Source organism: Chloroflexota bacterium, from assembly GCA_016235055.1.
Taxonomy (GTDB): domain Bacteria; phylum Chloroflexota; class Anaerolineae; order JACRMK01; family JACRMK01; genus JACRMK01.
In genome coordinates, this window is the sequence record JACRMK010000024.1 from 1 (window position 1) to 43,251 (window position 43,251).

31 protein-coding genes and 1 pseudogene are annotated in these 43,251 nt (G+C 62.0%); 28 read left to right on the forward strand and 4 right to left on the reverse strand.

Translation table 11 applies throughout. From position 1 onward, the window contains the following. The first annotated feature begins 448 nt into the window (after positions 1-448). The 11 genes from HZB53_06375 to HZB53_06425 all read left to right on the forward strand — a co-directional run bounded on the left by HZB53_06375 (position 449) and on the right by HZB53_06425 (position 13,834). The gene (locus HZB53_06375) at positions 449-1,156 is read left to right on the forward strand and encodes a GntR family transcriptional regulator (GenBank protein MBI5877256.1); all 708 of its coding nucleotides are present in this window, start codon (positions 449-451) and stop codon (positions 1,154-1,156) included. 220 nt (positions 1,157-1,376) lie between these two features. After that, entirely contained in the window at positions 1,377-3,032 is a 1,656-nt protein-coding gene (locus HZB53_06380; GenBank protein MBI5877257.1) for an ABC transporter substrate-binding protein, read from the forward strand. 193 nt (positions 3,033-3,225) lie between these two features. After that, positions 3,226-4,182, forward strand: coding sequence for an ABC transporter permease (locus HZB53_06385; protein MBI5877258.1), 957 nt, complete (start codon positions 3,226-3,228; stop codon positions 4,180-4,182). 41 nt (positions 4,183-4,223) lie between these two features. Beyond that, complete coding sequence (locus HZB53_06390; GenBank protein ID MBI5877259.1) at positions 4,224-5,129, forward strand: ABC transporter permease; 906 nt, start codon at positions 4,224-4,226, stop codon at positions 5,127-5,129. 41 nt (positions 5,130-5,170) lie between these two features. Then, the gene (locus tag HZB53_06395) at positions 5,171-6,427 is read left to right on the forward strand and encodes an amidohydrolase family protein (protein ID MBI5877260.1); all 1,257 of its coding nucleotides are present in this window, start codon (positions 5,171-5,173) and stop codon (positions 6,425-6,427) included. 14 nt (positions 6,428-6,441) lie between these two features. Continuing rightward, positions 6,442-7,695, forward strand: a complete 1,254-nt coding sequence (locus HZB53_06400; protein MBI5877261.1) for an amidohydrolase family protein — start codon at positions 6,442-6,444, stop codon at positions 7,693-7,695. Positions 7,696-7,775: 80 nt separating this feature from the next. Continuing rightward, positions 7,776-8,825, forward strand: a complete 1,050-nt coding sequence (locus HZB53_06405; GenBank protein ID MBI5877262.1) for a M42 family metallopeptidase — start codon at positions 7,776-7,778, stop codon at positions 8,823-8,825. A gap of 120 nt (positions 8,826-8,945) precedes the next feature. Continuing rightward, on the forward strand, positions 8,946-9,974 hold the full coding sequence (locus HZB53_06410) for a D-2-hydroxyacid dehydrogenase (protein ID MBI5877263.1): 1,029 nt from the start codon (positions 8,946-8,948) through the stop codon (positions 9,972-9,974). Between the two features lie 80 nt (positions 9,975-10,054). Further along, positions 10,055-10,978 carry an ABC transporter permease gene (locus HZB53_06415; GenBank protein MBI5877264.1) on the forward strand — a complete coding sequence of 308 codons (924 nt, stop codon included), beginning with the start codon at positions 10,055-10,057 and terminating at the stop codon, positions 10,976-10,978. An 8-nt stretch (positions 10,979-10,986) separates the two neighbouring features. After that, on the forward strand, positions 10,987-11,883 hold the full coding sequence (locus HZB53_06420) for an ABC transporter permease (protein MBI5877265.1): 897 nt from the start codon (positions 10,987-10,989) through the stop codon (positions 11,881-11,883). 334 nt (positions 11,884-12,217) lie between these two features. Beyond that, complete coding sequence (locus HZB53_06425) at positions 12,218-13,834, forward strand: ABC transporter substrate-binding protein (GenBank protein ID MBI5877266.1); 1,617 nt, start codon at positions 12,218-12,220, stop codon at positions 13,832-13,834. Positions 13,835-13,910: 76 nt separating this feature from the next. Here the strand turns inward: HZB53_06425 and HZB53_06430 are convergent. Next, a pseudogene (locus HZB53_06430) lies at positions 13,911-14,363 on the reverse strand (transposase). A gap of 35 nt (positions 14,364-14,398) precedes the next feature. On the opposite strand from HZB53_06430, the gene HZB53_06435 reads away from it, so the two are divergent. Both HZB53_06435 and HZB53_06440 read left to right on the forward strand, forming a co-directional pair. Further along, a complete protein-coding gene (locus HZB53_06435; protein MBI5877267.1) occupies positions 14,399-15,103 on the forward strand; it encodes a 4Fe-4S binding protein in 705 nt (234 codons plus the stop codon). 598 nt (positions 15,104-15,701) lie between these two features. Then, positions 15,702-16,307, forward strand: coding sequence for a hypothetical protein (locus HZB53_06440; protein MBI5877268.1), 606 nt, complete (start codon positions 15,702-15,704; stop codon positions 16,305-16,307). Positions 16,308-16,340: 33 nt separating this feature from the next. Here HZB53_06440 and HZB53_06445 read toward each other — a convergent pair whose 3' ends face one another. Further along, on the reverse strand, positions 16,341-26,969 hold the full coding sequence (locus tag HZB53_06445) for a hypothetical protein (protein MBI5877269.1): 10,629 nt from the start codon (positions 26,967-26,969) through the stop codon (positions 16,341-16,343). A gap of 483 nt (positions 26,970-27,452) precedes the next feature. On the opposite strand from HZB53_06445, the gene HZB53_06450 reads away from it, so the two are divergent. The 7 genes from HZB53_06450 (at position 27,453) to HZB53_06480 (ending at position 35,863) form a co-directional block, all read left to right on the forward strand. Continuing rightward, on the forward strand, positions 27,453-27,863 hold the full coding sequence (locus HZB53_06450) for a hypothetical protein (protein MBI5877270.1): 411 nt from the start codon (positions 27,453-27,455) through the stop codon (positions 27,861-27,863). A gap of 15 nt (positions 27,864-27,878) precedes the next feature. Further along, on the forward strand, positions 27,879-31,052 hold the full coding sequence (locus tag HZB53_06455; protein MBI5877271.1) for a tetratricopeptide repeat protein: 3,174 nt from the start codon (positions 27,879-27,881) through the stop codon (positions 31,050-31,052). 440 nt (positions 31,053-31,492) lie between these two features. After that, positions 31,493-31,633, forward strand: coding sequence for a hypothetical protein (locus HZB53_06460; GenBank protein MBI5877272.1), 141 nt, complete (start codon positions 31,493-31,495; stop codon positions 31,631-31,633). A 103-nt stretch (positions 31,634-31,736) separates the two neighbouring features. Continuing rightward, complete coding sequence (locus HZB53_06465) at positions 31,737-32,216, forward strand: DUF5317 domain-containing protein (protein MBI5877273.1); 480 nt, start codon at positions 31,737-31,739, stop codon at positions 32,214-32,216. Positions 32,217-32,429: 213 nt separating this feature from the next. Further along, positions 32,430-32,783: a hypothetical protein gene (locus HZB53_06470; GenBank protein ID MBI5877274.1), complete on the forward strand. Its 354-nt coding sequence runs from the start codon at positions 32,430-32,432 to the stop codon at positions 32,781-32,783. Between the two features lie 61 nt (positions 32,784-32,844). Then, positions 32,845-33,255 carry a hypothetical protein gene (locus HZB53_06475; protein MBI5877275.1) on the forward strand — a complete coding sequence of 137 codons (411 nt, stop codon included), beginning with the start codon at positions 32,845-32,847 and terminating at the stop codon, positions 33,253-33,255. A gap of 229 nt (positions 33,256-33,484) precedes the next feature. Then, a complete protein-coding gene (locus HZB53_06480) occupies positions 33,485-35,863 on the forward strand; it encodes a GAF domain-containing protein (GenBank protein ID MBI5877276.1) in 2,379 nt (792 codons plus the stop codon). A 171-nt stretch (positions 35,864-36,034) separates the two neighbouring features. Here HZB53_06480 and HZB53_06485 read toward each other — a convergent pair whose 3' ends face one another. Further along, positions 36,035-36,349 (reverse strand): pyridoxal-phosphate dependent enzyme, encoded by a 315-nt coding sequence (locus HZB53_06485; protein MBI5877277.1) that lies wholly within the window; start codon positions 36,347-36,349, stop codon positions 36,035-36,037. A gap of 922 nt (positions 36,350-37,271) precedes the next feature. Here HZB53_06485 and HZB53_06490 point away from each other — a divergent pair. Next, entirely contained in the window at positions 37,272-38,351 is a 1,080-nt protein-coding gene (locus tag HZB53_06490; protein ID MBI5877278.1) for an AlkZ family DNA glycosylase, read from the forward strand. Next, positions 38,348-38,986: an alpha/beta hydrolase gene (locus HZB53_06495; protein ID MBI5877279.1), complete on the forward strand. Its 639-nt coding sequence runs from the start codon at positions 38,348-38,350 to the stop codon at positions 38,984-38,986. The genes HZB53_06490 and HZB53_06495 overlap by 4 nt, the downstream gene beginning before the upstream one ends. Positions 38,987-38,993: 7 nt before the next feature. Here the strand turns inward: HZB53_06495 and HZB53_06500 are convergent, their stop codons facing one another. Then, entirely contained in the window at positions 38,994-40,625 is a 1,632-nt protein-coding gene (locus HZB53_06500) for a tRNA uridine(34) 5-carboxymethylaminomethyl modification radical SAM/GNAT enzyme Elp3 (protein MBI5877280.1), read from the reverse strand. Positions 40,626-40,783: 158 nt separating this feature from the next. On the opposite strand from HZB53_06500, the gene HZB53_06505 reads away from it, so the two are divergent. The 6 genes from HZB53_06505 to HZB53_06530 form a co-directional block, all read left to right on the forward strand. Then, positions 40,784-41,500: a class I SAM-dependent methyltransferase gene (locus HZB53_06505; protein MBI5877281.1), complete on the forward strand. Its 717-nt coding sequence runs from the start codon at positions 40,784-40,786 to the stop codon at positions 41,498-41,500. A gap of 95 nt (positions 41,501-41,595) precedes the next feature. Next, positions 41,596-41,835: a hypothetical protein gene (locus HZB53_06510; protein ID MBI5877282.1), complete on the forward strand. Its 240-nt coding sequence runs from the start codon at positions 41,596-41,598 to the stop codon at positions 41,833-41,835. Between the two features lie 24 nt (positions 41,836-41,859). Continuing rightward, positions 41,860-42,285 (forward strand): nucleotidyltransferase substrate binding protein, encoded by a 426-nt coding sequence (locus HZB53_06515; protein ID MBI5877283.1) that lies wholly within the window; start codon positions 41,860-41,862, stop codon positions 42,283-42,285. Continuing rightward, positions 42,282-42,620, forward strand: coding sequence for a nucleotidyltransferase domain-containing protein (locus HZB53_06520; protein ID MBI5877284.1), 339 nt, complete (start codon positions 42,282-42,284; stop codon positions 42,618-42,620). Before HZB53_06515 ends, HZB53_06520 begins: the two co-directional genes overlap by 4 nt. Before the next feature lie 35 nt (positions 42,621-42,655). Then, positions 42,656-42,862, forward strand: coding sequence for a hypothetical protein (locus HZB53_06525; protein MBI5877285.1), 207 nt, complete (start codon positions 42,656-42,658; stop codon positions 42,860-42,862). Positions 42,863-43,071: 209 nt separating this feature from the next. Beyond that, the coding region (locus tag HZB53_06530) for a hypothetical protein (GenBank protein ID MBI5877286.1) at positions 43,072-43,251 on the forward strand (180 nt) is incomplete at its 3' end.

Sequence of the window (43,251 nt, forward strand, 5' to 3'; positions counted from 1 at the left end):
ACGCCCGGCACAGCCGCTCACCTGCTTGAGGCCGAGACAAGCGGCTGGAGACCTAACACGGGTTCAGCCATCAACCCGTGCCTCCCCAACGACTTTCTCGGTGATTTCGATGGCCATCCTCACGCCCGGCTTCTAGTGCATTTATAACGAGGGCCTTGTGTGACAAATCGTCGTGCAGCGGCACATTATCGTCGCGAATTAGCGCAAGCGTTCGCACAACCAGGTCGTTTAAAGATTCATTAGGCACTTGACATGCGATCAAACCGCAATATAATCCCCAGCAATGATGATGTCCTATATCCTATATCCTATATCCTATCAAGGATCGACTTGAGTTGGGTGCGAAGAATCAACATTTCAGTAGGCTATACTCACTGTTTTATGCCTCAATGCGTGTGGCGATAGCCGCATCGGGCAGCCATTTTTTCCCGATCACGGAGAGCCATCAGTGACTAATCACGTCTATGGCATCAAGAAAGTACCATCGCACTCTCTTCGACGACAGGCATATCAGCAAATCAAGGACTTGATCGTCCACAACAAGCTTCGCCCCAATCAGGAAATCGTCATCGATCAATTGGCGCGTGAACTTGGGATGAGTCATACGCCGGTGCGCGAGGCGCTGATCAAACTGGAACTGGACGGTCTGGTCACGATGGAACGGCACCGCACGCCACGCGTATCGGAAATCCGGATGGAAGACATTCGGGAGATGTACCAGGTACGCATGCTGCTAGAGGGCTGGGCGGCCGCCCAGGCGGCGGGCAACCTCAGCGACGCACAACTTAGTGAGTTGTCTGATCTGTTGGAGCGGGCGCTCGCGGAAGCCCGCGAGCATCGCTACGAAATCCATCTCACGGCCGACCTGGACTTTCACGACACCCTCATCAGCGCAGCGCCAAACGAGCTTTTCAAACGCCTGGCCATTGCCGTGACCGACCAAACGCTCCGGCTGCGCTCGCTGGTGCAGACGGTGGCCACCCAGCACATCGAGCAGATCGTCGCCGAACACGGCGCGATCCTCAATGCGTTGCGGGCCCGCAATCCGGAATTGGCTCGGCAGTGCATGGTCGCGCATCTCGACGCCGCCATGGGCCGCACTCTCGAGACATGCGAGCGCGAGGCCAGCGGGATACTACAGCCGCAGAAGAAATAGAGACACCCAAAGAACAAGCGTTCCGCGGCTTATTGGCATGGGCGCACATCCGATTGGCTTTTTTGAGCGCTTGTTGCGTATCCCCAGATTACGATGAAAAGGAGGTAGACCTCACAAATCCTACAGACTTGCGCCAGTGTATGTCGGCAGGTCAGGTGCTGCCTGGATGAAGCGTGCATGCACCAATGCACTCCTGCATCCTTAGTTAAAGGAGAAGAGAATGAATCACTGGAAACTGCCCGCTTTCCTGGTCATTTTCACTGTCCTGATCGCGGCTTGCGGACCCGGTAGCTCACCAGCCGCTGTCGTGCCGCAGCCAACCTCGGCTGTGAAACAGGTGGCTAAGCCAGGCGGTAATTTGCGCTACGGAAGCCGCGCTGCGGTCACCATGCTCGATCCCAGCATCCACTCATCGGCGCCTACGGGGCCGATCTCAGACCAGTTATATGACCCTCTGATCTGGCAACCCGAGCCAAACAAGTTTGTGCCGGGCCTGGCTGAAAGTTGGGAGATATCGCCTGACTCCAAAGTCTATACACTCCATCTGCGGAAGGATGTGAAGTTCCACGACGGCACTCTGCTTAATGCGGCCGCAGTGAAGTTTAGTCTTGACCGCATCGTTGATCCCAAGACCAAGTCGCTGCAAGTGGCTGCCATAGGACCCTATGACAAGTCTGAGGTCGTGGACGAATATACGGTCAAGATCACACTGAAATCAACGTTCCCGATCTTCCTGAATCAACTCACTACGCGAGCGCTCTCGCCGTCATCACCGACCGCCGTCGCCAAGCTGGGCGATAAGTGGGCCCGGTATTCCGTGGGTACCGGACCGTTCCGGGTGAAAGCGTGGCCGGACGACAACACCCTGGTCCTTGAGCGCAACCCCGACTACAAGTGGGGGCCGTCGTTCCTGAACCATCAGGGGCCGGCCTACCTGGATACCATCACGTACAAATTCATTGCCGAAGGTTCGACGCGCCTCATCGCCCTCGAATCGGGAGAGGTTGATATCATTGATGAACCGCCGCCCGAAGAAGCCCAGCGCCTGAAGACGGACACGCGTTTTCGCGTCGACGCGGTAGTCATCGGTGGCTTACCGCAGGTGTTGAATATCAACGTCTCGCGCCCACCGACGAACGAGCTGGCCGTGCGACAAGCGATGTTGTACGCTGTGGACCGCAAGTCGATGGCGAAACTGATCTTCTTCGGCGCGCTGCCGCCCGCGAATGGCCCGTTCTCGTCGGGCTCGTGGGCCTACTGGACTGGCGTGGAGAGTATGTACAACTACGATCTAGCCAAAGCGAAGAAGCTGCTCGACGACGCCGGCTGGATCCTCAATACCAAGACGGGTATCCGCGAGAAAAACGGCCAGCCGCTGCGCATCCGGCACGTTACATCCACCGGCTACAATTCCGAGAAACCGGCGACGTATGTCCAGGCCGCATTGAAAGAAGTGGGGATTGACGACGTGGTCGAGGCCATGGCTTACGAGGCGTCGGCTAAGCGCTATGCGGATAACGATTTCGAGTTGGCGCGCCTGGGCTATACCGGATTTGATCCCGATGGATCGATCCGCGTCGCGTTTCACTCGTCGCAGATTACCCAGGGCGGCCTGTTCAATCGCTCGCACATCAACGATCCCAAGATTGACGCGTTGATTGACCAGGGCGCTGCTGAAACCGACGCGGCCAAGCGCAAGGAGATCTACCGGCAGTTGCAGCAAATCATCATGGACCAGGCGCTGATCATTCCGGTCAACGAGCAGGTTCTCTATCAGGTGTTTAGCGTCAAGGCGGTCCAAGATTTCAAGACCAGCACACCGGGTCAGGGTTCGCCATATTTAGTCGATGTGTGGCTGGACCAGGCAGCGAAGTAGCACGGATGGCCGGGTGAGAGACGCCTCTCACCCGGCTGCCTCAAATGCTGGCCGTGTGTTAATCTATGGCTGCGCCTTAAAGGCTTCGGCCCGCAGCACTGTGAAGCAAGCCATCCCGCAGCGCCAATCGGCACGGGACTGACACCAGGCGTTTTCAGGCAGTTGTCAGGCAATCGCAGCAGCGAGGTTACAGATGTCGGCATACATTCTACGACGCGCGACGCTGACCGTTCCGGTCGTGCTGGGCGTTACACTATTTGTTTTTCTCATGCTTCACTTCCTGCCCGGCGACCCGGTGCTGATGATGTTGACCGAGCAAGCCGGGCAGACTGCCCCAAGCTCATCGACGAATATTTCTCAGGAGACCTACAACAACATGCGGCACGAACTGGGGCTTGACCAGCCGCTCGTCGTGCAGTACGGCCGGTTTCTCTGGGGTGTGGTGCGCGGCGATCTGGGACATTCGTTTCGCAGCCAGCAGCCCGTTGCGGACATGATTCTGCGTAACCTGCCCTACACTTTTACACTGGCCGTGGTCAGTCTGGGCGTCTCCTTGACGCTCGGCCTTTTGCTGGGCATCGTGGCTGCGATTAAGCGCGATACCTGGATCGATGGCGTTGCGATGACGCTGGCGGCGCTCGGCGTTTCCATGCCTTCTTTTTGGCTCGGCATCATGCTCCTGCTGATTTTCGCGCTGCAGTTGAGGCTGCTGCCAGCGGTGGGGCTGGCTTCCGACTGGCAGTCTCTCATTCTGCCCGCCATCACGCTCGGCTTCGGCTCCTCGGCCACGATCGCTCGCCTCATGCGCTCCGGCCTGGTCGAAGTGCTTCATCAAGACTACGTGCGCACTGCCCGCGCCAAGGGCCTGGTGGAGAAAGTTATTATCCTGCGCCATGCGCTCAAGAATGCGCTCATCCCGGTCGTCACGGTGGTGGGGTTGCAGTTCGGCGCCTTATTGAGCGGCACCGTGGTGATTGAGACGGTCTTTGCGCGTCCGGGCATTGGACGGATGGCCGTACAGGCGATCCTTGAAAAGGATTTCTCGGTCGTGCAGGGCGTCGTATTGTTCACGGCGACGACTTATGTCATCGCGAACTTCCTTGTCGACCTATCCTACGCTTGGCTCGATCCGCGCATCCGTTATGAGTAGTCACTTCGGGAAACGGCTCTTAGCGAACAAAGGCGAACACGATGACCGCACCGCCAAGCGCTGTTTCCACGGCGCTTAACCGACAACTCCAACAACGACCGGAGGCCAGCCCGACCACGCTCGCCTTGCGCCGCCTGGTTCGCAAGACCGCGCCCATGATTGGTCTCAGTCTGCTGGTCATCATCATCATCTCGGCTGTCTTCGCCCCGCTGCTAACGCCCTACGATCCCGCGAAGTTGGCGCCGCGCGATGCGATGCAACCGCCGTCGCTGGAGCACCCCTTCGGCACCGATCAGTTTGGCCGGGACCAGCTCACACGCATCTTATTCGGCGGACAGCTTTCCCTGCAGGTGGGCTTTCTCAGTGCGGCGATTGGTTGCATCATCGGGATCTTCCTGGGCGCGACAGGCGGTTACGCGGGCGGCTGGATAGACGAGGGGATCGGCCGCCTGATGGATGTGATGCTGGCATTCCCGGGCATCCTGCTGGCGCTGGCGATCGTAGCCGTGCTCGGGCCCAGCCTGACTAACCTGATGATCGCGGTGGGTGTCTCCTCGATTCCTGGCTTTGCCCGCCTGGTGCGCAGCGAGACCCTGAGTACCAAGAAAAAAGATTACGTGCTCGCCGCCCGCGCGTTGGGCTGCAAGCATGTAGCGATCGTGTGGCGCCACATCATTCCCAATATCACAGCCTCGATCCTGGTTTATGTGACGCTGCGCGTCGCTACGGCCATCCTGGCCAGCGCGGCTCTGAACTACCTGGGGCTGGGCGCTAAACCTCCCACGCCGGAATGGGGACTGATGCTGGCGGAATCACGCGACTTCATTCGCCGCGCCTGGTGGCTTGCCACCTTTCCCGGTCTCTCGATCATGCTGCTCGTGATCTCCGTTAACCTGTTAGGCGATGGGCTGCGTGATGCCTTCGACCCCTGGCTCAAGGGTAAATGAGCGATGAACCATCGGCTCCGAAAGGACAAGCAACGGTGTCTATGTCAAGTCAAGGCCCGCGCCGCCTGATGAGCGCCAGTCATCTGTTCGACGGTGTGGCCGCACTCGCTACAGAAGGCGCGGTCGTAGTGAATGGCGATCGGATCGAGGCCGTTGGTCCGCGCGCCGCATTGCTACAGCAGTTCGGCGCGGATAATCTGACCGCCGAGCATTTCGATGGCTGCACCGTGATGCCCGGTCTCATTGAAACCCACGTCCACCTGATCTTGCCGGCCAACGGCGATTCGTTTGTCGAGTATTGTCAGAATCCCGACGAGTTGTTGCTGCTGACCGCGGCCCACAACGCGTCGCTCTGTCTCCAGTCCGGCTTTACAACGGTCGTCGATCTGGGCGCCAGAGGCACGATTGTTTTCCGGCTACGCGACGCTATTCAGAAGAAGATCCTGGCGGGTCCGCGCCTGTTGCTCGTTGGTCGCCCGCTGACGATCACCGGCGGTCACTGCTGGCCCTTCTTGGGCGAGGCCGACGGAGTCGACGGTGTGCGCCATGCGGTGCGGCAGCTTTGCAAGGAAGGCGCAGATCTCATCAAGGTGATCGTGACCGGTGGTGGTACGCCCGGCAGTGACAGCCGTCGTCCAGCCTACTCCCTGCCCGAGTTGTGCGCCGCGGCGGACGAAGCCCATGCGCGCAATCGCAAGGTGTTCGGCCACTGTAGCGCGATCGCCGGCACAACACAGGCGCTCGACGCCGGCTTCGACTTGATCGCGCACTGCCATTTCCAGACTCCGGACGGCCGGAACGAATTTGACGAGCGGTTGGCGCACCGCATCGTCGAACAGGGCCTGTATGTGAATCCCACGCTGCAAACCAACCGCGTCCGCGGCGACGCACGGATCATCGGCCGTCTGCCCGCCGACGCGCAACGTCCAGCCTTCGAGGCCTGGAGCGCACGCTACGCCAAGATCACGTACAACTTCTCGCGGTTGCATCAGATGGGCGTGCGCTTGATCTGTGGTTCGGATTCCGGCTGGGGCTGGTCGGCGTTTGGCGACAACTGCCTGGAGCTGGATGCCATGGTGGCCGCCGGTATGAGCGCGCCGGAGGCGCTCGTATCGGCGACCAGTCTGGCCGCCGACGCGCTTGGCTGGGGAGACCGTATCGGCCGGCTCGAGCCAGGCAAGTCGGCCGATCTGCTGGTGGTCGCCGGCGACCCGACGCAAAATATCAGGGCTCTCAAAGATGTGCGCGCTGTCTGGCTAGAAGGTCAACGCGTGGGCGCGCAGCCCATGCTAACCTAACTTGAGGTGATGCGATGACACTGGCGATAAAAGCTGGGAAACTGATTGACGGGACCGGCAAGGCACCCTTGGCGAATGCCGTCATCCTCGTCGAAGGTACAAAGATCACACAGGTCGGCCCGGCGCATTCGGTCCCCATTCCACCCGGTGCGCGGGTCATTTCCGCGGCTAACAGAACGGTCATGCCAGGCATGGTGGATGCCCATGTCCATGTGCAGGGCAAAGGCGGATCCAACCGGCGGGCCTCGCTCATCGCGGAAGTCCAGGAGATGAACGAGACCGTTACGCTGCAAGCGTACGTCAATATGCGAGAGACCCTGGAAGCCGGCTTCACGACCGTCCGCGACCTGGCCGCGCGCAGCTACGTCGCCATCGCGCTGCGCGAAGCCATCAATAGCGGTATGGTTGAAGGCCCGCGCATGCGTGCATGCGGCCAGGGACTCTGTATTACGGGTGGGCACATGGACGCCACGCGCTGGCGGCCGGAGGTCAATATTGCCGGCCGCACGGGCGTGGCCGATTCGCCCTGGGAATTTCGCCAGGCGGCGCGCCATCAGATCAAGATGGGCGCAGACTGCATCAAAATCAATGCGTGCAGCGGCGCGCATCGCAACCGGCACAAGCCCGACGAGCCGTTCGCGCAGGAGATGACCCTCGAAGAGATGAAGGCCGTATGCGACGAAGCGCACAAGGCGAACCTCCTGGTGGCCGCCCACACAGCCGGCGGCCAGGGTATCACGGACGCCATCCTGGCCGGGGTGAATAGCCTGGAACATGCGCACTGGCTTACGGAGGAGCAAGTTGATCTGATGGCAGAACACGGTACCTTTTGCGTACCCACCCTGATCGTCGTTGCCCATCAGTTGGCGGTCGGCAAAGAAGCGCTGGGCGCCAGCGACGAATCGTGGGCCTGGTTGAATATGGCCATGGAAGCCAAGTGGCGTAGTCTTGAACGAGCCCGCAAAGCGGGGGTAAAGATCGCGGCGGGTACGGATGCCGGGTTTGTGGTTGCCCATGGTCAGAATGCCGCCGAGATGGAGCTGCTGGTCAAAGCGGGCCTGTCGCCGATGGAGGCGATTGTCGCCGGGACCGCGTTGAGCGCGGAATGCGTTGACATGGCCGACACGGTGGGGACGATCGAGGCGGGAAAGTTCGCGGACTTTGTGTTCGTGGATGGCGATCCGCTTCAGGACATCCGGTTACTTCAACGGCATGAGTGTATCAAGACGGTAATCAAAGGGGGCGAGGTGGTCGTCGAGCGAAGTTAGAGGGCAGAGGCCACGTATCGTGAGCGCGGTTCCCGCAGACTACCGGGAAGCAGACAGATTTTCAGGCATGCCACCAACCTATGGATAGCTATACCCTGCTGGAGAAACTGTGCAATATTCCGGGTGCGCCGGGATTTGAAGATCAGGTGCGCGAGTCGATAGCCGCCCTGGTGACGCCGCTGGTTGATGAGGTGCACACAGACGCTCTCGGGAATCTGTTGGTCACCCGGCGGGGCAGGACGGATTTCAAAATGATGCTCGATGCGCATATGGACGAGATCGGGTTCATGGTACAGCACATCGACGAGCGGGGGTTTATCCGCTTTACGCCTCTGGGCAGTTGGGATGCGCGGCTGCTTCCCAGTCACGCGCCGACCATATATACGCGGGAAGGCCGAAGCTTTCAAGGCGTGATCGGCACGGCCCCACCCCACATCCTCAAACCAGCCGAGCGCGAAACCGTAATCTCGATGGAAGACATGTTCATCGATATCGGGGCGACGTCCAGTCAAGAAGTTGGTGAACTGGGCGTGCGGGTGGGGGATCCGATCGTCATCCAGTACCCATTCCGCCGCATTGGCCAAGACACCGTGATTGGCAAAGCGCTCGATGATCGCATCGGCTGCGCCTTGATCATCAAGACGCTGGAGGCATTGCACGAAGCTGAGATCGATGCAACGATAGTAGGCGCGTTCGTCGTCAGCGAGGAGCGTGGAATGATCGGCGCGCGCACCGCCGCGTTTCAGATCGAGCCTGATCTAGCCATAGCCCTGGAAGCGGGTGTTGCCGCCGATATCCCCGGGGTTGCTGAACCACGGCAGCCAACCGGATTGGACAAGGGGCCAGCTCTCACCGTCGCCGATAATAGCTTCATTGTGCCGCGCAATATGGTCCGCGCGTTGGAGCGTATGGCGGAACACGAGGGGATTCAATATCAAATCAAGCTTCCCGGCACAGGCGGCACCGACGCCGGGGCCATTCATCAAGTGCGGGGCGGTGTCTTCACAGGCGTTCTATCCGTCCCTTGTCGGTATATCCACTCGCCGTTTAGCATGTGTCGGCTGAGCGAATTCGACGCGACCTCTCGGTTGCTGACGGCGTTCTGCCGCGCGGCGCCGATCGATGGGTAGTCAGCCCCTCGTGCGGTCCTTGTGCCAACACCCGCAGCGCGCCAAGTCAATTGTGCTCTTGGGTGCAATCTTTTATGCGACACGCTCGCCAAACAAACATCCCATTCGCAGGAGTAACCGGTGTCTGAACCTCTTACCATCGTAATCGCCACGCCGCTCGAGGCGGTCCACGTCGCGCAGATCCGGGCCGTGGACCCGCGCATTCGAGTGCTGCACGACCCCGAGTTGTTACCGACGCCGCGCTACCATGCGGACCATACGGGCGACCCCAATTGGAAGCGCACGCCGGAACAGGAGCAACGCTTCCTGGCGATGCTCGCGCAAGCCGACGTCATGTTCGACTTCGACCGCACGCACCTGCGCGACCTGCGTAGCATCGCGCCGCGCATGCGGTGGGTGCAATCGACCAGCGCCGGCATCGGCCAGATGATCAAGCGCGCCGGGCTCGACCAGGCCGGCATGATATTCACAACGTCGAGCGGCGTGCACGCGCGGCCGCTGGCGGATTTCTGCCTGATGGCGATGCTGATGTTCGCCAAGAACTACCAGTGGATGGAGCGCGATAAGCAGGCGAAGCACTGGGAACGCTACTGCGGCGAGGAGCTGACCGGCCAGACGCTGGCAATCGTCGGACTCGGCCGCGTCGGCCAGACGGTGGCTCGGCACGGCAAGCGGATGGATATGCGCGTCGTCGGGATGAAGCGCACGTCGGGCTCCGTTTCCAACGTGGATCGGGTGTACGCCCAGTCGGAGCTGCATGCCATGCTGGCCGAGGCCGACTTCCTGGTGCTGATCGCTCCGCACACCGCCGAAACCGAGGGACTGATCGGCGAGCGCGAGTTGGCCGTGATGAAGCCGTCAGCGGTACTGATCAATATTGCGCGGGGGACGCTGGTTGACGAAGAGGCGCTGGTGCGCGCCCTGCGGGAGCAGCGCCTGGCAGGCGCCGCGCTCGATGTCTTCCGGCAAGAGCCGCCGCCGCAAGAGTCGCCGCTGTGGGCGATGCCCAACGTGATCGTAAGCCCGCACTCAGCGAGCACCGTCCGGCAAGAAAACGCTCGCATAACGGACCTATTCTGCGACAACCTCCGCCGCTTTCTCAGTAACGAGCCGCTGCGCAACGTGCTCGACACCGAGAAATTGTACTAGCGCGGGTGTGCGCGCTGCGCTCGCCTTTGGCCCTGCCGCCGGGCACGTCAACGGCACAAAAGACTTGACCGGAAACCACCATGCGCTATGTGCTTCGTCGTTTGCTACAAACCATCATCGTCGTCTTTGGGGTGAGCATCGTCGCCTTTGGGATGACTTATCTGACCGGCGACCCCACCGAAGTCATTCTTGGCGCCGGCGCCGACCAGATGACGGTCCAGCAAATCGAGGAGTTCCGGGTCAAGATGGGATTTGACCGTCCCTGGTATGTGCAGTACGTCGATTTCGCCGCCAAGGCGCTGCGGGGCGACTTTGGCTACTCGTTTGTCCGCCACCAACCGGCCTACCAGGTCATCACCGAGCGATTGCCGGCGACGATCCAGTTATCCGCATTCGCGATGGTGATCTCGGTGCTGTTTTCGATCCCGCTGGGCGTCATTTCCGCAACGCGCTCTAACACCCTGCTCGACTATCTCGTGACGATAGTCGCGTTAATAGGGCAGTCGGTGCCCAGCTTCTGGCTGGGCATCCTGTTGATCCTGTTTTTCGGAGTGACGTTGAAATGGCTGCCTATTTCCGGCAGCGGCAGTTGGGAGCATCTCATCATGCCCGGAATCACACTGGCCGCGTTTTCCATTGCGCGAAATATGCGCCTGACGCGCGCCGCGATGCTGGAAGTCATGCAGATGGATTTTGTGCGCACCGCGCGCGGCAAGGGTATTTCTGAGAACCGTGTCATCTATAACCACGTGCTTCGCAACTCGCTGCTGCCGATCGTGACCGCGATCGGTCTGCAGATGGGCTTCCTGCTGGGCGGCTCCGTGATCACCGAAACCATTTTTGGATGGCCTGGCGTGGGCCGCGAGATCGTCGCGGCGATTGGCTCTAAGGACTTCTATGTGGTGCAAGCGGGTGTCATTATGCTTGCCCTGATATTCACGGGCGTCAATTTATCCGTAGACTTGGCGTATGGCTGGATCGATCCCAGAATCCGGCACGAGTGAGGCAGCCGATGGCCGTTGCTGAATCGAGCGCGGTTAGAACGCAATCGCTAGGACACCAAGCTATCAGACGGCTCGCGCGCAGTAAAATCGCGCTGGCAGCGGCGTTTGTTTTTCTGGTCGTTTCGTTGGGCGCGATTTTCGCTCCGTTCATTGCGCCTAACGATCCGGCCAGCCTGGCGTTAATCCGGCGGCTGAAGGAACCCGGCTACGTGGATGCCGCCGGAAAACAGTACTGGCTGGGCACCGACACAATCGGACGCGACGTGTATAGCCGCCTGGTATACGGAGCACGCGTCTCGCTGGTGGTGGGGCTGTCGGCCGTGCTGGTCTCCGGCACGGTCGGCGTGCTGTTCGGATTGATATCCGGTTTTTATGGCGGCTGGTCCGATGATCTCCTCATGCGCCTCGCGGACATTCAGCTATCGTTTCCATCGATTCTGCTGGCGCTCGCGATCCTGGCCGTGCTCGGCGCCGGATTGGAGAAGCTGATAATCGTGCTGGGCCTGACCGGCTGGGTGCAGTATGGCCGGATCGTTCGCGGCCAGGTGCTATCGGTTAAGCAGGACGAGTTCGTGGTGGCAGCCCGGGCCATCGGGCAGCGCGAGTGGCGAATCCTGTTCCAGCACATCCTGCCTAACATTTGGAGTCCTGTGATTGTCATCGCCAGCTTTTCAGTGGCGAGTAACATCGTGGCCGAGGCGTCGCTTAGCTTTCTGGGGGTGGGCGTCCCGCCGTCGATCCCAAGCTGGGGTGTGATGCTGGCGGACGGCCGACAGTACATCGGTATCGCGGAATGGTTGACGATCCCGGCTGGCGTGGCGATCTCGTTGACCGTGCTATCCATTAATATTCTGGGCGACTGGTTGCGCGACTTCCTGGACCCGCGGCTGAAGAATATCATGTGAGTGGTGATTTGCTATCGCTCACCCGGTTCGGGCAATTGCCATGCGGCCACACAGCTGGCCTCCAACCGTTTACAAACTGCATTACCTTTAAGCTAAGCGTCGGATGCGCGCCAGGCGCTGGGAAAGCTCAATGCCCATAGGTCAAGGAGGTGCGAAGTAGCGAGGAATAAATCGAATAGATGCTGCCGCAATCCAATCTGAGGATCAGGCCTGAGTTGTGGCCCCCGGAAGTCAAGGACTAGCAAGAATAGGCCTGATCGCAGTCTAGCTGCTCAATCGGATAACAGGAGAAAACATGAAGATCAGATCGTCGTTCAAGCGCATGACAATCACAATGCTGTTCGCGCTGCTGCTCGCGGCCTGCGCGCCGGCCGTGGCGCCCACAAAGGCCCCCGGATCGGCCGCCACAAGCGCGCCTGCTGTCCCGACCACCGCGTCGGCTGCTGCCACCAGTGCGCCTAAACCGTCCAAACCGGTCGTCGTGCTGCTCAATGCGGAACCGGTGAGCTACGACAACATGTTCACCCAGTCGGACGCGCACATGAGCCTCACGATCCACGAGGGGCTATTCCGCCTGGACAACGACGGCAACATCGTTCCCGCGCTCGCCGAGTCGATCAGGAATATCGACCCCCTGAACTGGGAAATCAAAATCAAGAAAGGCCTCGTATTCCACAACGACGAGCCCATCAATGCCGACGCCGTCGTGTTTACCTTCAAGCGCGCGCAGGACCTTTTTGCGGCCGGCAAGGGTGACCTGACGTTCGCGCTGGGCGCCCTGCAGTATGAAAAGGTCACCAAGGTCGACGATTACACCGTGCAGTTCAAAATGAAAGTGCCCGACCCGGTCATTACCTCGCACCTTGTCAATCCCGAGGTCTCGATCCTGCCGCCGAAATACTATACTGACAACACCCCCGAGCAGGTTACCTACAAGCCGATGGGCGCAGGAGGCTATAAGGTCATATCGTACAAAGCCGGCGAGGGCACTGTGCTGAAAGCCTTCGACAAGTACCGCCTGGGCAAACCGCCCGTCGACGATATCATCGTCAAGGCGGTCCCGGATGTTGCCGCACGCCTGGCCGAAATCAAAGCCGGCACGGCAGACCTCATGGCGGGCGTGCCGGCGGATCTGAAGAAAAGCCTGGAAGCGACGCCGGGTGTAAAGGTCATATCGGCGGCGAGTTTCAACCGCGCCTTTGTCGCGATCAAGCAGGGCCGCCACCCTGCGCTGGCCGATGTGCGTGTGCGCCAGGCGATGAACTACGCCGTCAACTGCGATGAAATCGCCAAGACCCTGTTGGGCGGGCTGGCGCAGTGCCGGATCGACCTCATCAACACGCCATACAACAACCCGAGCTTGAAGCCGTTTCCATACGATCCCGCCAAGGCCAAGCAGTTGCTGGACGACGCCGGTTGGAAGGTGGGCGCGGATGGCATCCGTGCCAAGGATGGCAAACGCCTATCTTTGCAGATGAACACGCCCAACGGCTCGTACTTGGCGGACAAAGAGGCGGCCCAGGTGATGGTGGATTACTGGAAAGCGGTCGGCATCGAGATCAGTGACCTCGGCGTCGTCGATAGCGCAACGTACGCCAAGATGCGCGAGAAGCAGGGCGCCGGCTACCGCGACCTGATGATGAGCTCGTCGGGACCGGACTATACCTGCCAGGGCGATGCGCTGCTGGTGCAGAAAGACTCCGGCTCGAACCGCATGAGCTGGGTCGATGACAAGTTCGAAGCCATGTTTAAGGCCTTCACACAGGAGTTTGACCAGAGCAAATGGCAGAAGATGTGCTGGGATATGGAAGCCTACGCTGGTGACCAGGCCCCGGTCGTCTGGTTGTACACCCTGCCCTCGCTTTATGGCGTATCGTCCAGGCTTGATTTCGCTCCGCGCGGCGATGGCCGCATGTACTTGAACCTAGTGCTGAAAGGCGTGAAGAACTAATCGCGCTCCTGATGCAACAGAGAATCTCCCGCACCGGATGGGGCGTGCGGGAGATTCTCTTGGCTCATGTCCAGAATTAGTGCAGCGTGACGAGCGCTCTGATGAAGGCCGGAGTGATTTTCTTAAGATTGATGCTGAACTCACAGACCGCAATGTATTGCGCTAGCTTGTGCTTATGCACGCCACGGAACGGGCGCATGAAATTGCGGACGCTGGTCCAGGTACCTTCCATCGTATTCACATGAACTTCGCGGATGCCATCGCCGTCATCGTCGCGTGCCCATTCCTTGAGTCCGTGTGAAACCGTGACGTGCTTGCGGCGCAGGCGCGTGTAGCCGATCCATTCATCCGTATTGACTTCGCTGTCCGCGTGGGTAAAAGACTGCACATGTTTGCGTAGCGTCTCGGCATCGGTCCGTTCGACCACGCGCAAGCGCACTTGGCCGCTGCGCCGTCCCACCCTGCCAACAATCGGTGGTCGATCATTGGCATAGGTACCATGTCCGCGCCGCTTGTTAGCGCGCCGGCGCGGGGGCGCTCGGCGCGTCTGCGTTCAGCGGCGTTTTGCAGTCCGTCAGTTCGGCCGCCGGGCAGGCGCGCCGCCTGCTGCCGACGTTCAGCGCGGACGCAAACTCGTTCGGCCGATTGGTCGGGCAGGACGGACAGGTCCTGCCGCAGCAGAATGCCGTGCCTACCCCCGCACCGGCCGGCAAGCATCGCTGGGTGATGGTGATCGATCTTGCGCGCTGCGACGGCTGCCATCTCTGTACTGAAGCGTGCAACAGCATGCACAAAGCCCCGGAGGGCGAGGAGTGGATCCGCGTTTTCAAAATGCAGGATTCACGGACCAACGCCACGTTCTGGTTCCCCAAACCGTGCTTCCAGTGCGATAACTCGCCCTGCACGAAGGTATGCCCGGTCGGCGCCACCTACAAACGTGAAGACGGCGTGGTGCTGATCGACCAGGATCGCTGCATCGGCTGCCGTTATTGCATAGCCGCATGTCCATACTCCTCCCGCTTCTTTACGTGGGTCGAACCGGTGCAGACGCCGGAAGAGCGCGCGCTCCCCTACGATGTCGAAATGAACACGCCGCACCGGCGGGGCGTGGCGGAGAAGTTGTCACCGCCAGGATCAAAATCCCCAAAACGCCAGGATAAAACTCCCCACACCGGTCAAGTGGACAACCTTCAGCACCGAGGCGCTGCGCATGGAAGAAGTATTCACGCATCGGGAGTGCGTCGAACGGGCACGTCAGATCGTAGGTAAACCCGGCACTCGACGTCGCCGCCGTGCTGGCCGTTGCCGTTGTGCGACTCGATGGCGTTGCTGAGGATTGCGTGATGGCGCAGGCGCGCAGCATCCCGCGCAGTGCGGCCGCGCGGATGCGCAGAACACCTTGACCGGGCAGCAATTCTCAATTTGGCTTTGTACGGGTACTTTCCAATGCCGCTTGCGATGCGCTGGCTCTCAGGCGCTTGTCACGCAAGCTGGCCCGCCGAAAAAGTGGCGCTGCCCTCCCCCCGACCCCCTCCCAACTTCGTTGGGTGGCGCTGCCCTCCCCCCGACCCCCTCCCAACTTCGTTGGGAGGGGGCGAGATTCTTAGGGGAGAAGGGGCAGGGGATGAGGGGGCATATTGGCAGCCGACTCCAAAATGAGAATTGCTGTTGACCGGGCTGCAGGCAACGGCTAGAATGAATTTGCAGCGACAGTTTGTGCGCAAGCGTCGTTGAAGGTGGCGGCAGACACGGACGGAGCGGGTGTGGCGTCATGTCGGACCGTTGACCCGTCCGTCGCGAGTCATCGGCGGCGCCGACCAGTCACGTGGTGGCTCGCGCGATGCGGTTTGACGCTGGAGGCAATGCTATGATGCGCAATCTTATTCTGTGTGCACTGCCATGGATGCTGTGTCTGATGAGCGCATGCGAAAACGCGACCGTCACCGCCGCGCCACTCGCACCGCCAATTGCGACCGTCACCGCGCGGCCGGCCACCGCCGCGTCGGTCGCGCCAACCGGTTTGCCCGGCGGGACGGCCACCGCGGTGCCGCCTGAACTGGTCAGCCTGCAGGTTGCCGCGCAGGAGCTGTGTGCCGGCTTGATGATAAAACCCCAAATCACACCGGCTGACCGGGGATATGACCTGTCATGTGCGTTTGCGGCGGGGCACTCGACATCGGTGCGTATCCAGCCTTTTGACCGTCCGGGCGACGCTCAGGCGGCCTTTCGCGCCGCGGCCGCCGGGCACGACATCACGGAACTTCACGGCTACCCCCTCGCCAAGTGGATCCAGCCCGATGCCGCGCTCCAGCAAATGGGGGCGAAGTACCGGCGAGCCGTGTGGCAATTTGGCCGCTGGCTCATCAGCGTCAGCGCGTTCGACGACACGCACTTCGAGGTGGCGGTGGGACCGGATCGATTCATGGAGACGATCTATCGAGCCGCCGTTCAACAGCGGGTGAACCCGCCGTAGGGCCGCGCACCGAAACACGCGCACTCAGTGCGGCTAGTTCTTCCGCACCAGCGGTAGAAAGATCTTTACGCCTCCGTTCGTGACATTGATCTGCTGCGTCCGCTGATCCGTGAAACCCCAGCCCCAGCGCACGATCGCCGTTGACGTCAATGTACCCGTGTTGACCACCGTGGCCTGCAGCGTGATCGTGACCGGCTGCGAACCGGTCACGTCGCCCAGCCATGACATGTAGTAGCCAGTACTCGACGGGCCGACCGCCGCGCTGCCACTGCTCGCTATGATCGTCGCGCTATTGACGAGCAGCGGCGACAGGTATTGCGAAAACGTCACGTCGCTCAACACGCCGGTGCTGGTCAGTATGGTTCGGAAAGTGACCGGGTCGCCGACGGCCGCTGTAACGCGATTGGCCGTGGAGGTCAGGTTGTGCGCAGGCAGTAGATACACCGGCACGACCGGCGTGTAGGCAATGTTGCTCGCCCGATCCAGCGCCGCCGCCGAAATCAGATTCGCCCCTTGATGCACCACCACGTTCAATGCAAACGACCCGCCCGCCGTTGGTGTGATCACTTTGCCGTTGATCAGCACCGCCACATAACCGCTGTTGTCGCTTGCGTTGCCGGAGATCGACAGCGTCATCGTTGGTGCATTCGTCGTGATGATCGTTCGTGTGTTGGGATAGGTGAGGCTGATCGCCGGCGCAGTGGCATCAGCCGGGAACGGCACGGCATACGCGCGCGTGAGCTGTTCACCGTTGCCATCCTGGTCGGTGCTGCGCGCGAACAGGCGATAGTCGCCCATGGTCGTCGTCGGCACGGCGAAATTGAATGTGGCAAAGCCGGTCAGATCGCGTGTGGTATCCAGCAACGTCGACCCATTCGTCGCCGTCACTACCAGGTGGGTTGGCCCGATGCCGAATACAACCAATCGACCAGCCCCCGGTTGACCTGGCGCGTAGTTGCCATGATCCGTGGTCAGATCGACGAGATGGGTCCAGCCCACATCGAATTGAGCGGCGGCCCCCGCGACGCGCCATGTCTCGCCCGCAATGCCGATGTTGACTAGCAACCGATATGGCCCGGCGACGGGCGCGGACAAGACGCCGCTCACGGTAATCACGTTTAGCCCCGGCTGCAGGTTGATTGTTGGAGCAATCGAAGCCAGGCGCAGCACATCCCCATCGGGGGTGAAGATCAACGGGTTCACACGCAAGTTGTTGATCGGAAGGCTGCCTTCATTGAAGAATTCAACCGTCGCCGTGATCGGGTCGTAACGCCCGTAGCGCTGCCTGTCCAGCGTGATGTGACGCGTCGTGACGCTCCAGCCCTGCACGTCGACCCGATACGGCTGCGCCCGCCCGTTGAACATCGCCATGAAGGTGTATTGATTCGACTTGATTGAGGTGGGCAGCGTGAAGGTCAGCGTGTGCGTGCCCGTCACCACGCGGCCCAGCGCATCCCGTGGCGCGGTCCAAACAAGATAGCGGTTGACGCCCAGCGCCATCTCCACCGGCCCGAACACCGAGAAGCTCGCCATGGCGGTGTTGACGTGGACCGTCATGTTGATGGTATCGCCCGCGCGATACGCCGACTTGTCGAATGTGACGTATGAACCGCCGGCCGATTCAATCACTTGCACCGGCAGGCTGTCGATCATAATCGTGCGCTGGCCCGCTTCGCCGGGCGCGGGCAGATTGGAGAGCATCATGCTCGCGCGGCTCGTGGTGGTTGCACTGAAAGCGAACGCATACTGTATGACCTGGTTGGCCGACACCGTCACGGTGACAAACTGTTCAGTGTTCAGGTAGCCCAGCGAGAGGTGGTAGCTGCCGCTCAGTCCGGCGCGTTCCGTGAGCGTGACCGTGAGCAAGACCGGATCGCCCGACAGATAGAACGGCTGGTCAAGCCTCAGGTTCATGCTCAGGTCCGTACCGCTGGTCGTCACTTTGAAAGGCTGCCTCTGGTCAGCCACGACAACCTGGCCGGTATACTCACCAGCCGGCAAGTCAGATGGAACGCTCAGACTGAATGCAAAGGTCTCGGTCAGGAACGCGGTCGGCGTGACAATCCACTGCTGCGGCGCGTCGAACACTTGCAGCGCCAGGATGACGGGCGCGGAAGCGCCATCGTTCGCCACCGTGACCGCGACATTGAACGACTGCCCGGCGGCGGCTTTGCGCGGCGCTGGCGCACTCAGTCCGCCGGCCGGCGTGACGGTCACGCCAATGATACGGATACTGGCTTCTGCCGGCGCGGCTGTGTCTTGCATCGCCAGCGCGAGCGCGTCGGAATCGAGCAGGACGCTCCGCTCGTCCAGCAACTGGGCGATGAGTTGATGCCGGCCCGCTGGTATGTCTACCAGGAGGCTGCCTGTCAGCGTCTGTCCCGGCAGGAGCGCCACGCTTTGGCTAACGACCTGGCCCGTATCGAGCGCGAACCGTAGCTGAGCCAGCGTGAGCAGTGTGCCCGTGCCTGTAACGACGTACCCAACCGGAATCGTTCCCTTGAAGTTGGTGGCAGGCGGAATCAGCCGAACGGCGCCATCCAGGCCCCAGAGCATGGATTGAGCCAGGTCAAGGGCCAGGTCGCCGCGCACCGTCGCCGTCAACACGGTCGCTTGCGACACGCTCAGGCTGCGCGTGACGACGGTCGTTTGGCCGGGAGACACGGCGAGCGCTTGCGGCGCACCGCCCCCAATCGAGACGACGATGTTTGCGTCAACCCGCCCGGTGTTGCCGATGGTGACCGCAGCCTCGAAAGGCGCATAGGACGCGGTTCCAGGCACAGAGAGGCTGGCCGTGCCTTGCGGCGCGGCGATGACCAACGCCTCGGTGGCGCGCGCCTGGCCGGCCGTCGCCTCGAGCAACAGATCGTTGGAAGCCGTCAAGCTGGCAGTGTACGCTGTACCGGTTCCTGCGCCCAGGCTGACGGTCTGGCTCAAGATCGTCTGGCTATCGGCTTTCACCAACAGTGTGAACGTGTTGGTCGTCACGTCGGTGTTCGTCAAGCGCCCGGACACGCTGATGGCCTGGCCGGGACGATAGACGAGTTGGTCGGTTTGCAGCGTCAACTGAGCCGTGACCGGGTAGATGTAGAAGGGATAGCGCGACGCGCCCAGCGTTTGCGAAAGCGCCGATTGCAGCGTGGCTTGCAGCCAGTATTTGCCGGGTTGCAAGTCGAGCACGCCCACGGTCTCACTGATGACCTGGCTGTTTGCCGTACTGACTGAGACCGTCCGGGTCCACAACGCAGTCTCCGGGGTCGGAGCAACAAGGCGCGCGAAGTAGATGTCTTCGTCGGTCAGGCCGTTCGCATCGGGGCGGTTGTCACTCCAGATCACAACCGCGGTGCGGCCGGGGCCTGCGGCGAGGTTGGGATATGGGGTATTGTTTGGGGCATAGAATGGCTGCGGTACGATGACCGGACTGCTCCATGCCCCACCGGCCGGCCGCCAGGCCGCCTGGACGCTGGAAGCGCTCGGAGCGCCTGTTACCCGCACCCACGCGACCCAGAGATTTGCTTGAGCGTCCACACTCAGACTCGGCCACCCCTGAGAAGTCGCGTCCGCGATAGTTTGAGCGACGCTCCACGCTCCACCGGCCAGGCGATAGGTGAAATAGAGAAGCCCATCGACCGGGTTCCCATAAACAACATAGGCGGTGCCTGCCTGATCCACGGCAATGGTGGGATACTGTCCATTCGCTGGTGCGCCGGGTACATTGGTCAACTGTTCACTGGCGCTCCATACACCGCCAGCCGGGCGATAGGCAAACAAAACTTGTGCACTGCTGACATAGGCTCTCCAAACCGCGTAGGCATTGCCGGCGGCATCCACCGCAAAGTCAAGGGTACCCACGTCGGCAGAGATTGTTGGGCACGGCACATCGTTCACGCGCTGGTTGGTGCTCCACGTCCCCGTCACCGGGCGATAGGCAAAGTAGAAGTCATACGCGTTGGCTACGCTGCAATTCCGCTTGTCCGCCCAGATGGCATACGCGTTGCCCGCGGCATCCAGGGCAATCCGGGGATAGAGCTGGGCGCTGGTAAAGCCGCCGTCGTTCACCGGCTCGTTGAGGCCCCACGTGCCCGTCACCGGGCGATAGGCAAAGTAGATGTCGCCATTGGTATCCGTGCGCGTGTCACTCCAGATGGCATAGGCGTCGCCCTGGGCGTCCGCAGCCAGGCCCGATCCGAGCTTGAGTGTGCCCGTGACGGCGTTGACGCGCGTCCCAACACTCCATGTTCCAGTCAGAGGACGCGTGGCAAAATAGAGATCGTACTTATTGCCCGCCGTGCTATCGCGCGCGTCGCCCCACACGGCATACGCGTTACCTGATTCATCGACTCCAACCCGCGAGTACCGCTGTAGCGCCCCACCGCGTGGCGGGCTGACGCGTTCACGCGAGCCCCAGGCGCCATTCGCCGGCCGAAACATCGAATTGACTTCCTTATTCCACAGGAATGCCATGCGGCTGTTTCCGGCGGCATCCATCGTCAGCGACGACGCGGCGGTTGAATCGCTCTGGCTTACGAGCGTGCCGGTGATCCAGGCCGTCGCCGTCGCGGGTCGCGTGGCATACCAGATCTCGTAGGGATTGGGATACGGCCACGACTGCCAGATGGCGAGCAGATTTCCGGTGCCATCTACGGCAAGGTCGGGGTTGCTCTTTGCATTAGGCAGGTACTCAACGCGTTTTTCGGTCTCCCACGTTCCAGTCACCGAACGGGCCGAGGCAAAGATGGCGTTGCCAGAGCGATTATCCATCCATACCAGATATGCCCGCCCGCTCGAATCCACCGCCAGCGCCGGCGTGTTTTGCGCGGCCGTGTTGGTGATCACCCGCTCGTTCGCGCCCCACGTTCCCGTGACGTAGCGGGTGGCAAAATATATGTCGGCGTTGCCGTTTCGGCTGTCTTGCCAGGCCAGATAAACCTGGCCGGCAGCATCGACGGCGAGGTCGGGAGAACCGCGCACGCCCGTGCTCGAATCGTTCACGAGTTGGACGGCGCTCCACGCACCCGCCGCGCCCGCGGCGCGCGTGGCGAATTGGATGTTCGCACTGCCGGGATTTCCCCAGGCCATGTATAGCGTGCCGGTCAGGTCCACACCGAGGGTGATACTGCTGACAACCGTGGTCGTCACGCTCTCCTCGGTGCTCCACGTCCCGGACGTTCCGGCGGCACGGCGTGCATAGCGCAGGCCCGGCAGGATGGATTGGTTTAGGTCGGCCCACGCCATGTGGACAGCGCCCGACGCATCGATGGTCATGGCGGGCATACGACGCGGCACACAACTATCGGCGTTGCTATTGACTTGCTCGGCCTGGCTCCAGGTGCCTGTCACCGTGCGCGATGCAAAGTAGATGACGTAGTCGGAGATCCCACCGGTACACGCAATTCCCGTGGGCGCAGATGGACGAGGTTCGATCCAGACGGCATGCGCATTGCCGGCGGCGTCCAGAGTGATCTGGGGGTCGTAGTGCGTCACAAAACCAATCTCGTCATCGGTGTTGACGCGCTCGTTGGGCATCACCGTCAGCGCACGGGTTTCGGCCCGCGTCACACGCAGCGCCAGCGTCCCGCTCAAATCCCCGTTAGCCGTCACCTGGCCCTGCGCCAGGATTGACTGGCCGGGCGAGTAGCTGGCCTGGTCGGTATGCACGTCGACTTGGGCAGCCAGGCCATCCAGATGCAGCAACGCGAGCAGGTTCGACGCACGCTGTGCGCCCTGATCCCAGCTTGACACACGCAGGATATACTCGCCCGTGGCCGCGCCCGCCGGCACGTTGAGCGGAGGATTGATCTGCGCGCCGGTCGTGATGACCAGACTGCCGGTTGTGGCGGCTATCACGCGCCCCGTGTTATCGCTCAAGGTGATCGTGTAGCCGGCGGTCGTGTCCAGACCGCCCAAATTCAGCAGCGTGACCGGCAACGGCTGACCCGCGTGATAAGGCCCCGACTCTAAGCGGGCCTCAATGCGCGATGGCGGCACATTGAATGCAAAGGTTTCGGTCACGCTGGAGCCTTGCATTGCTGTGACGTGCACCTCGTATGCTCCGGTGGTCATGCTCATCGGCAAAGCAAAAGACAGCGGGATCGTCGCCCTGGCGTGCACCGGCAACGCGACCGGCTGCGCGGCCACCAGGCCCAAAGCGGGCACGGTGACGGTCACGACTGGGTTCAAATCAAAGTGTTCGGCATTGCGCAACGTGGCCGTGAAGCTGACCGTGTCGCGCACGTGATAATAGGGTTGATCAAAGTCGCTGCCGATGGAGGGACGAGCCGGAAGGTCCCACAGGCCGTGAGCGGCTAGTCGGCCCTGCATGAGCAGGCTGTACTCGATCTGATAGGTGCCTAGCGCAATGGGGCCGGGGTCGCCCAGCGTATAGCTCACCCTGGCCGACTGGAGCATCATCAGCGGCGGCACGTCCTGCACCCCATTCCAGATCGCACTGCCTGCCGGCGTGGTCAAAGTGAGTACAAGTGTGCTGCTCAGGCTGTTGCTTGAGGGAGACTGTAGATTGGGCTGGTTGCTCACCGTGACTGAAAATGGCGTACCCGCTGCAAGCTGGGCGGGTAGATTGGGAACAGGGCGCAGGTTCGCCTCGCCCACATAGACGAGCAGAGAGCTTGTCGCGAGGAGTTGCCCGGTGTCATTTGAGATCGTTGCGACGAGATGCTTGCTTTGATCCATGCTCAGCGCATAGGGATAGTCCATGGCGCTGCCAGGCGGCACCGTGAAGGTGATGGGCGTATTCGGCAAGCCAAGTTGGCCGCGCAGGACGGCGGTTTGCATTATGACCGAATAATTGTGAACCGTCGCAGTAACCACGACTGTCTCGAAAGGCCGGGCAGCGGCGCGCTCCGCCGCTAACGAGAGTGCGAGCTGCGGCGGGGCAATGGGTGAGTGAATGTGCAGGAACGGACCCCAGGTCGTGAAGCCGGGATTGCCCACGCCGCTGAGCCTGGCGCGCACGTGGAACAATCCCACTTGTGTCCAATTGTGTACACCGCGCATGGCGCGTGGGGTGTGAAGCGTGGCGCTGACCATCTGGCTGGCGCCCGGCGCCAGGGTTGCTGTTATCGTCGTTGCAACGCTCCAAATGCTTCGGTTGAACGTCCCCGCGTACGGAATGAGCGTCAGTTCGACCTGGATCTGAGTCGTCGCGATCGAAGTGGAATTGGTAAGGGGGAAAGTAATCGTCACATCCGTGTCGGGTTCAACCGTCTGCACGGCTTGCACATCCTGCCCGCGCGACAGCAGATACGCGCGGATCAGAATCGAGCGCGTCATCTGCCAGTCGTCGCCCCAACCCATGCGCGTCTGCGTGGCCCAATCGCCGTAGGCCGTGGTCGCTAAGACGCGCCCTTGACCGAACGGGTATTCCAGCATGGCCGGGTAGCCTTCATAGTAGCCCGATGTGCGGAGCAACAACGGCTGGGCGTCGCTCGGCCACGCCGTGAACGCGCCGTCTACCTGGATATCGGGCGTGCGGTCGCCGATCCACACCAGCCAGTTGGACGGCATCGTCGCACGCACGCTTTCCTGTTCACAGCGTTGGTCTTCGTCATATCCCACCGCGCGTACCTGGCCGCCAGGCAAACTGGCCCAGTCTGTGCCGAACGCCTGCGTAAAGACGATCAGCAGCCCGCCGCCCTGCACGTATTCCTCGAGCCACGCGCGCGCTTCGGGCGCCGCGGCGATCATGTGCAGGCCGCCCGACGGCACGATCAATGCGCGTGGCGCAACGGCGGGCGGCAGGTACAACGCAGTTTGCCCGCCCCATACTGTCGTACCGGGCCAGAGGCTGATCAACTGCGCGGGCAAACCAGCCCCACTCAGTGCGTCGAGCGATCCCTTGACGAAGCCGGATGCGACCACGCCAATCGTGTCGCTTGTGGCGAGGCGGCCGAGTTCTTGCTCCAGTTCCAACTCCTGCCCATACAATGCCAAATAGCCGCGTTGCGCAACGTCCACTTCGTCCGTCAAGTGCTGCAACTCGACCGCATATGACAGTCCGCTGATCGCCGCCGACGCCTGATCGTTGCTCGTCATGAGCGCATCGGTGATCGTGAGGCCGGGTGTGATCGGGATCGTGCCGGAGATAACGCCGCGCAGGTAGGCGGCATCATTATCGACGATCGCCGCGACCTCATGCAGGTACTGATCGTACCGCGCGCCGTCGGACGTGAGCACCGCCAGTTCGGCTTTGCGCAGCGGCATGGTCAAGAACGCTTCGGCGCGCGCCAGTCCCTGCTGCCGCGCCTTCTGCACCAGCGCGTACAGATTGGTGATCGTCGCGTCGAGCGTCTCGCCTTCGTACAACTGACCGGTGTTTTGCCACACATCCTGCCGATCATCCGCCGGCCCCTGATCGGGCGGATCGGGATTGCCGGGATCGTCGTCACCGTTGCCGTCGCCGTCCTTCTGACACGACTTGCCGTTCGGCCCGTGCGTGATCGTTCCGAGCGCTGCGACGACATCAGCGACCACACCGAACCAGCCCAATATCTTGTAGAACTTGCCCATCGCTTCCAATGTGCCGCCAATCGGTATCTTCCAGCCGGCGTTGATGGCCAACTCGAATTCAAAACGGCTGCTGATGCTGATGGACAAGTTGCCGGCATCGGCTTTGGTTCGTTGGCGAAATGCCCCCGACGCCCACACGAAAATGAGCGAAACCGGTGTGGGTGGTGTGTCGATCTCCTCACCCTCTTCGCCGCCCAGGTCCGCCAGGCGGCCATCAATGTCGTCGGCCAGCGCCTTCATGCGCTCGTTGACCCGGTTTTCCCACGCCTGCTCATCCGCTTCATCGGTGCAGGTGCCTGCCTTGGCCGTGTACATGCCACCAAAGTCGAAGGCGGCGTTGAGGCTGCCGCTGGCCAGCACGAGCTTGCTATCGCTCCACCAGCTTCCAATTAAGCCCTTGACCAGTTGCTCAACGACGACGCGCCAGGGGGTCAAGTTGCCCTCCCAGTCGCCGGGCTCGTAGGTATACGCCAGTGTGCCGATTTCAACTTCCAGCAGATTAAGCGCGAACTTGAGCTGAAACTGCGCAAAGAGGCTGAACGCCGGGTCCGATTTCTTCTTTTGTACGGCGGACTCGAGCGGATGTGCTCTCGCGACGACCTGACGTGCATTCGTCTCCAGCGCGAACGACTCGCCGCCGCCGGATGCGGGTGCGAGGCTGACGATGTGGTCGCTGCCGGCCAGTCGCGCCGTCAACAGCGGGCCCGTGGCGGGCGCGCCGCCGATGGCCGACACGCGCAGGCCGTGCGGGCGGCCCAGTTCGGCAGGCACTTGAATGGATTGCTTCGACACATTGCCCGGTGGCAAAGCGACGGGTATGGTCTGTTGTTGAATGACCGCATCGTCCGCGCCGAGGACTTCGATGAGCAGGTTGTGCGATACCGTCTGCGCGGCACGCGAGCGAAATGCCAGCGCATACCGCCGTGCGATTGGATCGTAGTCGAAATCATCCAGCGTCACTCGCGTATCGCTGTTCAAGGCCGCCGGATCGCTCTCAACCCGGTAGACTTCCTGCTCCCAATCGAACGGGCCGGTGCGCCACGCCTTGACGACGGTCGTGCTCTCGTCCCATGCAAATTCCAGCGGCGGGCGTTGGCCGGTGTCGACGAGCGCAAAGGCCGCGCCGCCCGGCGGCGCATCATAGCGCACGAGCGTTTGGCCGCGCTCGTGTTCGAACGTGGCCACCCAAATCGCATCGGCTGGCGCAGGTACAGGCCATGCGTGGTCCAGCGTGGCATGCACCGGTTCGGCGACGAATTGATACGCGGCGGTGCTGTTGACGGCCAGCGATCCCACGAAGCGATACTCGCCCGGCGGCAGTTGCAGCTCGATCTGCGCGGTATGTGAATCGACGATCAGCAGACGCACGCGCGGGAACGGCAGGTATAGCTTGGCGTCGTCGGCCTTCTTCAAAGCGGCCTGGAGCGCCACGCTCGAAACGTCGGGCATTTGATTGGGACGACGGGCGATGGTCAATGCGGCTTCGTCACGCTCCGCATCGAGCGCCAGGGGTGATTGCAGCGTCAGCACGATCCGGCCGTCGGCGTTCAACTGGTAGGACAGATGCGTGCCGTCCGTCTCCAGGGTCACGGCCGCTCGCGACGCGTCGAACGTGAAGGGGCGTACCTCGGTTTCACCGTAGCCTGGCGCGCTGGCTTGATACGAATAGTTATGATTCGTCTCCGGCACGGCCAACTTCAGCGTGACTGCGCCCCACGCATCACTGCGGATGGTGCGCTCCAGCCAAAGCTGCTCATCGCGCCATACGCGGAACGTTACGGGGTTGCCAATCAGTCTGGCTCTTTGATTGGTCGAGCCCAATTGCGCGGCCAACGCGATCAGGCCGGACGTCTGGCCGAGCGTCTTCACAACCGGCACGGGCTCATCGGCGACGGGGTTGGTGGCCGGGTCGCCGTCAGCATCGATTGCCGGCGCGAAGAGCAGGCGCGCTTGAGCCAAGGCGGGCAACGATTGCGGGCTGGAGGCTTGAGAAGGCGCCGGCGGCTCACCGACCTCAGGTTGCCAGCGTCCGGCTTCCGCCACGGGCGGCGGCAGAACGCGCGCCACATCGACCGCCAACATGGCAATGATTACCAATGTCGAGAGGACGGCGTGACAGGTTCGGCTCCTTCGCATGGTACTCTCCTGAACGGCAATACCGATCTCGACGCAATCGGTCGGAATCCGTCGGCGATGAACTCGTCACAGGAGGACGGTTTCGGCCCCCGAGTGTATGATCCTCGGCCGGCCCGGCGTTGGATGCCACCCGGGCGATTGAAAAGCTGGCCGACAAACTGAGTGCCCGTGCCCTGAGCCTGTCGAAGGGAACCTGTGGAAGGGAGCCGGTCGAAAAGCGCCCCTCGAAGGGCGCGGAAGCGCCCGCACGCTTGAACCCCTTCTGCGACTCGCCCCGCGCCGTTGGCGGGGGTGGGCGGGGCCGGCAAGCTCCGCGTGTGATTCGCTAGTCCATGGTTACGCATTATAGCTCTCTTGGATTGCCCCAGGCTACTCAGTTTCTGGACGCGGCGCGTCCGCTTGATCATAATGGTCGTCAAGAGATTACCCGTTGATCGTGAATTGATCGTGAATTGGGCAGTCCGCGCATAGAGACCGCCGCAGATGCTCGACCCAGTGGAAACCACAGGCGCTCTTGGCCACCCGATGTGGATGCAGAGAGATGTCCACGAATCTCAATCCGCGAAGGTGGTTGCATTGGCCGCCAGCCAAGGCCCACTGGTAGGATTCGAGCCAGCAATTCTCATTTTGACTTTGGACGCGTACTTTCCAATGCGGGCTTGCTATGAACTGGCCCCTGGTGCTTGTCACGCAAGCTGGCTCGACAAGAAAGCGGCGTTGCCCTCCCCCGACCCCCTCCCAACTTCGTTGGGAGGGGGCGAGATTCTAAAGGGATTGGCGGCCGACTCCAAAATGAGCATTGCTGCCTGCAGCAACATCGCCTTGACGGCCACAGGTATTTCTCGTAAGATGCCGACAGCAATCAACGAGCGTCATGCTGGCGCTGTGGTTTGAACCCGGGGAGATTCCGTGTCACTGGTTATCGCCAAAATCCGCACACCACCCCGGCCCGCGAATATCCTGCGACGGCCGCGCCTGGTCGGTTACCTGGCTACCCAGGTCAACCGGCAACTGGTTATCGTCTCAGCGCCGGCCGGCTACGGTAAGACCAGTTTGCTCCTCGATTTTGCGCATCACTCTGGCGCGCATATCGCCTGGTACGCGCTGGACGAATTTGACAACTCGCCTCACGTATTCCTGCGCTACCTAATTGAATCGATCCGCATCCACGATCCGTCGTTTGGTTCCGCGGCGCTCCACGCGCTCGACACGGCCGCCGATACGATGGAATCGCTGCGCTCGGTGGTCGCGCCGATCGCCAATGAGCTGTATCAACTGCCCTACAGCGTCGTGATCGTCCTCGACGACTACCACGTTATTCACAACGAGGTGATCAGCCAGTTGGTGGCGATGCTGATCCTGTACACCCGCGAACACGCGCACGTCTTTATCAGCTCGCGCACGGTGCCTTACATTCCCGACCAGATCCTCTTGCTGGCTCGCGGCCAACTCGGCGGCCTGGGCGCCGACGACATGAAATTCAATGTGCAGGAAATCCAGGCCCTATTCCAGCAAAACTATGGCTTGTCGGTCCCCGAACCGCGCGCGAACGAACTCGCGCAGTTTTGCGACGGCTGGATCACTGCACTTCTCTTGCTTGGCCATCAACTGGGTTGGGCCGAACTGGTCAAGGGCGCCGTAGGCGCACCGGAAGCGGCCACGCGAGTATTCGACTACCTGGTCGAACAGGTCTTCGCAAAACAGCCGATCGATCTGCAGCACTTCATGCTGGGCTCATCCGTTGTTGACCGCATGTCTCCGGACCAACTGAACCGGCTGCCGGGGTTGACGCGCGCCGGTGCGTATCTTCAGGCGCTTGAAGCGCAACAACTGTTCGTAACCCGTTTGGGTGGTAGCGAGGATACCTACAGCTACCATCCGCTGTTCCGCAGCTTCCTGCAGCAGCGCCTGCGCAGCGAGCACGCTGAATGGCATGCGCAACTGTCTCTGGCTGCCGCCGAGCACTACAGCCGCACTCAACAATGGGAACGCGCGATCGAGACTTATCTCTCACTCGGGCGCGAGGCCGATGCGGGCACGGTGCTGGAACAGGCGGAAGAGTCGTTGAGGGCGTTTCCACAAATCTTGAATGTCAAGCCCTGGCTGGACAACTTGCACGGCAGCACCCAGTTCAGCCCGCACCTCGTCAGCCTTCAAGCTAAAGTCCACCTGGCTCGTGGCGAGCTGGAACAGGCCGCGGAGCAATTCAAGCGTGCCGCCGAAATGTTTCTGACGGCCGGGGACCGCGCGGCCGCCGCCGACAAGTTGATCTGGAGAGCGACCGCCTTGCGCGGCTTGGGGCGTTACCAGGCGTGCATCGACGATTGTGCGACGATTGCCGACCTGCTGGCCGGCCTGCCGAGCGCGGTTGGCCTCACGGCATTGAACCTTTCAAATCGCGGCTGGGCGTTTTATGAGCTAGGTCGTCTGAAGGAGGCCCAGGACGACTTTACGCAGGCCAGGCATTTGCTGTCCGACAGCGGCGACTTCGTCAATCAAGCCAATGCGGCCCAATATCTCGGCATCGTTCACCGAGCGCTGGGCAGCACGGCGGAGGCTTTGCGCTATTATCGCGAGGCGCTTGGGCTGTGGGATCGCGCGGAACGCCCGGCCGATGCCGCCAACGTGCTCAATAGCCTGGGCAATCTCCACTATCTGCGCGGGGAGTTCGACGAGGCGGAAACCGTTTTGCGCGAGGCGCTTAGCCGATCCCAGACCACCAAAGCTATGCGGACCCAGGCGATTGTGCTCTGCACCCTCGGCGATGTACACAAGGATCAGCGTGAGTACAGCAAGGCCCTGGAGCTATTTGGCGACGGATTGCGCGTGGCCCTGGAAGCGCACTACGCGTTTGCCTCGACCTATTGCCAGATGGCCAGCGCGGACATCTACCGGCTACTGGGTGACTTCGTGCGCGCGCATGACTGGCTCGAAGCCGCGTCGGCGTCAATCACCGCGAGCGGCTCTGCGACCGAATACGCCCGCTTGCTGTTGATGCGCGGGAAACTCGCGCGCGATCAGGGCCGCATGGATGAGGCGCTCGCATCGATTGAGGAAGCCGCGGGACTGCTGCACCAGGCCAGCGACAAGCACCTCGAGGCGCTCGCCGAATTCTTGTGGGCCCAGCTGTTGGATCTGTCGGGACGTACGGACGAAGCGGCGCCCCACCTGATCTGTGCCGCCGAACTGGTGGAGGTCCTGGGCTACGACCAGTTTCTGGTTGTCGAGGGCGATGAATCAGCAAGTATCCTGCAGCACGCCAGCACGCTCGGTCGTGTGGCCCCGACATTCCAGCGGATCTTAGAGCGCGTCCGGCCGTTTGCGCCGCGCCTTGGGGCGCCAACCGCGTCGACCAGCTCCGCCCCGGTCGTCGCGGTGTTCACCCTGGGTCAGGAACGATACCTTGTGGACTCCGGCGAAGTAACGCAACTGCGACCACAGGTGCGGGATGTGTTTCTTTTCCTGCTGGCACGCCATCCGCGCGGCGCCAGACCCGATGAACTTTGGGAATTGGCCTGGCCCGACCTGCCGGAGCGGCGGGCTGACGACATCCTGCACATGACGATCACCCGCATCCGCAAGGCGCTGTGTCCGGTCGAACTGGTAAATGGCTGGTATTTTCTGGCGCCACAGCGCGTGTGGTATGACGCACGGGAGTTCGAGCGGGGCCTGGCCGGTGCCGCCCGCGCGCAAACGGCGCGCACGCGCATCCCGCGCCTCGTGCAGGCGCTCGACCTGTATGCCGGCGATTATCTGACTCGCCTGGATGAGCAATGGGTGCTCGTCGAACGCGAACGCCTGCGTAAAGTCTGGATCAATGCGCAGATTTCGCTTGCCAGTTCCTATACTGAGCTGCAGGACTACGAATCCGCCTTGCAAGTCTACCAGCGCCTGAACGTCGAGGAACCATTTCTGGAGGAGGCTTGGCAAGGCGCCGTACAGACCTTCGCCCGGATGGGAAACCGAGCTGCGGCCCTTGCGTATTATGAGCGGTTTGAGTCAGTGTTGCTGGAGGACCTGGGTATCGAGCCGGGCGCAGAGGCTCAGGCGCTCCGCAGCCGGATCGTCAACATGGTGACTTGAATCGGGTCGACGATCAACAACTAAAGAGCTGGAGCAGCGATTCTCATTTTGGCTTTGGACGGGTACATTCCAATGCCGGCTTGCTATGAACTGGCCCCCTTGGTGCTTGTCACGCAAGCGGGCTCGACAAGAAAGCGGCGTTGCCCTCCCCCCGACCCCCTCCCAACGAAGCTGGGAGGGGACGAGATTCTAAGGGGAGGTGCGCGGCGGCTGCGCCGCCGCGCACCGCCCCGTTAGCTTTTCCCCTGCGCCCCCGCGCGCGCGGGGGCGCAGGGGCCGGGGATGAGGGGGCAACCTGGCGGCCGGCTCCAAAATGAGAATTGCTGGAGCCATCGGACATTCTGGCGGCTCCGGTTTTTGTGTCTTGGTTAGGAATTGGTTAGCGCCTCCTGATAGAATTTCCTCACAGTTGCTGGTACACCAATTCTCAGGAGAAAACCATGAACACACTCGCTCGCCTCGCCTCATACCTGTCGTCGCCGCGCTTGATCTGGCTACTCGTCCTGCTCGGCCTGCTGGCCGCCGCGCTCGCCGGTGGAGCACCGGATGGCGGCCTTTGCCCCGGCATCGCTTCCTGCTGACCCCCACGTGTACCTGTACACATTGGTCCTGGTCGGCCTGGGCGCCGCCGTCGGCAGTTGGAGAGCACGCTCGCCGTTTGCCACTAGGCGCCCGCTGGCGCCTGTGCGCGCGATTTACCTGCCGTTTGTCGCGTTGGGCGTTCAAGCATGGGCGCTGCGTGGGGATGACGGCAGCCATCGTTTAGGCTTGATGGCGTTGTCGTTTGTGCTGCTCTTCGCATTTACGTGGCAGAACCGCAAGCATCGGCCGATGCTTTTATTGCTGGCCGGCCTGCTGCTCAACATGGCGCCCATGCTACTTCATAATGGGTACATGCCGATCACACCAGAGACGCTGGCGACCCTTTTTCCCTCGGCGCCCGAGAACTGGCCTCTTGGGCTGGTTCGCCCAGGTTCCAAAGATATCGTGGCAAGTGCAGCCGACTCGCCACTCTGGTTCCTGGGTGACGTTTTCGCGCTCGCTTCTCCATTTCCGATGCCGACCGCTTTCAGCATAGGCGATCTGGTCATCATGGGCGGCTACCTATGGTCAGCTATACATTTTACGGGGCAGACTACAAGCCTACCCGTTACAGCGAAATAGAACGACTGGTCGTGGCTGGCGCGCTGGACAAACGACTACAGAATCTACTCGTGCAGGATCCAAGCCGGGCCATCGATAGATATTGGGCGGACCGTTTTGGGTTGAGCGTCGAGGAGAAAGCGTTTATCTGCAGCATCCGCGCCACTGACTTCGCAGACCTTGTCTCCCAGGTAGCCCATTGGGTCAGCCAGCGGCGCGAATGAAGAGGCTTGGATGACTCGCTATCGCATCGTCTGCATCATTCAGCATCCGATATTCCTGCCGACAACTCATGCGCACATCTTCGAGGTAGGGGCCGTTCCTGAAGGCGACGATCGTCCCGTGCGGTTGAGTCTGCCGGACATCCTCGAGGCTATGAAGGCGGGCGACCGTTTCTATGCCGTCGGCGAACAGAGCCACCAGCGAGCCAGCGTCGAAGCGGCATCATGCCCGAACTGCGGGCGCCTGATCCTTCGAACAGTAGGCGACGCCGTTAAAGACAACAATGTGGACTGTTTGCAGCGTTGCTATCCCGACCCGCAGGCGGCCTCAATCACATTGGTACGTCAAGCGGAGCCAATGCACTAGCCGTTGCCGATGTCTGTTCGTTCACCATACGCCGTTGATTTCGCCCAGAACAGCGTGAGCCGTGTCAACACCTGCTCATAACCCGCCGAGGCCGGCCACGACCGTCAGCTACCAGTTAGTCGAGGATGCGCTTGAGCACTTGTGGGATTACGCCTATCTGGAAACGCATCCCCTGTCCGCGCTCCACCGCATACCCGATTCCCTGGAGGGAACGCACGCCATGCACGTCGGGCCCGGCAAGGCATTGAATCTTTGCTTGCAGGGTATCATCAAACGCCTGAGTCCGCCACATGCTGTTTGCCGTTCGGTCCGCGAACGGCGCTACTTCGACATCTTACACGGCTGCTACGTCGGGCGCGAGACCAACAAGACGGTCGCCTGGAAGCTGGGCATGGCCGATCGCACCTTCTATCGTCGCCGCCGCCAGGCGATCGAGATGATCACTCAGATGTTGGCTGATCTGCACGGATAGAGGCGCCCGGATCGGGCGGCGCGTCAGCCGTCAGCGGCCGTGCCTCGCGCAGCGTGCGGCGCAAATGCTCGTCGCGGCTTTGCGCCCGTAAGCGCGAACTATAGGGTGGTAATCAACGAGCCATCACCGGACAGCATTCAATGCAACCGATGACTGCCAGACGCCACCGGATAGCATTCAATGCAACCGATGACTGCTAGACGCCGGGCGCACGAAAGAAAGTACCCTGATGGAGACGCGCCTGCAGATTCTGTACCTCGACGACGAACCGAATGACGCCCGGCAAGTGCGGGAGACTCTAGCCTCAGCAGGCGTCGACTGCGACGTGCTGCGGGTCGAAACGCGCGAGCAGTTCGGGGCGGCCGTAGCCCAGGGTGGATTTGACCTCATCCTGTCTGATATTGCGTTATCCTCGTTTGATGGTCTCAGCGCCCTCGCGCTGGCGCGGCAGGATCGCCCCAACGTGCCTTTCATCTTCGTCTCAGGCGCGCTGGGCGAAGAGGTTGCGATCGAAAGCCTGAAAAACGGCGCCACCGACTACGTGCTCAAAGAGAAGCTGGCGCGGCTGGCGCCCATCACACGGCGCGCCCTGCGCGAAGCCGCAGACCAACGGGAACGCACGCAGGCGGAAGACGCGCTGCGCCGTTCGCACAACCTGCTCAACCTCACCGGGCAGATGGCCGAGGTCGGCGGCTGGGAAGTGGATCTGGACACGCAGACCCTGAGTTGGACCGACGAGGTCTATCGCGTCCACGAGGTCGATCCGGCCACCCGGCCAAGCGTGGCCGAGGCGATCAATTTCTACGCTCCGGAGGCGCGGCCGGTCATCACCGCCGCTTTGCAGGCCGCCATGGACTCCGGCACACCGTGGGATCTTGAACTGCCGCTGATTACCGCGACGGGCCGTCCGATCTGGGTGCGCGCCCAGGGTGCAGCCGAACGACGCGCCGGTCGGGTTGTTCGCTTGCACGGCGTCTTTCAGGATATCACCAAGCGCCGGCGCGCGGAAGAAAGCCTGCGCCAGCGATTAGCCGAACTTGAGGCGCTGCACACCATCTCTGCAGCACTGCGCGTGGCGCAGACCCGCGACGAAGCTCTGCCAATTCTGCTGGACGAAACGCTGGCCGCACTGGAAACCGACGCCGGCGCCATCTGGCTGTATTATGGCGACAGCGACGAACTGCGCCCCGCCGTCGAACGCGGCTGGTTTCAGCAATGGGGCCAAACCCCGATGAAACCGGGCGAAGGCATCGCCGGAACGGTTCTTGCCAGCGGGCACGTCCACCACTCCGCCGAATTTCGCAGCGACCCGCTCGCGTGCGCTATGACCCGCGCACAGGCGCCCGCTGGCTGGAGCGGCGCATGCCTGCCGATCCGAACGGACATGACAACGGTCGGGGTGCTGTACGTCTCCGTGCCACCCATGCGGCACATTGCGCCACAGCAACTGAAGCTGCTCGAGTCCTTGGCGGAGATGGGCGGCGCCGCCCTGCACCGCATGCGCTTGCATGAAGAGACCGTGCACCACCTCGAGCAATTGCAGGCGCTGCACAGCATTGACCGCGTCATCACGGCCAGCATGGATTTGCGCATGACGCTCAGCGTCCTGTTGGAGCACGTCCAGACGCAATTGCGCGTGGATGCCACGGCCGTGTTACTACTCAATCCCCACAGCAAGACGTTGGAATACGCCAGTGGGCGCGGCTTTCGCACCCACTACGCACAGGCGGTCCACGTCCGCGTGGGAGAGGATTTCGCCGGCCGCGCCGTGGTCGAGCGTCGCATGGTGCACGTGACCGATGCGGCCACGACGCCGGCGGATCTTCACCTGGCGGCGATGTGGCAGCGCGAAGGCCTGGCGGCCTACTTTGGCGTGCCGCTGATCGCCAAAGGGCAGGTCAAGGGCGTGCTGGAAGTGTTCCACCGCACACCGCTGACCCCCGACCCGCTCTGGCTGGATTTTCTTGAGACGCTCGCCGGTCAAGCGGCGATAGCCATTGACAATGCCCAACTTTTCGAGAACCTGCAGCGCTCCAACCTGAACCTCTCGCGCGCCTACGACGCTACGATTGAAGGCTGGTCGCGCGCGCTCGATTTGCGCGACAAGGAGACTGAGGGGCACACCCAGCGCGTCACCACGCTGACGTTGCGGTTGGCGCGCTCCATGGGACTGAGCGACGGCGCCTTGGTGCACGTGCAACGGGGCGCGCTGCTGCACGACATCGGCAAGATGGGTGTGCCGGACAGTATCCTGCTCAAGCCGGGCCCACTGAGCGAATCGGAATGGGCACTGATGCGCAGGCACCCGGTCTATGCCCACGAGATGCTCGCGCCGATTGATTACCTGCAGCCGGCGCTCGACATCCCATACTGTCATCACGAGAAATGGGACGGCACCGGCTACCCGCGCGGGATACGGGGCGACCAAATTCCAATGCCGGCGCGCATCTTCGCAGTGGCCGACGTGTGGGATGCACTGCGCTCCGATCGACCCTACCGCCGGGCTTGGCCGGAAGCGAAGGTGCTGGCGCACATCCGAGCGCAGACAGGGCAGCACTTCGACCCGCGCGTGGTGGAGGCATTCCTGGCCGAACACGGTACGCTCTGACGCCGGCGCCGAGCGCGCCACTGATGGGGCGGTTGGATTGAAGCCGCACACCGACTTATGCGGCTCGTCCTCACCGGCTATGTGGCCCTCAGCCGTGGTGGAACGATCGACCGGGTGATGGGCGCGCCTGGGATGCGCACGCCGCGACTGCGTTACGGGTGTGGTGCGCCGTCAGTCTGCCAACGCGTCTTTCAACTGCTGTATCGAGCTATGCCCTCCGTTTAGAATCCGCGCGAAGTACCGGCCTCGCAATCGGTCCTTGATCTGCAAAGCGGCGGCCAACGATGCCGCCCCAGCCGCTTCCGCCAGGTTATGCGTTTTCTCCAGCAGTAATCGCTTCGCCGCCCGCATCTCGGACTCGCCGACGAGGGCATAATCGTCGAGGCGCTCGCGGTGAATCGCTTGGGTCAGCGCGAAGCCGACACGCGTTGCCAGTCCTTCCGCGAAGGTTGTCGACGGCGCTTCGGCCAACCTGCGCTCCGTCAAACAGATAGCGCATGACCGCGATCCCGTTGAATCCTTTGTCCAGATACAGACAGACGATGCCCAGGCACTGCAGGCGTTTGAGCAGATTGTCCAACACATTGACCGTATCGTTTTCTGGTAGGACGAAATGAATCGCCAGCGTCACCCGCAAACCATTCAGCATCACGTAGGCGGTCGCGATCCGATCGAAGCGGGTGGTGCCGTCGCGCGCTGCGGCGCGCACCCAGTAGCCCTCATCTTGCGACCGCTTTCCACAATATGGCTGGACGTGCAAGTCGATCGCCACCCGTTGCGCTTGGCGTTTGAGGCGCGCGGGCATGCGTTCCGCCAGGGCCGCATGCAGGTGCCGTTCCAGTGCAGGCAACTCGTCCACACGCAATTGTGCGTTCAGATAGCCACGGATCGTCTCCGACTGGCTGATACCCAACCAGTCCGTACAGACGGCTTCCAGCGTGCCGCGGTTCACGGCCACGCCCAACAGCGCGTCAAACAGGTTAGCGGTCGTGCACTGATAACCATCCGCTTCCGTCAGCACCTTTCTGATCCGTCAGTTTCAGCGTATCATGAGCCATCGGCTTGCTCCCTTGCGATTGATAGTTGGCGCTAACAATCTTACAAGGTTTCGGCAAGCCGATACTCTTGCTCGTTTCAATCGCCCTCTACGCCAATTTTGGATCTACTGAGTCTATTATCTGGTCGGCCTCTCGCTGGCCGCATTTGGCTTCCTGCCGCCGATCTTCGCCGCGGCCGCGCAGTCGCTGCCGGATATCGGCATCCTGGCCAATTCGTCGCGGTTGCTGCGGCAGAAGTAAGGGTAACCTCTACCGACTGCTGCGCGCTCGACGTGAATGATGCCCGCTCGTTGGCTGTGAGGCGATTTCGCGGGTGACCGCGACGTGTATCGGCGCGATAGGTATTGCCCATGACAATCAACGTGCAGATCGCCCGTGCACGCCTGCGGAGCCAGCGTATTTCCGGCGCTCGCTTCAACCGCCCCGATGAGGTCGTGGCGTGGATGGGTGTCGTGCAGGCGCAGGACTATCTCGGCGCGCTGTGGGCGATTGGGTTGCGCATGCAGCGGAGTTCCGAGGCTGCCGTCGAGCGCGCACTTGCTGAGCGGAGCATCATCCGCACCTGGCCGGCGCGCGGTACGCTGCACTTTGTGGCCGCCTCCGATGTACGCTGGATACTCAACTTGCTCGCGCCGCGCACGATTGCCTCTCAAGCTGGGCGTTTCCGACAACTGGGACTGGACGACGCAACCGTTGCACGCAGCCGGGGCGTCGTAACCCGCGCGTTGTGCGACGGGCAGCAACTCACGCGCGACGCAATGTACCAGGCGTTGGAAGCGGCGGGCGTTTCGGTTGCCGGTCAGCGCGGTATCCACCTGCTCGGACGGCTCGCGCTCGAAGGTCTCATCTGCTTTGGCGCGCGTGACGGCAAGCAGCAGACGTTCACGCTGCTGGACACATGGATGCCGCCTGCCAACCCGAAATCGCACGCTGAGGCACTGGCCGAACTCGCTCGCCGCTACTTCACGAGCCATGGGCCGGCGACCGTTCCGGACTTTGCATGGTGGTCGGGTTTGACCGTGTCCGATGCCCGCGAGGGATTGGAGCTCGCCGGTTCGCATCTGGCGCGCGAGTTGATTGGAGGCCAGAGCTTTTGGTATTCTCCGGATGCCATCGCCGGCGCAAAAGCACCGACCGCGGTTAGCCTGCTGCCAGCGTTCGACGAATACCTGGTCAGCTATAAGGATCGCAGTGCTGTGCTCGATCCACTCGACGTGAAGCGCGTGAATGCGGGTGGCGGCATATTGAACCCGGCGATTGTCGTGGATGGGCAGGTTGTCGGCACGTGGAAGCGCACACTGCGCAGGGGTGCGGTGGCCGTCGCGCCCACCGGGTTCCCGAAGCATGCGCAGGTCGCTGAATCTGCTCTGCGCGAAGCCGTTGAGCGTTACGGCGCCTTTCTTGGGCTAACTGCCGAGGTGGAGGCATGACATTGCGCGGACTGTTTCTGCCGGGGTTCGCTTGCACCTCGGAGATCTGGCGGCCGGTATGTGATCGGCTAGCGCCAGACTGCGCGTGCGACCGGGTGGATTGGCCGGTCGAGGCTACACCTGACTTTCATCGGGTTTCCGACTTCGCCGATTGGCTGCAGAGAGCGCATGTGCTCGCCGCATACGATTTCATCGTGGGGCACAGCATGGGTGGCTTGGTGGCGCTGCATGCTGCTGATGCGCTTCAACCAGCCTGCCGGCTGATTCTGATGGAATCGTTCGTGCGACCGCCGGCGCCGTTCTTCCGGAGCCTCGTGCTCGACGCGAACGCATCGCCGGCGGTGCGGGCGCTGCCGGGCATGCTCGCGCACGAAGCGGCGCACTACTCGCCTCGTCTGCGTCAAGCGCTGCGCGATGTCGATATGACCGAGCTTGTGCGGCAACTACGCCAGCCGGTCAGTGCGATTTACGGCGACCGGGGCAGCGGGCAGAAAGACGCCGTAGTGGCTGCGCTCGGCTGGCCGCCTGACCTGCTGGCGCGCGTGCCGGTTCGCATCATCCCCGGGGCGTGTCACTTTCCGATGGTGGAGAAGCCGCAGGCAATAGCGGATGCCGTGCGGAGCATCCTGGGATGATAGCCGCTTACAACGCCCGACTCATATACAGTTCTCCCCGCTCGAACCCCAGCTTACGGTAGTACTCCCGCGTGCCGATCGCCGCGATGACGGCGATACGTTTGTAACCCGCTGCGCGCGCCACGTCCGTCGCGCGTTCGGCGAGCCGGCGGCCCAGGCCTGTATGCTGTGCCTCGCCGTGGCTCTCCGTGCCGAGCTCCAGCGCCGGCCCGTACACGTGCACCTCGCGCACCATGGCGCTTCCGCGTACTTCCTCCAACAGTTCGTCGGGCGGCGCGTCCGCGCGCGGCAGCGACAGCCGCAGGAAGCCGGCCAGTCGCCCGGCCGGCGTGACGTACGAGAGGAAATGCTCGGTTGTTGCGTCGGTTTCGTACGTCGTCGTTTCCGCGCGGAGGGCCGCCGTATCGACCGGCTCGCCGCGTACCTCTCGGCAGCGAATGCACTGGCAGCGGACGCCGCGCGTCTGCATGATGCGCTTCACGACATCGCGCAGGTTTGACTGCGTCGAGCCGGCGACAACGTACTGCTTAGGGATGTCGCGCACGACGCGATTGAGGCGGCAGTAGCCCGGCACGATCTGTTTGCAGTCAACCAGCAGTTCGATCAACTCGTCGTCGCTGTACGGGCGGAACTCGCCGCGCTCCCAGATGCGGTGCAGTTCCGTCCCGGCGATGAGGCTGCACGGGTAGATCTTCATCTCGTCGGGACGGATAGCCGGATCGTCCCACAGGCGGCGGAAGTCGGCGCGGTCGCTCTCCGGCGTCGCGCCAAGCAGGTTCGGCATCCAGTGCACGTGCAGCTTGAAGCCGCCCAGCCGGAGCATGCGCAGCGCGCGCCGCGTCGTCTCGTGGTCGTGGCCGCGCCGGTTCAGCGCGAGGATGCGGTCGTCGGTGCTCTGGATGCCGATCTGCACTTTCGTCACGCCCAGCCGCCGCAAGCGCCGCACCTCATCGAGCGTGATCCAGTCGGGGCGCGTCTCGACGACCATGCCGACGCAGCGGTGCGCCGCCTTCTCGTTGGCCGTCTGCGCCTCGGCGAGCGAGGCGGCAGGTTGGCCGTTCAACGCTTCGAGGCAGCGCTGAACGAACCAGTCCTGATAGCGGTGCGGGTAGGCCGACCACGTCGCGCCGACGATCAGCAGCTCGATCTTGTCGGTCGGGTGGCCCATGTTGTCGAGCGCTTGCACGCGCGCCTGCGTCTCGCGGAACGGGTCGAAGCGGGCGCGCTTGGCGCGCTGGACGGCCGGCTCATCGGGCAGGTACGAGCGCGGGTAGCCTTTGGCCTCCGGGCAGAAGATGCAGTCGGCGGGGCAGGGGTACGGCCCGGTCAGCACGGCGACCGGCGCGACGCCGGAGATGGTGCGCGTCGGCTTCAGGCGCAGGCGCGCGGCCAGCCGCGCGTCGGCCGGCAGGTCGCCGGCGGCCACCATCGTCTCATACGCTTTGATGATGGCAGCCTGCGGCACTGCCTGGCCGTCCACGCGGATATGCTTGATCGCCAGCGCGTTGAGCGTGCGCGCGGAGAAGCGGTCGGCGCTGCGCACGGCGTCGAACAGCGCGAGCAGTTGCGCGCGGTGCGTTTCGATGTCGAGCGACGCCGACAGGAAGCGCCAGGGTGAGCGAAATTCTCTATCGTTCATCGGTCAGGCGCGTGCCATTCAAACTTTCACCACAGAGACACAAAGGCACAAAGAACACCAAAAGGTTTTCTTTGTGTCTCTGTGTCTTTGTGGTGGATTGTTTCTTCATCGGATTGAATCTTGGCGATACTGGCTCCTTCATGGTATAACGGCAGGTGATGGATGCCAAACTGATCGACCAGATGATTGAGCTGAACCGGCAGTTCTACACCGAGTTTGCGCGCTCGTTCTCCGAAACGCGCCCCGCCGAGCGCGCCAACGTTACGCCGCTGCTGCCGTACCTGCCGGACGGCACGCATGTGCTCGACGTCGGCTGCGGCAACGGGCGCATCGCCCAGCGGCTCGACCTGATGCACCGGCGACTTCAATACATCGGAGTGGACGTGACGCCGGCGCTGGTGGCCGCGGCGCGCGCGCGGCCGTACCGCACGCTGCGCGCGGAGTTCCGCGCGGCTGACATCACGGAGGCCGGCTGGGAAGCGGTCGTGCGCGCCGATGCGCCGTTCGGCGCGGTGCTGATGACGGCGGTCCTGCACCACATGCCGGGACACGCCCTGCGCCTGTCGGTCCTGCGCGCGGCGCGCAGCCTGCTGGCACCCGGCGGCGTGCTGGTCATGTCGAACTGGCAGTTCGACCGGGTGGAGCGCCTGCGCCGCAAGATCGCGGCGTGGTCGGTGATCGGCGTGGACGCGGCGGCGATGGACGAGGGCGATGCGCTGATCGACTGGCGGCGCGGCGGCGCGGTCGGCTACCGCTACTGCCACCTGCTGTCGCAGGTCGAGGTACGGCAACTGGCCGATGAGAGCGACTTCCGCGTCAGCGATCAGTTCACCGCCGACGGCGGGATGAACCTGTTCAGCGTGTTGAAGGCGTGAGGATGGGTACATCCTGAGGGTAGGGGCCGACCTGCGTGTCGGCCCGCCGCGTGTTCTGTGGGCATGAGCTTGTATAATGATGTTGGAGGTGCGCTGTGACGAATTTTGACGAGACGCTCTTGCGAGAAGTGGCCGCCTTGCCCAAATCGCGCCGGGCCGACGTGCTGGCGTTCGTGCGCTATCTGCGGCTGAGCCTGATGGACGATGCTGAACTGGATCGCCGCTATGATGCCGCAGTGGAGCAGATTCGTGAAACGGGAAAGCAGTATGCCATTTCCGACCTGGATGTAGAAGCCGAAATTCGCGCCGTGAGAGAATCACATGTGAGGCATTGAGCAAGGCGTTATTCGAGAGGCCCTATGACCACTTCAGACATCCGCTGGATTCAACGCTTCAATCATTTCACCAAAGCCCTAGCCCGATTGAAAGAAGCGGTAGAGCTGGCGCGGCAGCGTCCACTCTCCAAGCTCGAAGAGCAAGGGCTGATTCAGGCTTTTGAATTTACCCATGAACTGGCGTGGAATACCCTGAAGGATTTTCTGGAAGATCGCGGCGTGCAAAATCTGTATGGTTCAAAAGACGTTACGCGCGAAGCGTTCAAAACGGGCTTGATCGGAAACGGCGACGTATGGATGGATATGATCGCCAGCCGCAATTTGACGTCGCACACCTACAATGAAGCCACCGCCGCCAAAATCGTCTCCGCTGTACTCGACGCCTACGCTTCAGAATTTGAAGCAATCCTCAACAAACTGGAACAGTTGAAACGGGGCGGAGCGCCATGAAATACGGCTTGAAAGAAACCACCATCCTAAAAGTCTGCGCTCTCCTCACCAGATTTCCGCAAGTGGATAAAGCCGTGCTGTATGGCTCGCGCGCCAAAGGCAACTACAAAGGCGGCTCGGATATTGATCTGACCCTGTGCGGCGGGGCCGACCTGACCCTGCGCGTGCTTTATCGAATCATGGATGAACTGGATGACCTGCTGCTGCCCTACACAATTGACCTCTCCATTTACACCAACATCAGTGACCCCGATCTGATCGAGCATATCCAGCGCGTGGGCATGACATTTTATGCGAAGGCGCCAGCCTATTCCAAGCCGGTCGGAACGGCATAGTCGAGCGCCTGCGCTGCAAGATCGCGGCGTGGTCGGTGATCGGCGTGGACGCGGCGGCGATGGACGAGGGCGACGCGTTGATCGACTGGCGGCGCGGCGGCGAAGTCGGCTATCGCTACGGCCACCTGCTGTCGCAGGCCGAGGTGCGGCAACTGGCCGATGAGAGCGACTTCCGCGTCAGCGACCAGTTCACCGCCGACGGCGGGATGAACCTGTTCAGTGTGTTGAAGGCGGCTGGTTAATGGCGAGCCGTTGAGCGCTGCGGCCGAGGTTGTAGGGACGGGTCTTTGACCCGTCCGGTGGTGCTTCGATGCAACCTACATCGTTCGATCATCCGAATCGCCGATCAATCCGCTTGCGGGGCTACGATTACACGCAGGCAGGCGCGTACTTCGTAACGATCTGCACGGCCGGGCGCCGGCCCATGTTCGGTGGAATACACGATGATAGGATGATCCTCAACGATGCTGGCTCCATCGTAGAAGAGGTATGGAACGACTTGCCCCGGCATTTTCCCATTGTTGAGCTTGATGCCTTTGTCATCATGCCGAATCATGTGCATGGCGTGATCGTGCTTGTCGGAGAATCGGACAACACTGCCAATGCGGAAAACGCGCGCTTGCACGGTTTG

What these genes read in the sequence shown, in the direction of transcription:
- HZB53_06380 (MBI5877257.1), top strand. Translation starts at nt 1,377, where the DNA reads ATGAATCACTGGAAACTGCCCGCTTTCCTGGTCATTTTCACTGTCCTG.
- HZB53_06385 (MBI5877258.1), top strand. Translation starts at nt 3,226, where the DNA reads ATGTCGGCATACATTCTACGACGCGCGACGCTGACCGTTCCGGTCGTG.
- HZB53_06390 (MBI5877259.1), top strand. Translation starts at nt 4,224, where the DNA reads ATGACCGCACCGCCAAGCGCTGTTTCCACGGCGCTTAACCGACAACTC.
- HZB53_06395 (MBI5877260.1), top strand. Translation starts at nt 5,171, where the DNA reads ATGTCAAGTCAAGGCCCGCGCCGCCTGATGAGCGCCAGTCATCTGTTC.
- HZB53_06400 (MBI5877261.1), top strand. Translation starts at nt 6,442, where the DNA reads ATGACACTGGCGATAAAAGCTGGGAAACTGATTGACGGGACCGGCAAG.
- HZB53_06405 (MBI5877262.1), top strand. Translation starts at nt 7,776, where the DNA reads ATGGATAGCTATACCCTGCTGGAGAAACTGTGCAATATTCCGGGTGCG.
- HZB53_06415 (MBI5877264.1), top strand. Translation starts at nt 10,055, where the DNA reads ATGCGCTATGTGCTTCGTCGTTTGCTACAAACCATCATCGTCGTCTTT.
- HZB53_06420 (MBI5877265.1), top strand. Translation starts at nt 10,987, where the DNA reads ATGGCCGTTGCTGAATCGAGCGCGGTTAGAACGCAATCGCTAGGACAC.
- HZB53_06425 (MBI5877266.1), top strand. Translation starts at nt 12,218, where the DNA reads ATGCTGTTCGCGCTGCTGCTCGCGGCCTGCGCGCCGGCCGTGGCGCCC.
- HZB53_06440 (MBI5877268.1), top strand. Translation starts at nt 15,702, where the DNA reads ATGATGCGCAATCTTATTCTGTGTGCACTGCCATGGATGCTGTGTCTG.
- HZB53_06445 (MBI5877269.1), bottom strand. Translation starts at nt 26,969, where the DNA reads ATGCGAAGGAGCCGAACCTGTCACGCCGTCCTCTCGACATTGGTAATC.
- HZB53_06450 (MBI5877270.1), top strand. Translation starts at nt 27,453, where the DNA reads ATGCTCGACCCAGTGGAAACCACAGGCGCTCTTGGCCACCCGATGTGG.
- HZB53_06460 (MBI5877272.1), top strand. Translation starts at nt 31,493, where the DNA reads ATGAACACACTCGCTCGCCTCGCCTCATACCTGTCGTCGCCGCGCTTG.
- HZB53_06470 (MBI5877274.1), top strand. Translation starts at nt 32,430, where the DNA reads ATGACTCGCTATCGCATCGTCTGCATCATTCAGCATCCGATATTCCTG.
- HZB53_06480 (MBI5877276.1), top strand. Translation starts at nt 33,485, where the DNA reads ATGGAGACGCGCCTGCAGATTCTGTACCTCGACGACGAACCGAATGAC.
- HZB53_06490 (MBI5877278.1), top strand. Translation starts at nt 37,272, where the DNA reads ATGACAATCAACGTGCAGATCGCCCGTGCACGCCTGCGGAGCCAGCGT.
- HZB53_06495 (MBI5877279.1), top strand. Translation starts at nt 38,348, where the DNA reads ATGACATTGCGCGGACTGTTTCTGCCGGGGTTCGCTTGCACCTCGGAG.
- HZB53_06500 (MBI5877280.1), bottom strand. Translation starts at nt 40,625, where the DNA reads ATGAACGATAGAGAATTTCGCTCACCCTGGCGCTTCCTGTCGGCGTCG.
- HZB53_06505 (MBI5877281.1), top strand. Translation starts at nt 40,784, where the DNA reads ATGGATGCCAAACTGATCGACCAGATGATTGAGCTGAACCGGCAGTTC.
- HZB53_06515 (MBI5877283.1), top strand. Translation starts at nt 41,860, where the DNA reads ATGACCACTTCAGACATCCGCTGGATTCAACGCTTCAATCATTTCACC.
- HZB53_06520 (MBI5877284.1), top strand. Translation starts at nt 42,282, where the DNA reads ATGAAATACGGCTTGAAAGAAACCACCATCCTAAAAGTCTGCGCTCTC.